The 57671-nt window shown below is 39.0% G+C and carries 45 protein-coding genes (2 of these 45 cut by a window edge); 29 read left to right on the top strand and 16 right to left on the bottom strand.

Features of this window, described 5'->3' with window-relative positions:
- The 3 genes from PSH41_RS05615 to PSH41_RS05605 form a co-directional block, all read left to right on the top strand.
- Positions 1 to 2660, top strand: the 3' portion of a protein-coding gene (locus PSH41_RS05615; RefSeq protein ID WP_273588522.1) for a TonB-dependent receptor plug domain-containing protein. Its footprint begins 58 nt before the window's first position; the window shows 2660 of its 2718 coding nt (coding positions 59–2718); its start codon lies off the left edge, out of view; the stop codon is at positions 2658 to 2660.
- 367 nt (positions 2661 to 3027) lie between these two features.
- Entirely contained in the window at positions 3028 to 4167 is a 1140-nt protein-coding gene (gene asd / locus PSH41_RS05610; RefSeq protein WP_039972138.1) for an aspartate-semialdehyde dehydrogenase, read from the top strand.
- Between the two features lie 472 nt (positions 4168 to 4639).
- Entirely contained in the window at positions 4640 to 5755 is a 1116-nt protein-coding gene (locus PSH41_RS05605; RefSeq protein ID WP_273588523.1) for a DUF748 domain-containing protein, read from the top strand.
- A gap of 66 nt (positions 5756 to 5821) precedes the next feature.
- Here the strand turns inward: PSH41_RS05605 and PSH41_RS05600 are convergent, their stop codons facing one another.
- Positions 5822 to 6649 (bottom strand): ion transporter, encoded by an 828-nt coding sequence (locus PSH41_RS05600; RefSeq protein WP_004586335.1) that lies wholly within the window; start codon positions 6647 to 6649, stop codon positions 5822 to 5824.
- Between the two features lie 89 nt (positions 6650 to 6738).
- On the opposite strand from PSH41_RS05600, the gene PSH41_RS05595 reads away from it, so the two are divergent.
- From PSH41_RS05595 to PSH41_RS05570, 6 genes are all read left to right on the top strand, one after another.
- Positions 6739 to 6951: a hypothetical protein gene (locus PSH41_RS05595; protein ID WP_055254185.1), complete on the top strand. Its 213-nt coding sequence runs from the start codon at positions 6739 to 6741 to the stop codon at positions 6949 to 6951.
- A 3-nt stretch (positions 6952 to 6954) separates the two neighbouring features.
- A complete protein-coding gene (locus tag PSH41_RS05590; protein ID WP_024032385.1) occupies positions 6955 to 7236 on the top strand; it encodes a hypothetical protein in 282 nt (93 codons plus the stop codon).
- Between the two features lie 59 nt (positions 7237 to 7295).
- Complete coding sequence (locus PSH41_RS05585) at positions 7296 to 7487, top strand: YwbE family protein (RefSeq protein ID WP_004586332.1); 192 nt, start codon at positions 7296 to 7298, stop codon at positions 7485 to 7487.
- Entirely contained in the window at positions 7487 to 8002 is a 516-nt protein-coding gene (locus PSH41_RS05580) for a DUF4240 domain-containing protein (RefSeq protein WP_004586331.1), read from the top strand. Before PSH41_RS05585 ends, PSH41_RS05580 begins: the two co-directional genes overlap by 1 nt.
- A 190-nt stretch (positions 8003 to 8192) precedes the next feature.
- On the top strand, positions 8193 to 14492 hold the full coding sequence (locus PSH41_RS05575) for a M4 family metallopeptidase (RefSeq protein WP_273588524.1): 6300 nt from the start codon (positions 8193 to 8195) through the stop codon (positions 14490 to 14492).
- Positions 14493 to 14637: 145 nt separating this feature from the next.
- Positions 14638 to 15105: a hypothetical protein gene (locus PSH41_RS05570; protein ID WP_004586329.1), complete on the top strand. Its 468-nt coding sequence runs from the start codon at positions 14638 to 14640 to the stop codon at positions 15103 to 15105.
- Position 15106: 1 nt separating this feature from the next.
- On the opposite strand, the gene PSH41_RS05565 is transcribed toward PSH41_RS05570, so the two are convergent.
- From PSH41_RS05565 to PSH41_RS05555, 3 genes are all read right to left on the bottom strand, one after another.
- A complete protein-coding gene (locus tag PSH41_RS05565; RefSeq protein ID WP_264389922.1) occupies positions 15107 to 16366 on the bottom strand; it encodes a Y-family DNA polymerase in 1260 nt (419 codons plus the stop codon).
- Positions 16354 to 16767, bottom strand: a complete 414-nt coding sequence (locus PSH41_RS05560) for a S24 family peptidase (RefSeq protein WP_004586327.1) — start codon at positions 16765 to 16767, stop codon at positions 16354 to 16356. Before PSH41_RS05560 ends, PSH41_RS05565 begins: the two co-directional genes overlap by 13 nt.
- 81 nt (positions 16768 to 16848) lie before the next feature.
- Positions 16849 to 17268 (bottom strand): MarR family winged helix-turn-helix transcriptional regulator, encoded by a 420-nt coding sequence (locus PSH41_RS05555; protein WP_273588525.1) that lies wholly within the window; start codon positions 17266 to 17268, stop codon positions 16849 to 16851.
- 123 nt (positions 17269 to 17391) lie between these two features.
- On the opposite strand from PSH41_RS05555, the gene PSH41_RS05550 reads away from it, so the two are divergent.
- From PSH41_RS05550 to PSH41_RS05540, 3 genes are all read left to right on the top strand, one after another.
- On the top strand, positions 17392 to 18135 hold the full coding sequence (locus PSH41_RS05550; protein WP_273588526.1) for a siderophore-interacting protein: 744 nt from the start codon (positions 17392 to 17394) through the stop codon (positions 18133 to 18135).
- A 140-nt stretch (positions 18136 to 18275) separates the two neighbouring features.
- Positions 18276 to 19265: an LLM class flavin-dependent oxidoreductase gene (locus PSH41_RS05545; RefSeq protein WP_004586324.1), complete on the top strand. Its 990-nt coding sequence runs from the start codon at positions 18276 to 18278 to the stop codon at positions 19263 to 19265.
- A gap of 282 nt (positions 19266 to 19547) precedes the next feature.
- The gene (locus tag PSH41_RS05540; protein ID WP_029772994.1) at positions 19548 to 20543 is read left to right on the top strand and encodes a patatin-like phospholipase family protein; all 996 of its coding nucleotides are present in this window, start codon (positions 19548 to 19550) and stop codon (positions 20541 to 20543) included.
- Between the two features lie 67 nt (positions 20544 to 20610).
- On the opposite strand, the gene PSH41_RS05535 is transcribed toward PSH41_RS05540, so the two are convergent.
- From PSH41_RS05535 to PSH41_RS05525, 3 genes are all read right to left on the bottom strand, one after another.
- Positions 20611 to 21474 (bottom strand): DMT family transporter, encoded by an 864-nt coding sequence (locus PSH41_RS05535; RefSeq protein WP_273588527.1) that lies wholly within the window; start codon positions 21472 to 21474, stop codon positions 20611 to 20613.
- Between the two features lie 150 nt (positions 21475 to 21624).
- Complete coding sequence (locus tag PSH41_RS05530; RefSeq protein ID WP_273588528.1) at positions 21625 to 22335, bottom strand: AraC family transcriptional regulator; 711 nt, start codon at positions 22333 to 22335, stop codon at positions 21625 to 21627.
- A gap of 74 nt (positions 22336 to 22409) precedes the next feature.
- Positions 22410 to 22841 carry an Lrp/AsnC family transcriptional regulator gene (locus tag PSH41_RS05525; protein WP_004586320.1) on the bottom strand — a complete coding sequence of 144 codons (432 nt, stop codon included), beginning with the start codon at positions 22839 to 22841 and terminating at the stop codon, positions 22410 to 22412.
- Between the two features lie 167 nt (positions 22842 to 23008).
- Between PSH41_RS05525 and PSH41_RS05520 the strand changes: the two genes are divergently transcribed.
- The 4 genes from PSH41_RS05520 to PSH41_RS05505 all read left to right on the top strand — a co-directional run bounded on the left by PSH41_RS05520 (position 23009) and on the right by PSH41_RS05505 (position 27691).
- Positions 23009 to 24091, top strand: a complete 1083-nt coding sequence (locus PSH41_RS05520; protein WP_273588529.1) for an ornithine cyclodeaminase — start codon at positions 23009 to 23011, stop codon at positions 24089 to 24091.
- Positions 24088 to 24999, top strand: coding sequence for a citrulline utilization hydrolase CtlX (ctlX, locus tag PSH41_RS05515; RefSeq protein WP_004586318.1), 912 nt, complete (start codon positions 24088 to 24090; stop codon positions 24997 to 24999). Before PSH41_RS05520 ends, ctlX begins: the two co-directional genes overlap by 4 nt.
- Positions 25000 to 25125: 126 nt before the next feature.
- Positions 25126 to 26532, top strand: coding sequence for an alanine/glycine:cation symporter family protein (locus PSH41_RS05510; RefSeq protein WP_273588530.1), 1407 nt, complete (start codon positions 25126 to 25128; stop codon positions 26530 to 26532).
- A 139-nt stretch (positions 26533 to 26671) separates the two neighbouring features.
- A complete protein-coding gene (locus tag PSH41_RS05505) occupies positions 26672 to 27691 on the top strand; it encodes a patatin-like phospholipase family protein (RefSeq protein WP_273588531.1) in 1020 nt (339 codons plus the stop codon).
- 328 nt (positions 27692 to 28019) lie between these two features.
- Here PSH41_RS05505 and PSH41_RS05500 read toward each other — a convergent pair whose 3' ends face one another.
- Both PSH41_RS05500 and PSH41_RS05495 read right to left on the bottom strand, forming a co-directional pair.
- A complete protein-coding gene (locus PSH41_RS05500; protein ID WP_138684845.1) occupies positions 28020 to 28418 on the bottom strand; it encodes a hypothetical protein in 399 nt (132 codons plus the stop codon).
- A gap of 167 nt (positions 28419 to 28585) precedes the next feature.
- Positions 28586 to 29149 carry a YSC84-related protein gene (locus PSH41_RS05495; protein WP_055019010.1) on the bottom strand — a complete coding sequence of 188 codons (564 nt, stop codon included), beginning with the start codon at positions 29147 to 29149 and terminating at the stop codon, positions 28586 to 28588.
- A 137-nt stretch (positions 29150 to 29286) separates the two neighbouring features.
- On the opposite strand from PSH41_RS05495, the gene PSH41_RS05490 reads away from it, so the two are divergent.
- Together PSH41_RS05490 and PSH41_RS05485 are read left to right on the top strand one after the other, a co-directional pair.
- The gene (locus PSH41_RS05490) at positions 29287 to 30498 is read left to right on the top strand and encodes a tyrosine-type recombinase/integrase (RefSeq protein WP_054981980.1); all 1212 of its coding nucleotides are present in this window, start codon (positions 29287 to 29289) and stop codon (positions 30496 to 30498) included.
- On the top strand, positions 30498 to 31697 hold the full coding sequence (locus tag PSH41_RS05485) for a cation:proton antiporter (protein ID WP_273588532.1): 1200 nt from the start codon (positions 30498 to 30500) through the stop codon (positions 31695 to 31697). The genes PSH41_RS05490 and PSH41_RS05485 overlap by 1 nt, the downstream gene beginning before the upstream one ends.
- A 142-nt stretch (positions 31698 to 31839) precedes the next feature.
- Here PSH41_RS05485 and ydiJ read toward each other — a convergent pair whose 3' ends face one another.
- Positions 31840 to 34887 carry a D-2-hydroxyglutarate dehydrogenase YdiJ gene (gene ydiJ / locus PSH41_RS05480; RefSeq protein WP_273588533.1) on the bottom strand — a complete coding sequence of 1016 codons (3048 nt, stop codon included), beginning with the start codon at positions 34885 to 34887 and terminating at the stop codon, positions 31840 to 31842.
- Positions 34888 to 35032: 145 nt separating this feature from the next.
- Here ydiJ and PSH41_RS05475 point away from each other — a divergent pair, with 145 nt between their 5' ends.
- Complete coding sequence (locus PSH41_RS05475; RefSeq protein WP_273588534.1) at positions 35033 to 35242, top strand: PGPGW domain-containing protein; 210 nt, start codon at positions 35033 to 35035, stop codon at positions 35240 to 35242.
- A gap of 65 nt (positions 35243 to 35307) precedes the next feature.
- Here the strand turns inward: PSH41_RS05475 and ppsA are convergent, their stop codons facing one another.
- Positions 35308 to 37683, bottom strand: a complete 2376-nt coding sequence (gene ppsA / locus PSH41_RS05470) for a phosphoenolpyruvate synthase (RefSeq protein WP_054981983.1) — start codon at positions 37681 to 37683, stop codon at positions 35308 to 35310.
- Positions 37684 to 37837: 154 nt separating this feature from the next.
- Between ppsA and ppsR the strand changes: the two genes are divergently transcribed.
- Positions 37838 to 38647, top strand: coding sequence for a posphoenolpyruvate synthetase regulatory kinase/phosphorylase PpsR (ppsR, locus tag PSH41_RS05465; RefSeq protein WP_004586305.1), 810 nt, complete (start codon positions 37838 to 37840; stop codon positions 38645 to 38647).
- A gap of 60 nt (positions 38648 to 38707) precedes the next feature.
- On the opposite strand, the gene PSH41_RS05460 is transcribed toward ppsR, so the two are convergent.
- Positions 38708 to 40057 (bottom strand): class II 3-deoxy-7-phosphoheptulonate synthase, encoded by a 1350-nt coding sequence (locus PSH41_RS05460; protein ID WP_024032363.1) that lies wholly within the window; start codon positions 40055 to 40057, stop codon positions 38708 to 38710.
- A 980-nt stretch (positions 40058 to 41037) separates the two neighbouring features.
- Between PSH41_RS05460 and PSH41_RS05455 the strand changes: the two genes are divergently transcribed.
- Positions 41038 to 41913 (top strand): DNA replication terminus site-binding protein, encoded by an 876-nt coding sequence (locus PSH41_RS05455; protein WP_273588535.1) that lies wholly within the window; start codon positions 41038 to 41040, stop codon positions 41911 to 41913.
- Positions 41914 to 41975: 62 nt separating this feature from the next.
- Here PSH41_RS05455 and PSH41_RS05450 read toward each other — a convergent pair whose 3' ends face one another.
- A complete protein-coding gene (locus PSH41_RS05450; protein WP_004586302.1) occupies positions 41976 to 43190 on the bottom strand; it encodes a hypothetical protein in 1215 nt (404 codons plus the stop codon).
- A gap of 774 nt (positions 43191 to 43964) precedes the next feature.
- Between PSH41_RS05450 and PSH41_RS05445 the strand changes: the two genes are divergently transcribed.
- The 5 genes from PSH41_RS05445 (at position 43965) to PSH41_RS05425 (ending at position 52577) form a co-directional block, all read left to right on the top strand.
- The gene (locus PSH41_RS05445; protein ID WP_004586301.1) at positions 43965 to 45203 is read left to right on the top strand and encodes an AAA family ATPase; all 1239 of its coding nucleotides are present in this window, start codon (positions 43965 to 43967) and stop codon (positions 45201 to 45203) included.
- 15 nt (positions 45204 to 45218) lie between these two features.
- Positions 45219 to 46181, top strand: a complete 963-nt coding sequence (locus PSH41_RS05440) for a hypothetical protein (protein ID WP_029771890.1) — start codon at positions 45219 to 45221, stop codon at positions 46179 to 46181.
- 435 nt (positions 46182 to 46616) lie between these two features.
- A complete protein-coding gene (locus tag PSH41_RS05435; protein WP_273588536.1) occupies positions 46617 to 49760 on the top strand; it encodes a DEAD/DEAH box helicase in 3144 nt (1047 codons plus the stop codon).
- Between the two features lie 956 nt (positions 49761 to 50716).
- Positions 50717 to 52183, top strand: coding sequence for a DNA recombination protein RmuC (gene rmuC, locus PSH41_RS05430; protein ID WP_154945928.1), 1467 nt, complete (start codon positions 50717 to 50719; stop codon positions 52181 to 52183).
- 160 nt (positions 52184 to 52343) lie between these two features.
- On the top strand, positions 52344 to 52577 hold the full coding sequence (locus PSH41_RS05425) for a hypothetical protein (RefSeq protein WP_273590060.1): 234 nt from the start codon (positions 52344 to 52346) through the stop codon (positions 52575 to 52577).
- On the opposite strand, the gene PSH41_RS05420 is transcribed toward PSH41_RS05425, so the two are convergent.
- Positions 52554 to 52958 (bottom strand): MerR family transcriptional regulator, encoded by a 405-nt coding sequence (locus tag PSH41_RS05420; RefSeq protein WP_273588537.1) that lies wholly within the window; start codon positions 52956 to 52958, stop codon positions 52554 to 52556. The two genes, PSH41_RS05425 and PSH41_RS05420, sit on opposite strands and share 24 nt — an antisense overlap.
- Positions 52959 to 53045: 87 nt before the next feature.
- On the opposite strand from PSH41_RS05420, the gene PSH41_RS05415 reads away from it, so the two are divergent.
- Entirely contained in the window at positions 53046 to 54296 is a 1251-nt protein-coding gene (locus tag PSH41_RS05415) for an NADH:flavin oxidoreductase/NADH oxidase family protein (RefSeq protein ID WP_273588538.1), read from the top strand.
- A gap of 26 nt (positions 54297 to 54322) precedes the next feature.
- Here PSH41_RS05415 and PSH41_RS05410 read toward each other — a convergent pair whose 3' ends face one another.
- Entirely contained in the window at positions 54323 to 55048 is a 726-nt protein-coding gene (locus tag PSH41_RS05410; RefSeq protein WP_273588539.1) for an aspartate/glutamate racemase family protein, read from the bottom strand.
- 111 nt (positions 55049 to 55159) lie between these two features.
- On the opposite strand from PSH41_RS05410, the gene PSH41_RS05405 reads away from it, so the two are divergent.
- The gene (locus tag PSH41_RS05405; protein WP_273588540.1) at positions 55160 to 56044 is read left to right on the top strand and encodes a LysR family transcriptional regulator; all 885 of its coding nucleotides are present in this window, start codon (positions 55160 to 55162) and stop codon (positions 56042 to 56044) included.
- Between the two features lie 205 nt (positions 56045 to 56249).
- Positions 56250 to 57257, top strand: coding sequence for a zinc-binding alcohol dehydrogenase family protein (locus tag PSH41_RS05400; RefSeq protein ID WP_273588541.1), 1008 nt, complete (start codon positions 56250 to 56252; stop codon positions 57255 to 57257).
- 63 nt (positions 57258 to 57320) lie between these two features.
- Here the strand turns inward: PSH41_RS05400 and PSH41_RS05395 are convergent, their stop codons facing one another.
- Positions 57321 to 57671 carry the end of a LysR family transcriptional regulator gene (locus tag PSH41_RS05395; RefSeq protein ID WP_054981994.1) on the bottom strand. Its footprint extends 597 nt past the window's final position, so the window shows 351 of its 948 coding nt (coding positions 598–948); the start codon falls outside the window, past its right edge; it ends in the stop codon at positions 57321 to 57323.

Raw genomic sequence — 57671 nt, 5'->3', positions numbered from 1 at the left:
CTCATTCGACTAGCTTAATTGCTGCACAAGCCGATGAACAGTTAACAAACGAACAAGAAATAGAAGAAGTTGTTGCTGTAGGTACGCGTTTACAAGGGAGCGCTGCGGCAGTTGTAGAAGAACGTAAAAACCAAGCCTTTGTTGCCGATATTTTAGGCTCTGAACAATTATCACGCACGGGCGACAGCGACGCAGCATCTGCGCTTCGTCGAGTAACAGGCCTAACGCTTGTTGATGGTAAGTTTATTTACGTTAGGGGCCTTGGTGAGCGTTACTCTAGTGCGCGTTTAAATGGCGCTTACATCCCAAGCCCAGATTTAACCCGTAACGTTATTCCTCTGGATATTTTCCCTGCAAGTATTATTGAAAGTATGGCTGTTCAAAAAGCTTACTCTCCAGACATGCCAGCAGCGTTTGGTGGCGGTAATATAGATATTAGAACTAAAACCGCACCGAGTGAATTTACAGCAGGCATTGAAGTGGGTGCAGGTTACGATACGGCATCAAGTGATGGCTTTACCTACAATCGTAACGAAAATGGCATTCCACGTGAGTTATCACAGGCTATTTCAACATACCGTGGTGATTTTAGTATTGGCAATATTGTTAGTAGTGAAGGATTTGAAGATGGCGATTTAACGCGTGCAGAACAAGCAACCGCTGTTAATAACGCACTTTTAAAGTCGCTTCCTCGCGATTATGAGTTAAAAGAAGAGTCGTTAGACCCGCGTTATAATATTAAAGCCCATTATGGTGATAGTTTTGAAGAGAGCTATTTTGGCGGCAAGGTTGGGTTTTTACTGGCAGGTGCTTACAAAAACGAATGGGATTTTGAAGAACGTTTTAGCTCAGTTATCACCCAAGATTTAGAAAACGAAGAAGGCAATGTTGATTGTACAACGTCGTTAGCGACCAGTGAAGATGTGAGTAACTCGTGTTACAACACAGTCAAAAATTCGCAAGTGACCACTGAAACCGAAAGTTATAACGGTTCATTAAGCTTGTCATACCGTTTAGGTACGCACAGTATTTCTGCTCAACAGCTTTACATTATTGATAATGAAGATGAGTCTGAAATTGCTATTTCGCAAAGCCCTGCGGGGAGTTCTACGTTTAGTATTGCGGGTGATGGGATTGCAAACCGTAATCATGAGTTTAATTACGAAGAACGCCAATTAAACATTACTCAAGTTATGGGCCAACATACCTTTTTAGATTATTTTGGTATTGGTGCCGATTGGCAGTACACCGAAGCTAAAGCAACGACTGATATACCTACCAGTGCCGACTTTGAGTTTCGTGACACTTATAATAGTGATGGCAGCTATGCCGGCTCAACTATTACAGGGGATGATAACCGTGTAATTATGTCATACACCAATATGGAAGAGCGTGTTAAATCGTACGGTGGTAACTTGACGCTGCCGCTTAGCTTTGAGTCTATGGAAGTTGAGTTTAAAGTTGGTTACGATTTTTCTGACAGAGCCCGAATATTTAATACCTCAAGCTTTGCTATAAACAACAGTGGTGGCTCAGGTATTTCAATAAACGACGGTAGCACTGATGCGCTTAATAATAGTGGTTTTTTAACTGACGACTTTATTGATAATAACGCTGTGTTAATTGACTTTAATGAGCCAACAGCCCCTGATGCCGATGATTACATTGCTGCGCAAAAGGTGGATGCAGGTTATGCGTCTTTCGATGTGTTTTATGATCAATGGATAAGAATAAGCGGTGGTATTCGTTATGAAGAATTTAAACAATCTTCTATCGGTACATCGAGCCTTATTTTTGATGAAGACGATTTAAATACCTTTTACGATCCAGATAAAATTCAAGCAGGCTCTGTTATTACCGATGATTGGTATCCGGCACTGTCTGTTACCTATGTAGGTGGCGATGATTACCAGGTGCGCTTAGGTTATGGTGAAACAGTGGTACGCCCTGATTTTCGTGAAGTAGTGCCTGTTACGTATTATGACCCTTTGACCGACATTAGAACGTTTGGTCGTACGGGGATTAAAAGTAGCCCAATTAAAAACTACGACTTACGTTATGAATATTACGGACAAGCCGGTAATTCATTTAGCGTAGCGGCGTTTTATAAAGATATTACTGCGCCAATCGAAACGGTTTTAAACATTGGTGATGAAGATTACTCAGCATCGTTTATAAATGGTGAAACAGCAGAAGTTTATGGTATTGAAGCTGAATGGCTACAAGACTTAACATTTGTAAGTGAAGGCCTATTTACTAGCGGTAATATCACATTAAGTGATTCTGAAGCGTCTATTGACCCAGCACTTGCGGGTACATTAACTAATCCTAAAAAACGTATGACAGGCCACTCTGAATATGTAGTTAATTTACAATTAAACTACGATTCGTTAGATGGCATGCACAGCAGTTCATTAGTTTATAACGTATTTGGTGAGCGAATTTTAGCAGCGGGTGTTGCTAATAGAGATGACGCGTATGAGCAACCATTTCACTCACTCGATTTAGTTTATACTTATTATCCTGATTTTAATTCTAAGATTAAGTTTAAAGTTAAAAACTTACTCGATGAAGATCAAGAGGTAACACAATCAGACATTATAGTGCGCTCAAAAGAGCAAGGTGTAACGTTTGATTTAAGTTACAGCTACGAGTTTTAATTTTCTTCCCAAGGAAGGGGGATATAATAAAACCTAACTACCGATTAGCCCTGTATTTAATACAGGGCTTTTTTATGACTATGAAAAATATTTAAGTTTCGCTTTATTCACTAGTTTTAGGGCGCTTGGGGTGTTAGGTTAGCTTTATACTAATCAACTTAAATAACTAGTCATTCTAGTGTGCTAAATAAAGCGCGAACGGCGTAATAAATTTTTGATGCAGAACAGCTACATATAAAAATTTATGGCTTGTTATCTCGCTATTGATTTGCCGCTATAAATGATTAATAACTTAATATGATTGGTTTTAATAAAAATTAATTCTCACGCAATGAATTTTAATTTTTAATGTATTAAGGCATCTTTTATGAATCAAACAGTGGAAAAAACAATGAAAAAAGTAGGATTGGTCGGTTGGCGTGGCATGGTTGGCTCTGTGTTATTAGAACGTATGCAACAGCAAAGTGATTTTGCACATATCGACACCACCTTTTTCACCACCTCACAAGCTGGGCAACTCGGCCCTGATATTGCTGGCGACGCAAAACCGTTATTAGATGCAAGTGATGTAAATGAACTTGCTAAAATGGATATTATTGTTACCTGTCAAGGTGGTGATTATACCAAAGCGGTTTACCCTAAATTACGCGAATCGGGTTGGGATGGTTACTGGATTGATGCAGCTTCTGCCCTTCGTATGGTTGATGACAGCATTATTGTACTTGACCCTGTAAATAAAGATGTCATTGAACAAGGTTTAGAGCAAGGCGTAAAAACTTTTGTAGGCGGTAACTGTACCGTATCGTTAATGCTACTTGCTTTAGGTGGTTTGTTTGAGCAAGACCTAATTGAGTGGGTAAGCCCAATGACTTACCAAGCGGCCTCTGGTGCCGGCGCTCGTAATATGAAAGAGCTTATAGCACAAATGGGCGCTATTCATTCAAGCGTTGCCGAGCAACTAGATAACCCAAGTTCAGCTATTTTAGAAATTGATAAAATAGTGAGCGAAAAAATGGCTTCAAGCGATTTACCACAAGACCAATTTGGCGTGCCGCTAGCCGGTAGCTTAATTCCTTGGATTGACGTACCAATGCCAAGTGGCCAATCTAAAGAAGAGTGGAAAGCGCAGGTTGAAGCGAACAAAATTTTAGGCTCTTCTAAACAGCCTGTGCCAATTGATGGTTTATGTGTACGTATTGGTGCAATGCGTTGTCATAGCCAAGCGATGACCATTAAATTACGTGAAGACATTAGCGTAGAAAAAATTGAAGAAATTTTAGCTTCGCACAACGAGTGGGTTAAAGTTATCCCAAATGAGCGCGAAATTAGTGCAACTGACTTAACCCCAGTTAAAGTAACAGGTACGTTAAGTATTCCTGTTGGTCGTATTCGTAAATTAGCCATGGGTCCAAAATACATTAGCGCATTTACCGTGGGCGATCAGCTGTTATGGGGCGCTGCAGAGCCACTTCGTCGTATGCTTCGCATCATTGTAGACGGTGAATAATTTCTGCATTTAAAAGTGTATATTAAAAAGGGGTTAGCGTATTGCTAACCCCTTTTTTAGTTAAGCGGCACTGCATACGCTACTTTATTTTTTCCTTCGTGTTTTGCTTTCGTTTTGCTTTCGTTTTGCTATTTACAACGTTTGCTCAATGGTGCTGTAACGCGCTTTATATAAACGCACTGTATATAAAGCGTATAAGTTTGTGCTTCATTAATACCTAGGAAAAACGTAATAAATATTAATATTGCCATCCCCTACGCTCTGTTGGAGCAGTCATAAAATTTATGAGTATATGAAAGGTTCAGTAAGCTTGGTTAACTCGGCTCATTGCATTTTTTGGTATAGCTTTTGCTCGTACTGATCTATTACACCTTTATTCGCTCGGTTTTCGCTGCTTTGTGGGTACTTAATTCACTTATGCAGGTATTTTTTACTTATGCCGAGATGCTAAGCCTTCACATAAGGATAGATAATGGCTTCTACTTTTAAAAATACACGCAAAAAATGGTTTTATGCTTTAGTGGTTATAGCCTTGGGGTTAATTTTACTCAGAGCTTTAGCCCCTTATGCGGTTCAATATTATGTAAATCAGCAGCTTGAACAAACCCAAGGCATAACAGGGCATGTGGGTGATGTTGATTTGTACTTATACCGAGGCGCTTACGCTGTTGATGAGGTAGAAATTTACGCGGTAGATGCCACGCAGGTGCCTAAGCCGTTACTGTCTATTGATACACTTGATTTTTCGCTTGCGTGGTCTGCTTTATTAAACGGTAATTTTGTTACCAACATGGCTTTTACCCGCCCAGAAATTGTTATTTACGATAAAGACCCAACTACCGCTGAACAAAACCATCAGGTGAAAGATGAAACCACCTGGGTAGGCCTTGCTAATGATCTCGTGCCTTTTTCAATTGATACGCTACGTATAGACAATGGTAAAGTAACCTTAGTTAACGCCACCAGCGAAGGAGAGCAGCCTACTTACGTATCAAATATAAACGCTAACATTAACAATATTACCAATGCACAAAACCTCTCTAAAACCTTAGTCACGAGTTTAAAAGTAGAAGGGCAGCTAATGGGCGAAGCTAAGCTATCTTTAAATGGTAAATTAGACCCCTTTAGTGATGAAGCTAATTTTGATTTTAATGTTGAAGTGCAGCGCTTTTCGGTTAAAAATCTCGAAACTGTTTTTAAAGTCTATACCCCATTTGACATTGAAGCCGGCGGAATAGATGGCGCAATGGAATTGGCCGCTAACAATAATAACTTAAATGGATATGTAAAAGCGGGTGTGCACGATTTAAGTGTTTTTTCGTGGCGCGAAGATATAGAAAAAGATGATGACGGTCTATTTACCGCTATTTTTGAAGGCAGTATTGATTTACTCAGCTCGCTATTAGAAAACGATGAGTCAAAGCTGGTGGCTGCTCGGGTGCCCATAGATGGGCAATTAGATAACGCTGATGTATCTACTTTTGAAGCCGTGGTTTCTGTATTAAAAAATGCGTTTTTTGAAGCATTTAAAATGAAGGTTGATAATGTTATTTCGTTTGAAAGCACGCAAGAACAACAAGGTGAGTAACTAAAAGCCCTTTGTATTAACTCAATACAAAGGGCTTTTTAAGTTTTAGCAAGTAAAATAGATCAGCTATTTATTGGAGTTGGTAATATCTGAGGTTTTACTTAATAACGTTTTCAGCTCAGCTATTTGCGCTTGTAGTTCAACCACTTGTCCTTGCGTTGCAGGAAGTGAGTTATTATCCGCTTTTAGCTCACGGGCATTTCGATGCTCCTCGCTCATTACTTCTAAAATGGCACCTACCATCATGTTTAAAAACACAAACGCAGTTAAAAAGATAAACGTGAGGTAGTAAATCCAGCTTAGCTCGTACACCGCCATGGTTTCGTACATAATGTCGGTCCAATCTTCAAAGGTAGCTATCCTAAATAGCGTTAACATTGAAATGGATACATCTTGCCAAAGTACCGGGTTAATATCGGCAAACATCATACTGCCCATGGCTGCGTAAATATAAAAAATAACAAACATAAGCAGTGCTATATAGCCCATTTGCGGAATGGCTTTAAGCAACGAATTTACAAGCAAACGCAGCTCTGGGATCATAGATACTAAACGCAGTACCCTAAATATACGCAGCAATCGGGCCAGTAACATAGTTGATCCTGCAGCTGGGTATAAGCTGCCAAGTACAATAATGGTATCGAATATATTCCAGCCCTTTGAAAAGAAGTCTTTTATTCCTTTACTTGCAATAAAGCGAATAATGAGTTCGATTAAAAAGAAAGCTGTGATCCCTACATCCATCCAATTTAGAATGAATTCTACAGTGGGGTGAAGAGAATATGTATGAGCACCTACGGTGAGGGCAGAAACAACAATGACAGCTATAACAAATGATTGAAATATCTTGCTTTTGTCTATACGCTGAAACAGCTTTTGTAACTGCGACATCATAATTATGGGTCCTATGCAAAGTCAGGTTTTTATGACGCTAATATACAATAATATTGTTGCTTTCGATAACGAAAGTGTAAGGAACTCTAATGTTAATCAGTCAAATAACTAAAAGCGCATTGCTGTTTGTGGGATTTTCGGTACTTGCGGGGTGTAGCTCCGACGCTCGCTTTCACGAAATTCAATCAGCACGTTTAGATGAATGTAATTATAAAGCCGATAAAGAGTATTACGAGTGCCTTGAAAATCAAGATAAAAATTTTGAAGAGTATCAAAAACAGCAAAGCGAACAAACACAATAATTTATGACTAAAACACAAAAATTGCGTGATAAACAAATACGCCAAGCCCTCACCAACGCCTGTGAACAAATAAAAGCGACTCATTATGGTTTTGCTTATTTAACTCACACCATTGATTTAAAAAATGAAGCAAAGTCACTAAAAATAAGCTGCTATTTTGAAGATGATATAGCCTATAACGACACCGAAGCGCATTTTTCTCAGCTAGTCGATATTATTCACGCTGAGCTTAGCAAAATAAGCTTACCGGTAGCGGCTAAGCAAATAGCGTTTTTAGTTGATTAACATTGGTTTGCCTAGCTATGGACGTTATAATTACCAAAATTATTTTTAGGATGTAAAGCATGGCTGTTCCATCGCGTTCGCAAATCACACCAGGTACAACCGTAAATATTGTATTAAAAGAAGATCAACGCAGCGGCACATTAACGCAAGGTGTAGTTGAGCGTTTATTAACTAAATCACCTAATCACCCGCATGGTATTAAAGTACGCCTAGAAGATGGTCAAGTCGGCCGAGTAAAAGAGATTTTATAATGACAGCGTTAACAGAGCAGGAATTTTGGGATTTAGTGACCACGCCTGAGTTAGGGCTCGACCCACAAAGCGTAAGCGACAACTTAAAAGCTAAATTGAGCGAGTTAACCGACGAGCAGCTCATTGCTTTTGATAAATTTTTTGGTATTCACATGCGCAAATGTTTTACCTGGGATTTATTTGGTGCTGCATTTGTTATGGCTGGCTGTAACGACGAATACGGTTTTAGCGAATTTAGGTGCTGGCTCATCTCCCGCGGGGAGACGGTATTTAATAACGCATTAAGCAATGCCGACTCACTAGCACAGTGCTCCCCTGTGTATTATTTAAATGAGCAACCTTATCCTTATATTGATGAATACGACTTAATAGCCGGTTTATTATTTGAAGAGCGTAATGACGACGAATTACCTTTTGTACCCTCAGGCGAGCAACCGGCAGGTAAACGCTTTAAAGACAAACCCAAGTTTTTAAAACAAAGCTACCCGCAATTATTTGCAAAATACTGGCAGTAATACTCAACGTTATTTACATTCAAGATGGTTGCATTTAATGCCACCATCTTGAATTTTCCTTTCACAGTTGTTCACAATCGTACCCATTTATTCACTTTTTTTAAATGACTCTATGTTAATAGTTATGTTACATTAATGTGTTTTTAAATGAACAAACACTGAATATAACAATATACGACATAGGAATGTTATGTATAAAACACTCTCATCAGGATTGATAGCGTTTTGCTTTTTAAATTCGCTAAGTGCACACGCGGCGGTTTCGCAACGAGTAAACAAATCATCTTTATCAGAAGTTAACTTACTTTTAAATCAAAGCGTAGGTTTAACTAATCAGGCATCCACCCATTCTTACTTTATTGAGTTAGATACGCCTCAAGCCTTAAATGCAAAACAAACTCGGTCATCAGCTAAAAAGATGCAGCAGTTTTTCGCAGGCGTGCCTATTTGGGGGCAGCAAATACGAGTGCAATCTAGCAATCAACACATAAGTGGTTTTTTTGCTAAAAATATCGATGCTGTATCTTTAAATAAAACGGCTAATAATCAGTTTGATGAATTTTCTGCGGTTAAATCTATTTTAGTAAACGCTAAACTTGATGAATCTACAGCTTATCAAGTATTAAACAACCAACGTTATGTTTATATTGATAACGGAGTCGCACATTTTGCTCGCTTAATTGAATTAAATGTATTTGAAAATGGCGTTGAAAAAAAGCCAATAGGTTTAGTAAGCGAAGCTGATTACAGTGTATTTAAACAGTGGAATAATATTAAAAGTGCCCAGGGTACAGGCCCTGGCGGTAATACAAAAATAGGGCAGTATGAATACGGCACTGACGTTGAAGCACTGGATGTGACGCAGCGTGGTGAGATGTGTTTTTTAGAAAACGAGAAAGTTAAAACTGTCACCATGGAGTCGGGTTTTGAGCCAAGTGAAGCTTACTCTTTTGCCTGTGATAGGAATACCTACAAAGAAGTAAATGGAGCTTACTCCCCACTAAATGATGCCCATGCATTTGGTACTGCGGTATTTGATATGTATCAACAGTGGTACAACACGGCTCCGCTTACTTTTCAATTGTTGATGCGTGTTCACAGTGGTGATAACTGGGAAAATGCAACGTGGAATGGTCAGGCTATGACCTTTGGCGATGGCGCTGATAGGTTTTACCCGTTGGTTTCACTTGATATCGTATCTCATGAGGTAAGCCATGGTTTTACTAGTCAAAACTCTAATTTAATTTATGCAGAACAATCTGGTGGTATAAACGAATCTTTCTCTGATATGGCGGGTGAAACAGCCGAGTATTTTTTACGCGCAGAGACTGATTGGCTATCTGGCGCTGATATTTCAAAAACTAGCCCCGCACTTCGTTATTTTGAAACGCCATCACTAGATGGGCTTTCGATTGACCACGCAAGTGAATATTACTCAGGTATGGATGTTCACTTTAGCAGTGGTGTTTTTAATCGTGCTTTCTTCCTACTTTCGAACACTGATGATTGGGACCCTAAAAAAGCGTTCGAGATAATGCTTTTTGCAAATCAAAACTATTGGGTTAACTCTAGTGATTTTATTGATGGAGCCTGTGGTGCTATAAATTCTGCTATTGATTTAAGGTATGAAGCTAACGATGTCATTGCAGCATTTAATGAAGTAGGCGTTACTTGCGATAACATTCAGTTTATAGATGCCGATGCCGATTTAATGGATGATAACTGGGAGCTGTTTTACGGATTAGATCCTAGTAATGCTGATGACGCTGGACTTGATTTAGACCAAGATGGTTTAACAAACCTTGAAGAATACTTAGCGAATACTTTCCCTAATGCAACGGATACCGACTCAGATGATCTATCAGATTATGATGAAGTTAATGTATACCTTACGGAACCTAACAATGCAGACTCTGACTTTGACCGCATGCCTGATGGCTGGGAAGTTTCGTTTTCATTAAACCCATTAAATGCAGATGATGCTCAACTTGATTTAGACTCAGACACCTGGAGTAATGTAATCGAGTTTTTTGGTAACAGTGACCCTTCAGACGCAAGCTCTGAGCCGGTCGTTTTTCCTGAAACAAACTTTGACTTCGATGATGCAGCTGTTCCAGATTTGCTTATTTCGTCAAATTTACAAACGCCTTGGGTAACAACTCAAATTAATGAAGATTCTGGCTTTGTGTTGACTAATAACGACATTACAGACAACCAATCAACCAGTGTTGAGTTTAGCTTTTTAAATAGCGAGCAAGGCTATGTAAACTTTAACTACGCATTAGACACAGAAGTTGGTTATGACTATTTTACTGTTTATATTAATGGTTCAGTTGTTTTAGATGAGTCAGGCATAAGCCAGTGGAAAGCGGCGTCTTTCCAAGTTCCTGCTGGGCTAAATACTGTTAAGTTTACTTATTCTAAAGATATGTCCGTTTCTACTCCTGCAGATGCTGTATATATAGATAATTTATATATAGGGCCTAATTTTCCTGATGCTGATAATGACGGTATGTCTGATTCTTGGGAATTACAGCATGGTCTTGATATAAATAATAGTGAAGATGCATCACTTGATGCTGACGCGGATGGCTTATCTAACCTTTTAGAGTTTTTAAACGCGGGTTTACCAAATAACCCTGATACAGATGGCGATACTATCCCTGATGGCTGGGAGTACAATAATAGTTTAGATTTAACCAGTTCGTCTGATGCAGCAGAAGATGCAGATAATGATGGGTTTTCAAATCTAACCGAGTATTTAGCAAACACTGATCCGCAGTCAGATACTTCTTTCCCTGTTGCTTTAAACCTCACTACCTCCTTTGAAGGCTCTGCACTACCTAGTTGGATGGTTGAAGCCGAAGGTTCTAGTGCTCCTTGGTTTATTACGAATGATTTTGCGACCGACGGTATACAAAGTATTCGCTCAGGCGTTATTAGTCACTCACAGTTTAGTAGCTTCACCGTAACAGGTTTATTTGAAGAGGGTGTATTAGCATTCGATTATAAAATTGAATCAGAGTCTTGCTGCGATTTTTTAAGTATTACTATTGATGGACAACCCGTTTTTGAGCGTAATGACCGAGGTAATTCAAATACCACAGAAGCAACGTCTATTGTGCTTAACCTAAGCGAAGGGCTTCATAATATTGAATTTAAATATTATAAAGACGGTTCTGTCTCATTCGGTGCCGATACTGTATGGCTTGATAACTTTGCTTTATTTTCTCCAACTGATTTAACAGATACTGATAACGATCAACTGCCAGATTACTGGGAATTAGTTAATGGATTAAATCGCCTTGATGCAAGTGATGCTGCATCTGATGCTGATACTGACGGTCTTTCAGCCCTAGAAGAATTTAACCTAGGAACAAATCCAACCTCAGCAGATACAGATGGTGATGAACTAAGTGATGGCTATGAGGTAAGTAATGATCTTTTACCTTTAGATGCTGCAGATGCTAATTTAGATTACGATGAAGATGGTTATACAAATATTCAGGAGTTTTACTCTCAGAGTCTAGCTAACGATGCTTCATCATTAGTGCAATCTTTCACGCAATTAAATGAAAGCTTTGAAGATGGCCTTCTTCCGACTAAGTTTACCGAACTTGCTGTTAACTCTTGGGGTTGGCAAGCTAATACAAGTTGGTCTACTTTGGGCGATGCAAGCCTTAGCTTAGCATTAACGCCTACTAGCAAGGTTGGGGGGTTTGCCATTGCGGGGTTATTTGAAGCCGGTTTTATTAACTTAGACTATTTGGTTTATGACTCTCCAGCGCTGCAAATAAGCTTAAATGGTAGCCCTATAGATGTAAATCGTGGTAGCCAGTCTCGTTTATTGTTACCGGTAGATGATGGTTTTAACATTATTAAAGTTAAATATGAGGACTTATACCTTCAGCAGCAACCGTTATCAGTTGATAACATTACCTGGTCTGCAGATATAGACCTCACCAGCGACTATGATTCGGACGGTATTCCTGATTTTTGGGAAGTTGAATATGGGCTAAATGCTTTAGAACCCTACGACGCTAATTATGACGCCGACTATGATGGTTTGACTAATTTACAAGAGTATCAACTTTCGGGTAATCCGCTTAGCTCAGATTCAGATGGTGATGGTGTTCAAGACAGTGAAGATAGCCACCCAGATGATGCAAGCCGCGGTGAAAATAGTCCGCCTGAGTTTATATCGAGTCTTGAGCCGATTACGCTTGAAGCGACTTCACAAAATACTAATTTCACCCGTCTATATACTCCAGAGGCAAGGGATAACGGCCATTTAGAGCCTCAAGTATACACAAGCTCAGGGTCTTACTTGCCCCTTGGCGAGCACCAGATTACATGGATTGCACGAGATAATGTTGGTAACGAAACATCGGCTATACAAACAGTTACACTTGTTGATACAACTGCCCCGATTATCCAACCGTATACTTTTAGTGTTTATGGCAGCACGATCACGGCTATAAAAAATGCACTTTTAGATAGTCGTGTTATTTACGATAGTGTTTCAGCTATAACGCTTCTGGAAATTGATGATAGCTTTGTATTTAGAACGGGCGATGTATCTATTCCTGTATCTGCTGTTGATGAAGCTGGAAATCATGTATCAGGCGACGTAAGGGCTATGATTTTCCCTGAAATTAGTATTCAGCCTACTACGTATGTGTATCAAAATGGTAATGTGCTTGTAGATGTTTTTATTAGCGGCGCTAACCCATATGGTTACTCTAGCTTTCATTTACAAGCTAATAATAGCACCCAGTATTTTACTACTAATCAGTATGGACCTATTAAGCTTGAGTTAGCGCGAGAATTTGTAGGTAGCGCAGCAAGTATTAGTGTCCTATCTAATGGTAATGCGTTTATAGACAAAAATGATAACAGCCAGCTAGTGTACTTAAGTGAAGCGGCACAGGCGCAGTTTATTACTGATTTTTATCAAAATGGTAAAGCAGTTAATAAAACTATTCAGCGTTCTTTACCTGACTTTAATGCCACCATTAAGTTAGTAAATTTACCGAGTACAGGTAGTGATGTATCCCTTGAGCTTATTGGCCCCGCAGGTGTTGATTTTTACATTTATAAAACAGCTGATTCACAGTGGGATGTTTCATTTAGCGCAAATCTTTCTGAGCAAACCAATAATATAGATTTAACTTTACGTGTAAAACAAGGTGATGAACTACTAGCAACTAAGCAAACTAGTTTACGTATTGTTGATAGCGTTATATTTGATGACCCTGAGCTAGATACTGATGGCGACGGTATACCTGATATTGAGGAAGGGGTAGGTGATAGTGATAAAGATGGTATTGCTGATTACCTAGATAGCACTTCTACTACTAATACAGCTATCTTAGCTTCAGGTGATAGTGCTCACAGTATTGATGAGTTTAATCACTTAGCTGTAGGTAGCATTAAAGAGGCTCTAGCAGCGGGTTATATTGCTGATATGTCTATTTCTGAACAAGCGCTTAGCACTTATTTCTCAGATTTAGATATAATAGAACCTCACTTCCAAGCTAAAAGTGATGTAATTAACCTTCGTGTTACGTTATCTAATTCATCAAGCACCGCAGAAATTGCACTACCTGAGTATGTAAATGCAATTTTAAGCTCAGACATGCAAGTAAGAGTACTAACCGCTGCAGGTTGGCAGTCGGCCACTGTATTATCGGGTAATGTATATGAGCAAGTGTGTTCACGCTGCTTTAGCTTTGCAATCGCAGATGGTAGCGCATTCGACCTTGATGGAGAGGTTAATGGGGTTATTGAAGTTGTGGCAAAACTAGCGCAGGAGAGTCTAAATCAGGCGCCAGTATTAGATGTAGATATGCCGGCCACAATAGAAGAGCTTGCTACTATTGAGCTTGATGCTTCTGGCTCTACTGACCCTGATGGAGATACGTTATCTTACGAATGGCGTGTTGAACACTCTCAGTTATCTATTACAGCTGAGGATACTCAAGGTAAAGCGGTACTTACCGTGGGTGAGCTTGAGCAAACGGTTGATGCGGATATTACGTTAGTGGTATCAGATGGCTATGAGCAATTTACGCAAGTATACACCGTTAGCTTTTTACATGTTAATCAGCTTCCAAGTGTAGAATTAAGTACATCTGCGGTTTCGGTTAAAGAAGGTCAGGAAGTTTCAGTGACAGCGTCTGCAACTGATAAAGAATCCTCAGAGCTTTCTTTTAAGTGGGTTCAAACAATGGGTGTAGAAGTGGCGCTAAGCGATGTTGACTCCAGCACACTTAAGTTTACAGCGCCGAGTGTGTCGCAAACTACAGAGCTGGGCTTCAAGCTTATTGTATCTGATGGTGAAGGTGAGACTGAGCAAAGTTTAGCTGTGACTGTCACTAATGCATCTGACACAAGTAGTGAAAAGGGCAGTGGCGGTGGTTCATTAGCCTTCATGTTGTTGCTTTTAGCATTTTCTGTTGTGTACACAAGAGCGCAGTGCTTTAAGTAACACTTACTAATAAATATATTCTTATATTGATAAAAGCCCCTTGATGTATTCAAGGGGCTTTTTCTTTTATGAACCAAATGTATTTTAAGTAAGTATAGAGTTGAGTGTGTTATGCTATTTTTATTAGTAATGAGTTGGAATTTTAATGAGTTATCGTAAAATTTTATTATGTATGAGCTGTTTATTTCTAAGTAATGTACTTTTTGCTAAAACTGTTACGCCGAGTAATAAAAGCCGTTTTATACCGTTATTAAAAACAATGCTTGGCGATTACCAGGTGGTAACTGCTAACTCCCCACTGTGTGTGGATAGTCAGTTGAGTTTAATTAACCCAGTTTACCCAGACGCGGGTTTTAAATTAGGCGAGCATATTGCGTTTGAAAGTTTACACAACGGCACCCGTACAACTAAAAAGCCAAATTTTTGTTTTGTAACTAGCTCGTATAAATACAAAAGTGATGGTGTTGATAACAGCTTAAAAATGAGCCGCTGTATTGACCCCAATAATGAAAAAACCATCAGACAAAGCATTAAGTTTACCAGTGTTACAACGCTCAAATATACGCAGAATACCCCCGCAGTAGAGTGCACATTTGCAAGGCAAGTTGATTAACTTACTTGCAATGAATTTGCGGTATATCGTGCCAGCGCGTTGTGTATTGGGGCGATAAGTAATCTCTGTTCATATGCCAGCCTTGATTTAGTTTGCTGCTGGCTAGGGTGAGTATGCCTTTTCCGTAGCGGTTGTTTATTGTATCAAGACACTGCATTAATTTAGGGTTATCAGCACTTTGGCTAAATAAATCAGTTTGCTGATACTGCACCGAGGTAAGCTCTAAAGCGCCTACACCACATTTATAAAACCGTACACTTGGTTGGTAAATATGAGTAAATACTTCTGATACAGCATTGGCCATTACGCAGGTATCGTTAGTGGGAGTGGCAAATTTATATATAAACGACTTTTTACAATAGCGGTCTTCGTGTTTGCCAGTGGCGGCAAATATATAAAGCTGTTTTGCTAATGAGCGCTGCCCTCGTAGTTTACTGGCAACCGTGGTTACGTGGTTAATAAGGGCGGTTTTAAGTGCAGTAGGCTCACTGATCCGCTCACCAAAGCTGCGAGTAGAATATATTTCTCGCTTATCTTGGCGTACATCGTCCCATGTTAAGCACGCTACACCATTTAGCTCACTTACGGTACGCTCTACCACCACACTAAATGCGCGGCGCATGGTTTTAGGGTTTTGCTGTGCCAGATCCCACGCGGTATGTATGTTCATTATATTAAGCTTTTTAGCTAGGCGCTTACCTATGCCCCATACATCGGCGCAGCTCATTCTTTGTAAAATTGCTTGGCGGCTTTGCTCGTTATTTATAACGGCCACCCCATCAAACCCGCTTAGCTTTTTAGCTGCATGGTTAGCGGCTTTTGCCAAAGTAGGGGTTGGGCCAAAACCAACACCCACAGGGAGTTTAGTTTCGCGCCAAACGGTGCGCCTTATTGTATGCCCGTACTCGTGCCAGTTTTGTATAAGGGGTGTGTAGCCATTAAAGTGCAAAAACGACTCATCAATACTGTATATGTATTGTGTGTCGCAAAAGCGGCCAATTACGTTCATCATTTTGGCGCTTAAATCGGCGTACAACTCATAGTTACTCGAACGTACAACCACCTTGTGTTGCTCAAGCAGGTGCTTAACTTTAAAGTAAGGGCCAAACTTAGGAATGTTTAAGCGCCGAGCTATCGGGCATACCGCACATACGCAGCCATCGTTATTAGTTAAAACCACCACAGGTTTAGAGCGAATAGCGGGGTCGAACACTTTTTCGGCACTGGCATAAAATGCAACGGCATCGACTAAGGCGTACATTTTAATAGCTCAGGGCTTGGGCGGTGCATTCTAATTGATAGTGTAACCACTCCCTCTAACTGAAACTCATCAGCTGAGGTTAGTTGTACCGGCTTATGTAAAGGCGATGCAGAGAGTAACCGCGCATTGGTTTTATCTAATAGCTTACACACAAATAAGCCATTTAAGTTAGCAACAATAACATCGCCGTTATCGGCTTGCTCAGCACGGTCTACAAGCAGTAAGTCGCCCTCAAAAATCCCCACCTCTTGCATGGAATTACCCGAGGCAATACCAATAAAGGTGGCGTCGGGGTGCTTTATTAATAGCTCATCAAGAGAAACACCGAGCTCGGCGTATTGCGCCGCGGGCGATTCAAACCCACACACACCGGCTTCTATATAAACGGGAATAACAAACATAACACAACCTAAAACGCATACACTGTATAAGTGTACAGTATATGCGTTTTGTGTAAGTTATGCCAAGAAATGAAAGACAGATCACGCCATGTTTTTGATCATTTGTTGCGCGGTATCTAAAAAGTCTTTGATTTGCTGCGGGTTTAAGTTTTTACACATTTGATCATTTATTTGCTGCTCAGAGGCTAATAACTTATCAAACAATGTATTGCCTTGTTCGGTGAGCGACAAAATAAAGCAACGTTTGTCGTGCTCACTTGCTTGCTTATTAATAAGATTTAAGGCAATAAGATCTTTAATTAAGCGGGCAATTTGGGCTTTGTCGCGCTGTGTTTTAGTCACAATGTCGTTAGCGGTACAGTTAGTTGTACTGGCAATAATGTGTATACAACGCACGTGCATAGCATTAATACCAAGGTCGCCTGCGTTAATAGCCTCGCGAATTGTTACGCGGTAATTTTGCATCAGCTCAAATAGGGTATTTGATAAAAGCGTGTTCATAAGCTCTCTAATGGTTGACAATATCAATTAGTTTGTTATAGTTGATTTTATCAACCAATGGGGCGTTGTGCAATGCTTGCTTTAAAAAGCAGTTAACTATTTTGTTAAACGAGGTGATTTTAAATGGGTAAACAAGTTCGCAAAGCTACGGTACTAAGTACTGAACAAATAACACCGCATTTACAGCGCATTGTTGTAGGCTCAAGTGAGTTTTCGGATTTAACGCAAGCGCATATTGGCAGCTATGTAAAAGTGCTTATTCCCCAAAATGGTAAAGTTGATTTTAATTTAAAAACCGCGTGCATGCGCTCTTACACAATAAGAGACGTTGATGATGCAACGGGCGCGTTAACACTCGACTTTGTAATAAACATGCACCAAGGTCCGGCTACGCACTGGGCTATGACTGCAAAAGTAGGTGACGAGGTTGGCATAGCGGGCCCAGGCCCTAAAAAGCTTGATAATTACCAGCATCCGCATTATGTATTACTAGGCGATTTAACCTCAGTTAATGCAATAAAAGGGTACATGCAGCAGTTACCCGCCAGCGCAAAAATTGACGCGTTTGTGCATGCCCCTACTGAGCAAGACATTATTGATTTAAACACGCAGCGCGATGTTAATTGGTTAATTACAGATACCCCAGATACCGATATGCTCAGCGCGCTTAACAATTTGCCACACACAAACGAGCCACCTATTGTATTTATGGCATTAGAGGCGGGGTTAGTACGTAAAGCAAAAACCTTACTTACCCAGGATTGTAATATACCGCGCAGTAATATAGTTTCTTCTGGCTATTGGAAAAAAGGCGTAGACTCAGAGGGTTATAAAAAAGAGCGCCAGCAAAGCCCTGAGCTTGCATGAATACCTTAGAGCAAAACAGCCTAACGCTATTTTGCTTTTATCCGTTACCTAACTTGAATTGAATAAATAGCAGACCCATTTAAGTGTTTTATGCTGATGATGAAGCCCATTGTTAGCATGCATTTTAAGGAGCTGCTATTTTGTTATCTTCCATTCCCTTTTCGTTATTAGAGCTTGCCCCCATGATCAAAGGGGACAGCGTTTCTCATACGCTCAATAAAACCACCAAATACGCCCAGCGCGCCGACCAATTAGGGTTTAATCGCTTTTGGCTAGCCGAGCATCACAATATGCCCGGTATAATTTGTGCTGCCACCTCAATATTAGTAGGTCACATTGCAGGTAAAACTCAGCGTATACGGGTTGGCTCTGGCGGAATAATGTTGCCGAACCATTCGCCCTTAGTTGTGGCTGAGCAATTTGGTACGTTAGAGAGTTTATACCCTGGACGAATAGATTTAGGCCTTGGCCGCGCCCCTGGTAGTGATCCAGTAACCAGCCGTGCACTAAATAATGATATGAGCCGCGCAGAAAACTTCCCGGGCGAGGTAACAGAGCTGCAAACATTATTAGGCCCATACAATGGCACACACCCTATACGTGCTATTCCGGGGGAGGACACAAACGTACCGCTTTGGTTATTAGGCTCAAGTTTGTTTAGCGCCCAATTGGCCGCGCAAAAAGGGTTGCCTTATGTATTTGCAGGGCACTTTGCACCGCGTTTTGTACACGATGCCATCGCACTATATAAGCGAGAATTTAAAGCCTCAAATGTACTCGATAAACCCTATGTGATGCTTGCCTTACCGCTGGTAGCAGCAGAGACCGATGAAGAAGCGCAGTACCTCTCTACCACCTCAAAACAACGCGTGCTTGAATTAATACGCGGCAAAGAGCTGTGGCTAAAGCCACCGGTAGAGAGTATGGAAGGTTTATGGAGTGAGCAAGAGCGCGCCCACGTAGAAAACTTTTTAAGCTTAAGCGTTGTTGGCGGGCATGTGAGTATAAAACATAAATTACAAATGATAGCGAAAGAGCTAGAAGTGGATGAGTTTATATTTACCAACGATGTCTACGACAGCGAAAAACGCCACCGAGCTCTAGAAATTTTAATGGAAATAAAGCATTAATTAAAAAAGGAAGTGTTTAGTTAAGCAAGCGTACACACAAGCCTTGCTACTATGTAGACATCATTAAAAGTGAATACAAACTTATTAACTTTAAGTGATGTCTGAACAAACGCTTTCGATAATTAAACATATTTAGGTTGCCAAGGATAAGGCCCATTTTGCATTATTTGTCGTTCTGTTTTTTCAATCAAACTGATTTAAACAATCAATTTTAAGACATCACTTTTATTTTTTATAATGTAGTTATTAATCAAACATCATTAAATTAAAGGAAGGTACACCGTGAACGCTCTAACAACCGCATCGGCTAATTCAGTTACTCATACAGCGCAGCCAAAAGTTGCTCTGATAGCTGAAGGTGGCGGACAACGAGGGATATTCACAGCCGGTGTATTAGATGCATGGTTAGAGCAAAACTATGACCCATTTGATTTATTTATTGGCACCTCTGCCGGCTCTCAAAATTTAACAAGCTATTTAGCGCGTCAAAAAGGTTACGCTAAACGCTTAATTAGAGGGCTTTCGCGTAACAAACGCTTTTTTCAATTAGGGCGTGGTTTAATGGGCAAGCACATTGTTGATTTAGACTGGTACTTTGAAAAAACCACCGAAGTAAACAGAGCCCTTGATTTTAAAACAGCAAAAACCAGCTTAGGCGAGCGAGAGCTGCTTATAACGGCAACCAATGCACGCGACAGAAAAGCCTATTACCTTTCACCTACAGGCGAGGGTAAGCAATGGCGAGATTTGTTAAAAGCATCGAGCGCGTTACCTTTTTTGTATAAACAAGGCGTTAAACTTACTCCTTGGTTAGGTACAAAAGCGGCAAACGAAGCGCATTTAGCTGCAGAGCAATCGAGTGAAGATTTTTATTTAGATGGCGGCTTAGCTGCGCCACTTCCTGTACGCGAAGCTTATAACCGTGGCGCACGAAAAATCGTGGTAATTAGAACCGTTGATGAGCATTTTCAGGCGCAAACTGCATGGGTTCAAAAGCTTAGAACATTTGCATGTGCATCAGGCTACTGCCCAAAAACACTTGATTACTTGATTCAACACGAGCAAGCATACCTAGACGAGCTAACGTTTATTGCCAACCCGCCTAGTGATGTAGAAATTATACAAATTTTTGCAGACGAAAAGCTGCACAGTAAATTATTAGGTAGCTCAAACGACGATTTACGCTTTGATCATAAGCTAGGTGTAAAAGCAGGCCGCGCTTATTTAAAAAGCCAAAACGCACGTATAGTAGATTACGCACACAGCTACGCTATGTAGCTGTGTATTAACGCTTAAACTTAAATTACTACTTAAGTTTAAGCGTTGGTAAAGTGCCGTGGCAAAATTAAAGCTCTGCTTTTTTTAAATTTATCGATGGCTTTTTATTGCTAATTACCGCGCCTATTAAAATAAGCGCTAAAGCAATAAACACTGCCCAACTAAAGGGAGCCTGCGAGGCGAGTATTAAAATAAAAGTAGAAAGCACCGGCGTTAAAAAACTTAACGAGGCTAATAGCGAGCGGTTACCAAATTTTAAACCATGATCCCATAAATAAAATGCACCACCCACTGGGCCTAACCCTAATAAAATAGCGCCTAGCCATTGTGAAACAGACAAACTAGTAACGGTTGTTTCAAAATAAAAATGTGCACAAAGGGCAAGCACAGCCACAATAAGTGAAAGCCAGCCTATGTCATCTACATGGCTATTAAATTGCGACATTAAATAAGAATAACTAGACCACAATACTGCGCAGCATCCTGCAAAAAAATACCCTAAGTAATACTCACTATTGATAGATAACCCACTGCCATCGGTAATTAAACTAAGCGTGCCTAAAAACCCCAGTAATCCGCCCAATATTGCTTTAAATTTAGACCCAGGGGTAGCCACAAATACACCCAGTAATAATGGCCAAAGGTACACAATTAAGCTTACCTCTATTAAAGGACCGTATTTTAAAGCCATAAAATAACAAAAGTGAAAACCAAATAAGCCAGTCACACCTATTAAAATTTGTTTTTTAGAAAGCTTTGGAGGGGTTAATAATGGCTGTTTTGTAGCAAAACGTTTTACTAATAAAATAATAAAAGAAAGTGCAAAGCACATAAAAAGTAACTGAAAAGCCGGGAGCGCTTTGGTTAAATTACCTAGTAATGCTAAAAGCCCCCACGAAAATATTGCTAAAAACCCTATGTGTGTTGCCATTAATTACCCTCCGTAAATACTAGGTACTGAGTGTATCAATATAGGCTTTTAAAAATATGCTAAAAAGACGGTGTTATTGTTTGCTCTGACGCTATTTAACCTACGCTCTGCTTGAGCTTGCTTTATTATCTCGTGTTTAGGTTATCTGTATTACTGCTTTGCAAACGCCTTAGGTGGCTGTCCAAAATATAAATTAAACCGACGGCTAAACGCAGAGGCATCGTTATAACCAATGCGCTCGCCTACTAAAGCAATCGGTAAGTCTGAATGGGTTAAAAGGGCGCGAGCGTGCTGCATTCGCAACATAGTTAAATATTGCAGCGCACTCATAGTGGTACTTTTTTTAAACACAGTTTTAAATTGTGTAACGCTTAAACAGGCTATATCGGCCAGCTCTTTTAACGTGTAGGGGTAGGCTAAATTTTGCTTAACAGTGGTTATTACATTATCTATTCGCTTATCAATATTACTGTCGCTGCTTTGCTCACAAAGTAATAAGTAAAATAAATCAAAAGTTGAATTAGTAAGCTTTTCACCGCTAACAACGAGCAGTTGCTGCTCTATAAACTGTAAGTAACTTAATAAACGGCTATCTATTGAGATTTTAGGGCATAAAAGGTTAATAAGGTTTTCAGGGAGCGCGTCTAAATCTGCCACAATAAAACGCGCGGCTTCATCGGCCGTAAAGGCATGCACTACGTTTTTCTCTATAACGATACAACTGCCCGTACTCACCGTTGTTTTATAGTCATTATTTAACGTTATAAAAATTTCCCCGTGTAGGGGTAAAACGAGTTGATGGTAATTGTGCTGGTGGCGCTTTATATCTTGCGAATAATACCGAATAGAAAGCTTATTCATTGCCTACTCCAATACCTAATACATAAACCGAGTATTGCCTAACATACTTTAAGTAAAACATGGCGTTAATAAACCTAAGTAGATGACAATAATATACTGGTTTCGCTATTTAAAATGCCTTCTATTTCGCGTACTTGCCTGAGTACGCCATCAAACTCACCTAAATTTGCCGCCTGTATTTCAGCCACTAAATCCCAAGCGCCATTGGTTGTATGTAACTTTGTTAGCTCTGGTATGCCGCGCATGGTTTTAATTACCTGCGATGTAGATTTACCCACCACTTCCACCATCATTATTGCTCTTACAGCTTCGGTTTCTATGTGTTCGTGTACACGCACCGTAAAGCCTAATATAGCGCCCGATGAGACTAAACGGTCTAAGCGGTTTTGCACTGTCCCGCGCGACACCTTTAAAACATCGGCTAGGGCTGAAATAGAAGCGCGGCCATCTTTTCGTAATTCGGCTATTAATGCGTTATCTAATGAGTCGTAAATGTAAGGGGTCATAAAACGCCTTGGGTTATGTGTTTATTACAAATTACTAAATTTGTACTTTATTGCATAGCAATTTGCTAAAAAATACTATTATTTGTATAAACTTTTGGCATTTTAAGTAACACCTCTGGCCTATAAACTTATTTCAATTAATTTATTTAGTCATTAAAGAGGTATTTATGAGTCATTTTATCGCACAACCTAAACAAGGTGTTCCATTCGTTAGCGTACAGGCAATGGCCAAACTTATAAATAAAGTCGGAATAGAAAACGTATTGCTTGAGCTTACTCAAAGATTAGAACACGACTTTGCTCGCTGGGACGAATTTGATAAATCGCCACGTTATGCGGCGCACTCTCCTGATGGCGTAATAGAGCTTATGCCCGTAAGCGACGGTAAAATGTTTAGCTGTAAATATGTAAATGGTCATCCAAAAAACACCTTTAAGGAACTTCAAACCGTGGCCGCATTTGGTATTTTGTCGGATGTTGATAGCGGCTATCCGGTCATGATCAGCGAAATGTGCTTACTAACAGCCTTACGCACTGCGGCTACATCGGCGCTTGTAGCAAAGTATTTAGCGCCTAAGCACTCAACAACACTTACATTAATTGGTAATGGTGCACAGTCTGAGTTTCAGGCATTAGCTTTTAAAGCCGTATTAGGCATTACTCACATTCGTTTATACGATATTGATAAAAACGCCTCACAAAAAGCCTACAACAACTTAAGTGGTTACGGCTTAAATGTAACTCTATGCAATAGCGCAGAAGAGGCCGTACAAGGCGCGCACATTATTACCACCTGCACAGCCGATAAAAAAAATGCCACTATTTTAACCAGCGATATGATCCCCCAAGGCGTGCATTTAAATGCCATTGGTGGCGATTGCCCTGGTAAAACAGAGCTTGATTCACAATTATTAACGCGCGCAAATGTGTTTGTAGAGTACGAGCCGCAAACCAGAATAGAGGGCGAAATACAGCAAATGAGCGAAACCTTTGCCGTAACAGAGTTTCATAAAGTAATTAATAAACAAACACCTGGGCGTACAAGTAACAACGAGCTTACTATTTTTGATGGGGTAGGCTTTGCAAGCGAAGACTTTACCGCGCTGGTGTATATTAAAGATGCGCTGGTGGCTGCGGGTGAGTTTGAACTACTTGATTTAATTACACAACAAGCCGATCCACGTAATTTATTTTCGGTACTTAATAGTACACAAACATCTAAAACACATAAGCAAGAGCAAGTCGCATGAGCCACATAAAGCAAGCACCGACAGCGGTGGTGATGGTGCGCCCGCATCACTTTACATCTAACCCACAAACCATGTTAGACAACACGTTTCAAAGTACCTGTAACTCACAAAATCAGAGTCAGCTTGCCTTTGACGAAGTCACTAATGCGGTTAAATTATTACAAAACGAGGGCGTAACGGTTCATCTTTTTGAAGACGAACATACACACACGCCCGACTCTGTATTTCCAAATAATTGGTTTTCTACCCATCAAAGTGGCGAGCTAGTTATGTACCCAATGTACGCAGAAAACAGAAGGTTAGAATATCGAAAAGATATTATTGATTTTTTGACTAATCACTATAAAGTGTTGTCTGTGACTGATTATTCATTTTTAGCGAAAGAAAATGCATTTTTAGAAGGCACAGGATCGCTTGTTATTGACCACCCCCATAAGCTTGCTTATGCAGTAGAATCTAAGCGCACTACTAAAACCGTGGTTAATACAGTGTGCGAGCAATTAAAGCTAAAACCTGTTGTATTTAACGCCTACGATGAGCAAGGCACTGCGGTTTATCATACTAATGTATTAATGTGTGTAGCCACAGAGTTTGCCATGATCAGCTTAAATATGGTGCCAAATAGTCAGCACAAACAATTAACTAGCCATTTTATACAAAGCCATTTAGAAGTAATAAACTTATCTAATGAGCAAATAAGTAGCTTTTGCGGCAACGCAATAGAGTTACAAGGTACAAATGGTCGTATTTTAGCACTCTCACAAACGGCGTTTAATGCACTTACAACCGAGCAAAAAGCAGCAATACAAAAAACAGCTAAACTTGTTCCGTTACCTATACCAACCATAGAGTCGGCGGGAGGTTCGGTTAGATGCATGATTGCTGGCATACACCTGCAAAGTAAATAACCTACCACTAAGTCAACATACTAAGGCAGCTTAGCTGCCTTAATCTATGGCTAACATGCATTATTAAATGCCAATTACTCAACTACGCGCTGAGTAAAAACATAATAAATACAAAAGGATTAGCCCATGTTCGATACCGTAGTAAAAAGTGTAAATGGCCTATTATGGGGAGAAGGCCAAATACTAATCTACATACTACTGTTTGCAGGTATTTGGTTTTCGGTACGTTTAAAAGCAATTCAAATAGTAAAATTTAAACACATGTTTAGCCTGTTAAAAGGCAGTAGCAAGTGTAAAAAAGACGACATTTCATCATTTCAAGCATTGTGTACTGGCCTGTGTGCCCGGGTAGGTACAGGTAATTTAGCCGGGGTCGCTGTTGCAATTTCACTAGGCGGAAGCGGCGCCATATTTTGGATGTGGGTTATAGCCATACTAGGCATGGCAACCGGCTTTGCCGAAAGTGTATTAGGGCAAGTGTATAAAGTACGCGATAGTAGTGGCGAATTTAGAGGCGGCCCCGCCTATTATATTCAACAAGGTTTGGGCAGCCGTGCCTTTGCTATTGTGTTTGCCGCGTGTTTATTTTTAGGTTATGGCTTTACTTTTAGTGCTATGCAAACCAATACCATAACCGACGCCCTTAACTATGCTTTTCAAGTACCTACCTTTTATTCTGGATTAGTTATTACCGTATTAGCAGGCTCAATTATATTAGGTGGCTTTAAAGCCATTGCCCGCTTTGCCGAGCGAGTAGTGCCACTAATGGGCATATTATTTGTAGCCGCGGCGGTTATTATTACGATTATGAATTTACCGCAAGTGCCTGCCATGCTTAAAGATGTGTTTTTATCAGCGTTTGGTTTACAAGAAGCCGGCGCAGGAGCAATGGGCGCTGCCATTAAAAACGGTATACAACGCGGATTATATTCTAACGAAGCCGGCGCAGGTAGTGTGCCGCATGCTGCAGCAAGCGCAAGCCCAATGCCTAATCACCCAGTTACACAAGGGTATATACAAATGCTTGGCGTTTTTTTCGATACAATTGTACTTTGTAGCTGTACCGCGGTAGTTATTTTATTAGCCGATGTAGATATAAGCGGCGAAATGGAAGGCATACGTTTAACCCAAAGCGCCATGACCGCACATTTAGCACAAGGTGGTGTGTATTTTGTTGCGGCAGCCATAACCTTATTTGCTTTTACCTCGGTAGTGGCCAACTATGCTTATGCCGAAAGTAACCTGCATTTATTTAAGCTCGATAACAAAGTAGGGCGCACAATTTATACATTACTTTATTTATCAATGATGCTGTGGGGCGCATCGGCATCTCTAAAAGAAGTCTGGGATTTAGCCGATATAGCATTAGGGTTAATGACAGTGGTTAACGTAATCGCTATTATATTGCTCACACCGACTATTTTGTCTGTTAATTGCGACTACAACACACAAAGAGAAAAAGGCATAGAGCCCGAATTTAAAGTAAAAGACGTAAAAGTACAGGGTAAATGCGAAAGCGGCATTTGGGATTGATTCCCGTATTTTAAGCAATTTTAACGATAAAAAGCGGTTTTATGGCAACATAAAATCGCTTTTTAATTTTGCATAATTATTCAAAATTAGATTGTGTGAACAGCACTAAAATATAAGAATAACAAGGTAAATTGATTTAATGATCGACATTCACGCAGGTAAAACCGCAGCAAAAATTATTAATGAACAGGGCTTTAAACCCGAGTTATTTACCTCTTTTTTAGGGGCAAGTGGCGGGCCTAAATGGTTTACATTATTTGGCTTAGACAAATATATTTTTGGTGAATTTTTTAAAAACCGAACCCAACCACTTAACTTAATTGGTTCATCTGCTGGCGCATTTCGATCAGCCTGTTTTGCACAAAACGACCCCGTTGCTGCCATTGAGCGTTTAGCAAAATCGTATTCGCAAACGCGCTATTCTAGTAATAAACCAACACCTGCTGAAATTACATTAAAAGCCCGCGCATTATTAGATGATGTATTTGGGGATCATGGCGTAACCGAAATCTTAAATAATCCTATTTTTAAAGCGCATTTTATAGTGGCAAAATCGAATGGCTTTATTGCGAGTGAAAATAAATTAATACAGCTTTTAGGTTTATCAAAAAGCTATATGCTTAATCGGGTTAACCGAAAATTATTAGGCTCGCAGTACGAGAGATTTATTTTTGGCGCGCCAGACAGCAATTTATCAATAACCGACAGTTATAATTTTAAAACCCAAAACATACCACTTAGCCAAACAAATTTAAAAGATGCCTTACTCGCATCGGGCTCTATACCCCTTGTTATGCAAGGCATAAAAAATATTGCAGGTTCGCCACCCGGCATTTATCGCGATGGCGGAATAATTGACTACCACTTTGATTTAAAAATTAATAACCCAGGCTTAATTTTATATCCCCATTTTAATAGCGAGCCAAAAGCAGGGTGGTTTGATAAAAATTTAAAACGTAAAGTAGCACCACAAAATTACGATAACGTGGTGATGATCTCCCCATCAAAAGAATTTATAGCCGGCTTACCTTACGGAAAAATTCCAGACAGAAATGACTTTACCGATCTTGATGCAGACACACGTATTAAATATTGGAATACCGTTTTTAGTGAAACTGAAAAGTTGGCTGAAGCATTTGATAAGAAAATGGTTAAATAAATGTATGCCTTAGAAATAACAATAAGTTAGGAGTGTTTGAAAGTAAAGGCAGATTCGATAGGGAAATAAATCCAATCTAATAAATAAAATTTTATAAAATAATCATTTTCAAAAAATAGTTTGAGCTTAATTTCATTGCTAATGTATTGCTCCACTAATATAGATAAGCGTCATAAGATATGGTGTAATTTTTAATTAAAAAAGCTAATTATTAGTACCTAAATAACTAGCTTTATTATTTATATAACGATTTTGTGAAATAAAATTTCACGGTTTCATTTCTATGAAAAAATTTTTAGTATCGACTAATTCTTACCTATAAAAAATTTTATTCACTAAAATTTTTATCAAGTTTATTAACTAGAGAGCGAAAGTCATTAGTTAGAATTTCCTCTGAATTTGGAACTAAAACTATTGCTTGTGAAAAATATTTATCTTTAAGTAGTTCATCACCATTTTTTTCATGTAATAGTCCAATTCGGAAGTAAGTTAAAGCAAGGTTTAAGTTTGTTCCTTCAATTGAAAGTTCATCTGGGCCAATATACTTTAATAAACGAGCTAGTGAGTTTAATGCATATAAACCGGTGGCAGTATCATTAAACAAATAAGCTTTATGGGCTTCATTGATTTCATTTTTTAAATATGAAGATGTTGAACTATTTGCAAACGCATTACTTATGGATAGGGTGAAAAATATGAAAAACATCAATATTTTGAAAGTAGTCACTTTTTATTCCTTTAAATAATTAACAGTATTAAAAATATACAACGTTGTAAAAGAATTTACAACTTATCAATCATGGCTCATAAATTACGTTATGTTAAATTGACTGGTTTATAAGAAAGCGAGCGTGATTATACAAACCAGCCCGCTTTTAGGAGAGTAATTAGGTGTTAATTTAGCTCAGAATCTACCCAAAATTTAGTGCCTTTTAGTACTGCTTGAAGTGCAAGGCCATTTTCGGTTAAAGAATATACGGTAACTTGGTCGGCAATGGCTTCTGCAACCAGTGCTCCACCTTTATCTTCGTATTTTGCTGCTGCATCTGCGTTTCCGCCGAAGGCCCAACCGTGTTCAATAAATCTATTTACTGCCGCTTGGTTATGAAAAACCATAACAACGTTAAAATCTTTAACGCCTAAACCAAGCCCTAAACCGGCTTCACCCATATTCATGTAGGTTGATTTACCCGTTAAGTTATTTTTTACTACACCGTACCCGCCACCAAAACTAGCTAAAACGACATTTACGTTTGCGTTATCAAATACGGCGTAACCGGCAGAATTGGCAATTTGTTTTTTAACATCGGGTTTTTGTGCATATAATTTGTCGAGGGTATTGTTTTTCATGCTTTGTACTAAAGCGCGCTTTTCGCTAGGCGAAGCACTACCTGTAGTAGCGCAACCTGTTAGTAATACACTTATTGTAAGTAGGCCTAACACTATAAATTTTTTCATAAAACTTTCCTTAATAAGATTTATACCAATACACAACTATGTATAAATAAATACACTTTCACTATGTCCAATACTAGACAGTATCGGACTTTAACGTTAAGCTGTAAGTCTATTATTTTATTGAATATTTATACATTATGCTTGTCGCTTTAGTTGATACGTTAAAACAATTAAGATACCAAATTGCTCATCTTGACGACGGTACTCTAAACTCAGAATACCCAGAACTTGCATCCTTTATACAGCAAGTTGGCTTGACTGTAACTGAATCAAAGGACGATCTTAAATTTTTATACCAATTTTTATATGTGTACGGCCGAAAATCTGAGGCAACATTTAATCGTTTTCGTAATGAGCTTGAACGATTTTATTTGTGGTCTTGGCTAATTGCCGAAAAATCTGTATTTAGTTTAAAGCGCGAAGACATTGAAGCGTATGTTGATTTTATGGCTGAGCCAGATAAAAAATGGGCATCAACTTCGGTGCAATGGCGTTACAAAGATGAACAAGGCATTCGTCGATTAAATCAAAATTGGCGCCCTTTTATATTAAAAGAGTCAATTGCGAGCCAGCAAACATTAGCGGCTATGTTTACTGCGCTAAATGTATTTTATAAGTTTTCTATTTTAGAAGAAAAAACGTTTGCTAACTTTGTGCCTGTAGTGAAAAAAAATAGCCCCTATTTAGTAGTTCAATCTCAAATTCAGATCCCAGACACCTTAAGTGACATACAATGGGAATATGTATTTGGCGTAACACGTGATTTATGTGAAAAAAAACCAGAGCTTGAACGTAACCTGTTTACGCTCGCGTGTTTAAAAGGGCTATATTTACGTATATCAGAATTATCAGAGCGCCCGCAGTGGTCGCCAGTTATGTCACACTTTTGGCAAGATAATGACGGCTTTTGGTTTTTACGTATTATGGGCAAAGGTAATAAGCTGCGAGATGTTACGTTAAGTGATGATTTTGTTGAGTATTTAAAACGTTACCGATTATACAGAGGGTTACCCGCCCTACCACGCGTTGATGAATCTGAGCCATTAGTGCATAAAATTCGTGGCCAAGGTGGAATGACCGTTAGGCAAATTAGACGTTTAGTGCAGCAAAGTTTTGATTTAGCTCAGCAATCGTTACTTGATGACGGGTTTAAAGATGATGCAGAACAACTTGAAGCGGCCACTGCCCATTGGCTTCGTCACACGGGTGCAACACATGATGCGCAAACTCGCCCGCTAAAACATTTATCGGAAGATTTAGGCCATTCTAAAATTGCGACAACCGATCAAATTTACATTCAAACAAATATTAAAGAGCGAGCAAAATCAGGCGTTAAAAGGAAAATTTAATGGAATACTTAGTAATAGCATTTATTGGTTTTTTATTTTTAGTTTATTCAATTTCAATAAGGCAGTTAGAGCGCACAGAAATAACAGGCCCTATGTTTTTTGTTATTGGCGGCATGTTTTTGGCGTTTTTACTTCCTAATGAAGGCGAAAAATTAAAAACAGGAATAGATTATTTATTACCACTGATAGAGCTAACGCTAAGTATATTTTTATTTTCTGATGCGGCTAAATCTAAGTTAGGTGTATTGAGGCATAGTTTTCAATACCCTAGCCTATTACTATTTGTTGCCCTACCCTTAACTTTATTGTGCGGTATTGGTGTTAGCTTATTTTTATTTGCTGAGTTGTCGTTAATTCAATCGGCACTGCTGGCAATTATACTTACACCAACCGATGCCGCTTTGAGTAAAGGGTTATTGCAAAGTACACAAGTGCCCGAAAAAATTAGAGAAGGTATAAATACCGAAAGTGGATTAAACGATGGCTTATGTGTACCCGTATTTTTAATATTTATTTTATTAGCTAAAAACCCTGACTCTGCTATTACTGCTTCACATACATTAGGTGTGTTTTCAAGAGAGCTTGGCTTAGCATTATTGATTGCTGGTCTTTCTATAGCGATATTTATACCGGCTTTAAATTTTGCAATGCAGCGCCATTACTTTGCAAAAAGCACCAGCCCATTTTTACTTTTAGGTTTTGCGATGGCGGTGTTTTCTATCACACAATATTTTCATGGCAGCGGGTTTATAGCGGTGTTTATTGCGGGTTTGTTATTTGATAAATTTTCTAAAACTGATATTCGCGCTGAGCTAATAGAGGATTCAGAGCACATTGCTGATTTTACATCGTTAATGATTTGGTGTTTATTTGGATTTGTTTGTGCGTATTTAGTAATCCCCAAATTAAATACTAATATAATTGTGTATGCCTTACTAAGCACTACATTAATTAGAATAATTCCGGTTATGTTATCGTTGCAATTTACAGCACTTAATTGGAAGGAACGTTTTACTTTTGCATGGTTTGGGCCACGTGGTTTGGCATCTATTGTTTTTACTTTAATGGTAATAGACACGCAAATAGAAAATAAATACGATATTGCCACTATTGCAATGACCACTATTTTATTTAGCGTATTTATACACGGTATAAGTACAAAGCCAATTGCAGATAGCTTCGTTAAAAAATCTAAATAGCGTTTATAAAAATTAACGAGTTTATTGTTTTACTATGAACACGACTTTTAGCCTTAAAATAGATCACTTGATGAAGCAAATTTGTATTAATAAAAAGGCGTAACTTATTTTTAAGTTACGCCTTTTCTATTTTTAACTTTTACTAGCTAAGTACCTGTGCGAGCAATTCTATTGGGTGCTTTGGTTTAAATTGCTCAAAGCGTTTTACTTGGCTGCGGCACGAAAAACCGGTAGATAAAAGTTGCTCTGGTATATTTTTATCTACTATTGGTTTCCAACTCATTTCGTACAGTGCACGGGAATTTTCTTGGTTTTGTGCTTCATGGCCATAAGTACCGGCCATGCCACAACACCCGGTATTGGTTGTATTTAGGGTTAAACCAATATCAGTAAAAATTGTTTTCCATACACTTGCCGCTTTTGGTAAAGCGGTTGTTTCTGTACAGTGGCTCAGTAATGTAAATTCAGTATCAGTTTTTTGTTTAGCCGATAGAGATTTAAACGATTGAGTTTGTAACCATTCATGGGCAAGTTGAACATGAAACTCGCCGCGATTATTTTCTAAAATGGTTTTGTATTCATCGCGATAACACATAACTAACGATGCATCTAAACCAACCAAAGGCGAATTAATATCAGCGAGTTTATTTAAAAACTCTGCGCAATTTTTTGCGGTTACTTTAAACTCATGCAAAAACCCTTTTACGTGTTGGGCTTTACCATTAGGTTTAAACGGTAATAGCATCGGCTTTTTACCCAGCGCGGTGATAAGTGTTATAAAACTTTGCACTAACTCGGCTTCGTAAAAGCTGGTAAACGGGTCTTGCACTATTAGCACATAGTCATTTTGTTCATCACTTGAAAGTGAATTTAATAATTCAAAATCAAATTTATGTGCTTTTGCTACGCGTTTTTCAAGTGAAGGCACACTTAATTGGGGTGTATCTACATACCCTACTGTTTTTTTAATTAAACTACTTACTAAGTTTGTTTTAACAATTGGGTTGATCACACGTGCAAATTTAGACATTACAGGCGCCGAACTTTCTATGTTTGCGACTAAATAATCTTTAAGTGGGCGCGCGTAATAACTGTGATAATAATTTAAAAAGCGTGCTCTAAAAGTAGGTACATCCACTTTTATTGGGCAAGATGTTGTACACGCTTTACACGCTAAACATTCATCCATTGACTCTTTTACTTCGTGAGAAAAATCGTAAACACCTTTATTTTTTTCACGGCTATGAACAAAACGCTCCCACCAGGTAATAACTTCGCCTTTGTTAAGCTCTTTTTCTACTTCGAGCAAATCTACATTTTTAGACTCTTGAAGTCGTAACCATTCTCGCATTAATGTTGCGCGGCCTTTTGGCGAATGCTTGCGATCGCCGGTTACTTTATATGAAGGACACATGGGAGAATTTTCGTCGTAGTTAAAACAAATGCCGTTACCATTACAGGTCATTGCATTGTTAAAACTTGTTTTTACATCGATAGAAATTTGCTTATCGAAGTACGAACGTTTTTGCCCATCTACACTAACTAGTGAGTCCTCACTTTCTATGGGAGTGCATATTTTCCCAGGGTTTATTCTGTTATTAGGGTCGAACGCTGTTTTTATTTTACGTAGTTGTTTAAATAAATGCTCGCCAAAAAACTCAGGGCCGTATTCACTTCGGTAACCTTTACCATGTTCGCCCCACATTAAGCCGCCGTATTTAGCGGTGAGTTTTACAACTTCGTCTGAAATTTTACGAAGCAGTTTTTCTTGTTCTGGGTCGCACATATCTAGCGCCGGGCGTACATGTAAAACACCCGCATCAACATGGCCGAACATACCGTATTGTAAATTATGGCTATCGAGTAATGCTCTAAATTCTACAATGTAGTCGGCTAAGTTTTCTGGCGGTACGGCTGTATCTTCAGCAAAGGCCAATGGCTTTTGGCTGCCTTTAACATTACCGAGTAACCCGACAGATTTTTTACGCATTGCATAAATTTTTAAAATGTCACTTTTACTGCTGGTTAATTGATAGCCAATAACACCATTGGTTTGATTGGCTACGCACTCGTCCAATAATGTGCAAAGTGTGTTTACTTTGTCTTTTATATCTTCAGGTGATACTGCATTAAACTCAACCATGTTGAGTCCTTGCATATCTTTATTTGGTACATCGGTTATTAAGTCCGATACTGAATGCCAAATAATATCTTCGCGAGCCAGGTTTAATACTTTGCTATCGACTGTTTCTACCGATGTTGCACGCGCATCAACTAAAAAGGGAGAGTGGCGAAGTGCCGAATCAAAACTGTCGTATTTAATATTTATCAGTGTTTTAAATTTGGCTATGGGAGTTAAGTTTAATTTAGCTTCAGTAACTATACCTAGTGAGCCTTCTGATCCGGTAATTAGCCTACTCATATCAAAAGTTTGTAAGTCATCACTTAGCACATGCTCTAGGTCGTAGCCGGTTAAAAAGCGATTTAAGCGAGGAAACTTATCTAAAATAGCTTGGCGCTCATTTAAAGAAATTTCCAATACTGTTTTGTATAGGCTACCGATTAATGATTCTTGCTCGGCTATTACTTTGGCTTTTTCTATGTCTATTGGTGATGTCACCATTGGGCTGCCATCGACTAAATAGGTAGTAAGTCCTAAAACATGGTCGCTGGTTTTACCGTACACTAATGAACCTTGACCTGATGCATCAGTACTGATCATTCCGCCAATGGTTGCTCGGTTACTGGTTGATAAGTCGGGTGAGAAGAAAAAGCCGTACGGTTTTAAAAAGTCGTTTAATTGATCTTTAATTACACCTGTTTGTACTCTAACCCAACCTTCTTCAACGTTAATTTCGAGTATTTCGCGCATGTAGCGAGACAAATCAACCACTATTCCTGGTGTGAGTGATTGCCCATTAGTACCTGTACCACCACCACGAGGGCCAAAAGTAAGCGATAAAAATGGGTCGCGAGATGCTGTTTGCAATGCCAGTTGAATGTCTTTTTCGGTTTTTGGAAAAATAACACCTTGTGGGATTTGCTGATAAATACTGTTATCGGTAGAGGCGGTTAAACGCGTTGCATAGCTTGCATCGGTGTCTCCACTAAACCCTTGATTTTTAAGTGTACTTAAGTAGTTTGCGACAAGCTCGGTCGCTGCATCTTGCTGTGTAATTGTGGCTATCATGACGGCGATAATTTAAGGCATTTGTGTAATTATATCATGGTGATGGCTAATAGAAATTGAAGATTTTACAGTTTGTAACACTCTTTTTATCGTATTTTGAGGTTCTGTATTTATAATCAAGTTAAACCAATGTGTAGAGGTTTATATGAAAAAATTACTATTACAGATCATAGGTGTGTTGTTTATTTTGCTTGGGTTGCTTTTCTCTCTGGTGCCAGGCCCTTCCCTGATATTTTTTATGGCGGGGTTACTGTGCTTTTCGTTTTATTACCCAAAAGCGAGGCATTATTTAAAACTATGCCAAAAAGCCTTAACTAAATCGTGTAATTATTTAGATAAAAAATTAGCACGCTAAATTATGCCACATACAAAAATGCCAGCTTAATAGCTGGCATTTTTATTTGTTACGGATACTGATGATTATTTAGCAAGTTTGTCTGCTAGGTATAACCATGTTTCTAGTACTGTATCTGGATTTAATGAAACAGAATCAATGCCCTGCTCTACTAACCATGCTGCAAAGTCTTCATGATCTGAAGGACCTTGACCACAAATACCTACATACTTGCCCTTTTCTTTAGCGGTTTTAATTGCCATAGAAAGTAGCTTTTTAATCGCAGGATTACGCTCATCAAATAAATGTGCGATTAGGCCTGAGTCACGGTCAAGACCAAGTGTTAGCTGAGTTAAATCGTTAGAGCCGATAGAAAAACCATCGAACATCTCTAAAAATTCATCGGCAAGTAATGCATTTGAAGGAAGCTCGCACATCATGATTACTTTTAGACCATTTTCACCACGTTTAAGGCCATGCTCTTCTAGTAATTCGATAACACGTTTACCCTCTTCAAGGGTACGTACGAATGGGATCATGATTTCAATGTTGGTCATACCCATGGTGTTTCTTACGCGTTTAATTGCTTCACACTCAAGGGCAAAACAATCACGGAAGTCTTCAGAGATATAACGTGCAGCACCACGAAAACCAATCATTGGGTTTTCTTCTTCAGGTTCGTACTGCTCACCACCTACTAAGTTTGCATATTCGTTTGATTTAAAATCAGACATACGCACAATTACACGCTCTGGTGCAAAGGCACAGCCTAGCGTTGAAATACCTTCTACTAATTTAGAGATATAAAACTCTACCGGCGATTCGTATCCGGCAATAATGTCGGTAATTTCAGCTTGTAACGCAGGTGATTGTGCATCAAAATTTAATAGCGCTTTAGGGTGAACACCAATCATGCGGTTTATTACAAATTCAACACGGGCAAGGCCAACACCTGCATGTGGTAAACGTGCAAAGTCAAACGCGCGGTCTGGATTACCTACGTTCATCATCACTTTCATTGGTAGTTCTGGCATTTTATCAACGCGCGACGTTAGTATTTCAAAATCTAAAATACCTTCGTAGATGTAACCTGTATCGCCTTCAGCACATGATACTGTTACTTCTTGGCCTGCTTTAATTAAATCGGTTGCGTTACCACAGCCAACTACCGCAGGAATACCGAGTTCACGGGCAATGATTGCTGCGTGACACGTACGCCCACCACGGTTTGTAACAATAGCCGCGGCGCGCTTCATGATAGGTTCCCAATCTGGGTCGGTCATGTCGGTAACTAAAATGTCGCCTTCTTGTACTTGGTCCATTTCTTTAATTGAATCAAGTACACGAACAACACCACTACCAATTTTATGACCAATTGCGCGGCCTTCAGCAATTACATTGCTTGTGCCATTTAATTGAAAACGCTCCATAATATTGGCATCTTCGTTTGAGCGAACGGTTTCTGGGCGCGCTTGGACTATGTACAATTTGCCATCGTTTCCGTCTTTTGCCCATTCGATGTCCATAGGACGACCGTAGTGCTTTTCGATTATTACAGCTTGTTTTGCAAGTTCTTGCACTTCTTCATCTGTAATTGAAAATTTGTTTGAAAGGCTTGGCTCTACGTCAACAATTTCTACTTGTTTGCCGTGTGCCTCATCTGTTGAGTAAATCATTTGAATGGCTTTTGAGCCAATATTACGACGTACTACTGATGGCAACCCTTTTTGTAATGTTGGTTTATGAACATAAAATTCATCAGGGTTTACTGCGCCCTGTACAACCATTTCACCTAAACCGTAGCTTGAAGTAACAAATACAACGTCTTCAAAACCAGACTCTGTATCAATACTAAACATAACGCCTGATGCTGATTTATCTGAACGTACCATACGCTGAATACCAGCAGATAGTGCAACACCACGATGATCGTAACCTTGGTGAACACGGTACGATATGGCGCGGTCGTTAAATAAAGAAGCAAATACGTGTTTAATAGCGACCATTACTGAGTCGATACCACGAACGTTAAGGAAGGTTTCTTGTTGGCCTGCGAATGATGCATCTGGCATATCTTCAGCGGTGGCTGATGAGCGTACTGCAAATGATACATCGGCTGATGTATCGCCATGAAGTTGGCTGTATGCGTCGCGAATGGCTTGGTCTAGGTTAGGTTGGAATGGGGTATCGATAATCCATTGACGGATATCGGCACCGACTTTAGCGAGTGTATTTACATCATCAACATCAAGCGTATCTAAAATGTCGTGAATTTTTGCATTGAGTCCAGATTGCTCTAAAAACTCATTGAAAGCGTCGGCTGTAGTGGCAAAACCACCCGGAACCTGTACACCTGCGTTAGCGAGGTTTGAAATCATTTCACCCAGTGAGGCATTTTTGCCGCCAACACGAGGAACATCTTGCATACCAAGCTCTTGATACCAGAGAACGTATTCTTGCACGGGTCTTTCTCCAAAAAACAAATTGTAGTTGTAACTGTGAGAGTTAAGAAAGAAAACCTTTTATAAAGGTCACCTTCATTCTACACTGGCATTAGACCTCACGTAAACCGTGAGTAAGCCATTTTAGGGATTAAACGTAATAAAAAGGTTAACTATGAGAACTGCTTTTTATATATCAGACGGCACTGCTATTACCTCCGAAGTGTTTGGTCACGCGACTTTGTCGTTGTTTCCGGTTGAATTTAATCATAAAACTATTCCTTTTGTAGAAACAGAAGAAAAAGCAAATGAAATTAAAGCGTTAATAAACGCAACTGCTGCAAAAGAAGGTGAGAAGCCATTTGTATTCTTTACCTTCGTAAATCACAACTTAAGTGAAATTATTAAATCGGCCGATGCAATCGCGTATGATTTTTTGTCTACTTACAGTGAAAAAATAGAAAAAGAGCTTAATGTTGCGCCAGTGCCAAAAATGCATCGTACCCACTCTATTCATGAAAAAAGTTATGACTTTAGAATAGATGCGGTTAACTATGCCCTTATGAATGATGATGGCGGAAATATTAAAAACTTTTCTGAAGCCGATATTATTTTAGTAGGTGTTAGCAGAAGCGGTAAAACACCAACAAGCTTGTACTTAGCCCTACAGTACGGCATTAAGGCTGCAAATTACCCAATAACTGAAGACGACTTAGAGAGTGAGGGACTACCTAAATGTTTACTCCCTTACAAACATAAGTTATTTGGGTTAACTATTGACCCTGAGCGTTTGGCTGCAATTAGGCATCGTCGTATGGCAAATTCTAAATACGCATCAATAAGACAATGCCGAATTGAAGTGCGTGAAGTTGAAATGCTTTATAAGCGACATAAAATTGCATACTTTAATTCTACCCATCATTCTGTAGAGGAAATATCTGCAAAAATCTTAATAGACAGTAACCTCGAGCGACGTAAGTACTAACCAACTAATTTACTGTTTTGCTAAAAAAAGCCGCTATATGCGGCTTTAATTTTTTATTTATTATTTACGAGCGTCTTTTAATAAGTCAGCTACTAAAAAGCCTACTTCTAATACTTGGTCTGCATTTAGACGCGGGTCACATTGTGTTTTGTAACGTTGCGCTAGGTCATCATCAGATAAACCGTATGCACCACCGGTACACTCTGTAACGTGCTGGCCAGTCATTTCTAAGTGGATACCACCTGCGTATGAACCTTCTGCTTTGTGTACAGCAAAAAACTGGCTAATTTCGCGCATGATATTATCAAAGCTACGCGTTTTATAGCCTGATGTCGCTTTTTCAGTGTTACCGTGCATTGGATCCGAGCTCCAAATAACTTTACGGCCTTCTTGCTGAACGCGTCTTACAAGTGCTGGAAGTTTTTCTGGCAGTACGTCGGCACCCATACGTGTAATTAGCGTTAAACGGCCCGGAATGTTATCTGGGTTTACAGCATCAATTAAACGAATTAGGTCATCTGGGTCCATTCCTGGGCCAACTTTAACACCAATAGGGTTTTTAATACCTTTGAAAAACTCAATGTGTGCATGGTCTAATTGACGCGTACGCTCACCAATCCACACAAAGTGCGCAGAACAGTCGTACCAGTCACCTGATAGGTGATCGCGACGAGTTAGTGCTTCTTCATAGCCTAGCAATAACGCTTCGTGAGACGTGTATAAGTCGGTTTCTTTAAGGCTTGGCGCAATAGTAGAATTAATGCCACATACTTCCATAAATTCAAGTGCGTCTTGAATTTTGTCAGCAAGCTGTTGGAATCGTTCTTTTTGCGGATTAGCTGCTACAAAGCCCATGTTCCAGCGATTCACTTGGTGTAAATCTGCTAAGCCACCTTGTGCAAATGCACGAAGTAAGTTTAATGTAGCAGCACTGTTGTGGTATGCCTTCATTAAACGTTGTGGATCGGGAATACGTGCTTCTTCTGTAAACTCAAAGCTATTTACAATATCACCACGGTAAGATGGTAAAGATACACCGTCAATAGTTTCTAAATCTGCAGAGCGTGGTTTAGCGTATTGGCCTGCCATACGTGCAATTTTAACAACTGGGCATTTACCGCCGTATGTTAAAACTACAGCCATTTGTAAAATGGTTTTAAATGTATCGCGAATATTAGCGGCATTAAAGTCGCTAAATGATTCGGCACAGTCGCCACCTTGAAGTAAAAATGCACGACCTTCACATACATCTTCTAATTGCTTAAAGAGGCTTCTTGTTTCTTCTGCAAAAACAAGTGGCGGAGCACTCTTTAACTGGCTTTCTACTGTTTTCAGTTCTTCTTGATCTGGGTACTGTGGCTGCTGCAGTATTGGCAGTTCTCTCCAGCTATTTGGGTTCCACGATTGCATGTTCTTTCCTCATTCCTACTTTACCTGATATAAAGAAATTAACGTATGCATGGCCCTAAGTTCAAGGACTATATTCACTATTTACCAACTAATTTGTTATGAGTTAAATATATATAAGGTTATTTGTGATTTTAAGGCTGCTCAGGCTTAGTTTTACGCGTGGTTTAATTTTATTATTTTTACTCAAATACAACAAGTTAAATATATGAAGGCGTTTTTTTAACCATCCCAAACCAAATTGAATTCAAAGGCTTAAAGTTAACAGTTTCATTAGGAACACATCATACTTAAAGTGGGTTAAATGTAATCTTAACTTTACAGTGGTAATTTAATTAAATAAACCAAGTGACTAGAATTTATTTTGAGTGTGTGATATGTGGCTCGGAGGTTGTGCAAGGCTATAGCAATAAGTCCACTTTATTCTGTACAACTGTGATCAGGTTGTTAGACGATGCCAGTACTCTAATTAGGGCTACTAAAAACAGTGAGTATGAACGACTACTTTAAATATTAAGTTGTAGTAGAGTTTATTTTCACAGAGCAGTCTTCCCCCTTACAGGAGCCTAGCGCTGTATTACAAGTATCACTTATAAGCAATTATACAATGAGCGCCCAACACTATCTAAAGTGGCGAACCAAAAAATTGATTGCTGGCCTTAAACTAAAGGCTCAATAACTATTTTACACAGAGAGATAATATATAAAAGTATAAACCGCCCTAGCAATTACCTGCGTTACAACAAATGCTTAAATAAACATAAGTGTATTGATCACGCCTGGGTTCGTTAGTTCTTTCTGTTATATGCAAATATTCAAGCAACGAATCTCACTTATCATAAGCAAACAACGCAAAAGAACACATCATACTTAATCTAATTTAAGAGTAATCTTAGCCTTTGTAGAATAAATTAACTTTAGAAAACCAAAGCAAAAGGTTAAACTTAATAATTAAATAAGTAAGATGTGTTCTTAAGGTGGTTATGGTTTCTAAAGTACAAATAAGAAGTCAGTTTGATTTAATGAATGAATTAACGTCGTTGTTGATTGATGAATTACGTGTCTGTGAATATTCAAAAGCTGAGTATTATCAGCTACCAGATATAAATAGTGTTGATGAAAATATTATTCCCGAGTCAATTCCTGTAAAAAAATTAACCGACGAAATTGGTCATAGGGCAATTTTAAACTCATTTACTGATATTTATAAAAAAGAAAGTTTAAGTAGTAGAGTACTAAAGCGTCATCCTGGGCTTTTGGTTTTAAAAAATGCAGATGTCGCAGCATTAACTAGCCGAATACAACAAGTTAATAAAGCTAAGGCTGCTTTTAAAGAGTGTGTTTTGGCAATCGATAATAACGATGCTCGATTTGAAGCTGTTCATAACGCGGTTCCAAATTTAATCACTCTTGCAGCTTATCGAAAAATTCACTTTCAAAGTGAGTCCCCTTTTTCAGTGCGATTTACTTGGATGCATAAGCATGCCACTAAAACTCTAACTAAAAAAATGGCGCTTGAAATGCTCGACAAATCCGCAGGTTATAGAAATCCAAGAATGATCGACCAACAAAAATGGCAGTCTCTTGTTGCACAAGAGCAAATGCGAGTAGCTAGTTTAGGTGAAAAAGAAAAGTTAAGAATTCGCCGCCCTACTCGAGTGAGCCCCCAAGTAAATGTTAGGTATACCGCAGAAAATAGGTATCACGTAAGTGCTGCATTGCCGTTTATTTTAATTAACCCACAGCCCGATGTTAAGTTAGGTACTTTGCCAGATTATCAAAAAACAGAGTCTCACCCGAGAAAAAAAGAGTATGACTTTTTAGTGGATAGACTTTACTTAGAACAAGTAGATAATTAATTATGTTAAAAAGGCCACATAGTGTGGCCTTTTTGGTAAGTAGTCTATTATTTTAACCGTTGTTATTTTTCGACTATTTCTTCTATTTTATCTTCATCAATTAAAACTGCGTTTTCGACAATTCGTTTACCACCTTGAATCTCAATGCGCTTATTGTGCTTGTTGAGCGTGAGTATCTCATCACAAAACTGATCAGAAGGATGCATTTCATAGGTGTAATCAATAATATTACCGGTTTTATCATCTTTTACATTAGTAATGCTGTATTCCGAAATAGCTCCTTTTTCAATCAAGTCTTTCATTGTTGTGGTCATATCACGGCGTAATGCTTTTAATTTGTTTTCTGTGATATCGTCGGTTGAATAAATAGAGCCGTATTTTTCCATAATAGATAGCAATCTAAAATGATACGTTTTACCAGGCGCGGCATAACGCCAAAGGTGGTATAAACGCAGCATCATCCAACGCGATAAACCACGTTTTAGCTCTTGCGCACTGTTAAAGTAATACCCTTTGTATTCAAGGTTATCAATCATGTTATGAACAAATGCATTTAAACATGCAACACATTTAACGTTGCCGCCTTGGCCTTTTTTACCACTAAAATGAAGAGATGATAAAAAGTTCATGTTTGACTCATAAAAAGAGTCATCAATATCTGTATTTTTAGTATCAGTAGCCGAGTATTTAAATGAAAGTTTAGAACCTTGAAGTGCTTCAAGTGATTCTTTAATTTGTGGGTATGGCATTGATTGGCCAACCGCTTTAAGTTCTTGGGCTAATTCGTTCATCGAAAAAACCACGGCATATTGAATACCGGACTTAAAATTGATTTTTACGATTTTACCTTTCGATGCAAGTCGAATTAACGCGCGCTCAACTTTTTCTTCTCTATCCGATGGCCACACTAAATATTCTACGTCTTCGCCATCTTTACGCGTGCTTACAACGGCCGGTGTAATTTTTATTTCGCCGTCATATAAAATACCATCTACTTTTTCGGATATTTTACGCGTAATAATTGTTTTTTTAGGTGCTTCTTCCAATGGCAATTTTTTATGCCCAGAACGTACAAAACGCCCCCATAAATCATAGTGGTTAAACGTGTTTGAATAAGCACGTAACCCATGAGCGGCATTTTCGATAGAAATTCGCACATCTTTGTTATCTGTAAATAGTGCTAAACTTTCGTTATCTATTGCACTTTCCACCCCGTGTATTTGGCCCCTAAGTGTATCGGGCAAGTTATCTACCGAGATGTTGACCTTTCGGCTCATTGTTCTGATTTCCATTTTTTATTGCGACAGCTAATAACAACACATTAAGCAACAAAAGTTAAATGTTTAAGTTAGTATAAAACTGATCCGAGCATAAATAAACGTAACGGATCATTATTATACTAAGTAGGGAGTGATAAGCTTAATTTCAGATCACTATTTTACTAAGATAAGCTTCTCAAGCTAAATTTTTACTAACTCAATTTATTTTTTGTCCATTAAAAGCGCTATTTTTAAACTTTTTACACGACAAACGTTAGTAAAATAAATACCTGCTGTGGATAACAGCACTTCGAGTTAGCATAGATCTGATCTGTACTTACTACAGATCAGATCTATACCAATTAAACGCCCTGTTCTTCGTAGGCTTAAGTGTATAACTTTATAATTTACTTAGTAAAAAACTGATCTCATACAGTCATTTTGTACATAACTTATTGAGTAAGTTGTGCATAACTCTAATATTTAAATAAGGCTTAGTAAAAAGCTGATCTGCATGTAGATAAAGATCTGATCTTAACCAAGTATAAAGGTGATCTGCTTTTTTTAATATTATTTATAAATATCATATAGTTATATAGCTATTATACACGCTTAACCTTTATTACCTTATATATTTAACCACCTTTAAACTTCTTTATTTATACTAAGCAATCTTAAACGTGTAAAAATATATTTAAATGTCTTGTTATTAAAATGCATGTCGCCTTAAATAGTTGTTTACAGCTATTTGAATGGACATTATACTAACTGCCTAACTTTGAGGAAGAAAGTATGTCTATCAATAATAACGCGCTAAGTACTTACCGGCTTTTAAAAGCAACAGCCGAAGTTGCTGAAAAATCTTTAAAAGGACGCATACAACACTATCGCGCTCATCTTAAATCAGAAGAAAAAGAATTAAGAACTTACACCCAAAAAGCAGCAGCAGATTTATTAGGGTGTAATAATCGTACCTTAAAACGTCGTCATGACAATGGTGACTTTGATGATTTAAATATTAAGCGTGGTGCAAATGGGCACTATGCGTACACGTTAGTTAATATTTTTGCGATGGCCGATATCATGGATATTCAGCCAGATCACCGCACTGCTAACGATAAACTCCAAGTTATTGTTATTAATTCACTTAAAGGTGGCTGTGGTAAAACAACCAGTATGGTTAATATTGCTGCTGCGTTGGCGACGACTAATATCAAACGTTATCGTATTGGTATTATTGATTTAGATCCTCAAGGTTCGTCTTCTAGCTTTTTCCCTTCTAACGATCACGACCCTGTTACGGTAGGCGACTTAATGCGTGATTGTATTGATTTAGACGAAGGCGAAACCTGGCCAGAGTTTGTTTCTAGTGCTTTTGTGACTACGCATATTCCAAATATTCGTGTTTTACCCTCAGGTATGGATGACTTTTACTTTGAACACGAGACAGCAACACTTTTAAAAGACACCTCTAATTACGAACAAACACGTCATTATCATAAGCTTTTAGAAAAAGTTATTGAGCCGGTTAAAGACGAATTTGATATTATTTTAATCGATACCGCTCCTACACTTAACTTTATGTTTTACAATGCTTTAATGGCCTCTACAGCGATGCTTATTCCGGTTCATCCAGAAGCTGTAGATTTTGATGCTAACAATAAATATTTAAAGCGTTTAGGTGAGATTTATCACACAGTAGCGGCACTTGGTCATGAAGGTTGGGACTTTATGCAGTTTTTAGTGACCAATTACGTTAAGGGTAATCATTCACAGCGCGATATTGTTAAAGATGTACGTAGTGCGTTTGGCCGCCAAGTAATGAGCTATCCAATTAATCACAGCTCGGCAATTACGGCTAGTTCATCGTCTTTTAATACCATATTTGATCAAAAAGCATCGGATAGTTTAGCAAGTCGCGAGTCTTTATTGCGCGCGCAAGAAAATATAAAAGATGTTGTGGACGAATTAGAAATGCTTATTCGTTCTAATTGGGAGTCCACCCAATCGTCACTTAACAACACTAAGTAAGGATGTTATATAAAAATGGCTACAAAACGTAAAAACGACACCCGCTTAGATCCATTTGCAACTGCCGTAGGCAATAGCAGCCTCGATGCATTACTTGAGCAAGCAAGCGCTGGTGATGTAATAAGAATGCCTGCGCCAAGCGACCCTACACGCGAAATAACCTTAGTGTGTAAAGTTATTGCTCATGCAGATATTGAATCTAGCACCACGGTTTACGGTAAAAATCGCCGTGTACAAGCGCTATTAAACGAAAAGTCGGTTTCTGATATTTTACCTGCAATCAGTGAAGATGGACGTAATCAACACCCTGCTTTACTTTGGGATCAGGGAAATACTAACTTAGTACTTGCCGGTTCACGCCGTCGAAAGGCATGTATTTTAGGTAATGCCGATTATTTAGTTTTAAGCTCTCCTGATTTTACCGATCAAGACGCTAAAATTTTAGCTGTATCTTCAGATCAGTACATAGCCCCAAGCCTTTGGGAGCTAGGGCAAGCTTATCAACAAACTAAAAACGATCTTATTGAGCAAGGTAAAAAAGGCTCTTATCGCGAAATTGCCGCTATTGAAGGTGTATCGCACACCGCAATTGCAGATGCCATTAAAGCGTACGAGCAAATTCCCGCTGATGTTATTTCACTTTACCCAACGGCTAATCACGTAGGCAGAGAAGTCGCTAAAAAGCTTGTTAGTGCAAAGGAGCGCGACGAGCAGGCGTTTAACGCCCTAGTTAGCGAATTACATACAGACGATGAGATTAACGCCATTACAAGCGACGACAAGCGCGCAATGGCAATTACTAAACGCTTAACTACCGAGCCTAGCGCGGTTGCTAAACGTGAAGCTGTATTTGAAAACAACTTTATAAACGTACAACGCAATTTAAAAAGTGGTGACGTATCTATTAAAATAGATAATAAAGTGTTGACTGACAAACGTTTAGAACAACTTACTAAGCTGTTAAGCGCGTTTAATTAGCCCGTATTACTTAGTAAAATAGTGATCTTAAAAGCCTGTTAGGTTAGTTAAATTCTGATCTGATGGGCTTTTTACTTAGTAAAATCCTGATCTTTTTTGCTATTTATAACCCATAAATCCCTCATTTTTGCTCTAAAGATCACATTTTTACTAACTGAATTTAGTTTTTACGACTATTTGATGCTGGATCTTAATTTGTTAGAAAAAAACTGATCTGTAAAGCCCCTGCATTGTTAATAAATTGTTTGTAACATGTGTGTTTGCTGTTTACCTATTCTCATATTGGCAGATAAAGTGTCATAAAGTACGTATAAACCGATTTTTTACTAACCTAGCAGCTCCAACCAGTTTATATAACGTTAATATTGCTTTTGCTGTGCGCAGTTAAAGAATATACTGGCAGAATTATTTTAAAAATTTAATACTTAGAGTGACATGTCTGCTAACTTATCAAAAAATGATTTACTGGCTATTTTTGAAGAAATAAAAAATGAGCAGGCAACCTTGTTCCCTCTTTCTGAGCGCTTTATAAAAAAGCTGTTTAGGCCCAACGTGCTCGATAAAGGCAAAGAGTATTATAAAAACGGCCAAATTAGTTGGTTAGAGCACAGTAGTGATTTTGCTGTTATTGATTCAACCGTACAAGGCGACACCGGATCAGCATTTAACCAACGAATTGAGATCAGTAAAGTACCTACTGGTTACTCTGTTGATACGCATTGTACCTGTAATGCTAAAACCAAATGTAGGCACTTAGCCGCTGTATTATTTAAACTTAAAATAGAGCACTCAGGTGAATACGGAGAAGACTACTTTATTAACGATTGGTTTAGTGAACTGACAGCACTTAAAAGTGTTGATGCTAAAGCTCCTTCGCAAGTTCTTTTATTTGTATTAGACATTGAAAACAATAAAGTATTTTTAACGCCAAAAATTGCCAATTACGACAAAAAAAATAATTATACGCTTGGGCGCAATTTAACTGAGCAACAATTAAATAGCTTTGTAACGCCAAACGATTTGCTCGAAAGTGACTTTAGACTCTTTAGTTGGATTCGCTCGCAAAATGCAGTGGGTAATTTAGAGCTAAAAGGTCAATGGGGCTTTAGCGCTTTACAACAATTAATTGCCACCGACCGTTTATTTTTACAACGCTCTCGTGTTGCTATTAAAGCGCAAACTGGGCAATCGCTTAACTTTAATTGGCAGCAACAAAACGAGTTATCGCAATTAATTATTGAGCTTGAACACAGTAAAAATTGGGCATTGATAAAAACCACGCCGCCCGCTTATTTAGACCTCGATCACTTTAAAGTCGGCCGGATCAGAACACAGCTTAGCGCCGACGAAATAGCACATTTACAATCAATTCCCGCACTTCACGATGCTAATTTTGATCGCATTTATAAACAACTTGCCGACAATTTTGGCGCCGGTGTTATTCCGCATCCGAATAACGAACAAGTCAATGTTAAGCAACTTGGTAATGCTGTTTTAAAAGCCACTATGGATGAGCAAGGGCTTAAAGTTTCGCTATTATTTAAATATAAAAATAAAAATTATTTAGCGGGAACAGCACCCGCGAGTTTAATAAATAGTGCATTTGAAAACACAGTAACAAATGAGTTAGTAAATTTAGGTTTTGAGTTTTGTAAAGGGGGTTTACAAAGTGAGTTTATATTTAATAAACAATCACCTATACATTTACATTGGCTTGTTTACGAAGTATTCCCTGGCTTTAAAAAGCGTGGCTGGCAGGTAACTCAAACTAAAGTAAATGTAGCCGACCCCCAAGGGCACGTTACACTCGATGTAAACCGTGCTGCAGGTCACCAAATGCATTGTAAAGTGCAATTAAGCGATGCCAAAGCCGCTGCACTTTTTAATACCGATGATGCCACGTATCAATCGTTAAATCGTCAAAGTGAGCTGTTTTATTACTACCCTGTTGGGCGTCAATTTGGTGTTATTAGTAAAGCCGCCATTAATTTACTGACCGAATTTAAACAACGCTTTGAATTTGTAAAAACACGCGATGAATTTAATATCCCGCTTTCTTATTTACCTGAGCTGGTAAAGCATACCGCAGTTACTATAGACCTTCATGATGACTCATTGGAGCGTTATCTTGATGAGTTAAACAACACCGAGCAGGCAATGCCAGTGGTGCCCTTACACGGTTTAAATGACTCGGTAACACTACGTGAATACCAGCAACAAGGCGTTGATTGGCTTAGCTTTTTAAAGCGCCACCAATTAGGCGGCATACTTGCTGATGACATGGGGCTTGGCAAAACGCTACAAGTTATCGCCTTTTTAGCCAGCAGTTTTAATCGCCCGCAAGCGGGCCCTACCCTTATAGTGTGCCCTACAAGTTTGGTAAGTAATTGGCAAAACGAAATCACCAAATTTGCTAAAAGTCTTAAAGTAACCACTATTTTTGGCTCACAACGTAATGAGCCTTTACAACATTTAGCGCAAGCGCAATGTATTTTAACTACTTACCCATTATTAAAGCGTGATATTGCTTATTACTCGCCACTTTATTTTGAAAATATTATTTTAGATGAAGCGCAATATATTAAAAACGATACTGCACAAGTCTCGCGCTTAGTTAAGCGTTTAAATGCCGACTTTAAGTTATGTTTAAGCGGTACGCCTATCGAAAATAATTTGTTTGAGCTTAAGTCGTTACTCGACTTTGCAATGCCTTCATTACTTGGCTCGCAAGCGCACTTTAAACAGCACTTTCAAACACCTATTGAGCGCGAAGCCGATTCAGAGCGAGCTGAGCAACTAAAAGCGCTTATTATGCCGTTTATATTACGCCGCACAAAAGCGCAGGTAGCTCAAGAGCTGCCACAAAAAACAGAGCTGTTAAAAGAGTTTGAGTTTGAACCTAAGCAAAAAGATATGTACCAAGGTATTACGCGCGCCTTAGAAGAAAAGCTCATAGACTTATTTGCTGAGCAAGGCGCACAAAAAAGTAAGCTCGCTTTTTTAGAAGCGCTACTAAAGCTAAGGCAAATTTGTTGTCATCCAAAATTAATTGAGCCAGAAACACAAGCTGGTTCAGCAAAATTAGAATGGCTAACTACGCATTTGCCGTTAATGCTAAGCCTTGGTCGTAAAGTGATTATTTTTAGTCAATTTACCTCTGCACTCGATTTAATTGCAGAGCGTTTAAACGACATAAATATCAACTTTAGTATGCTAACTGGGCAAACGCGTCATCGCGACAAAGTTATTGACGAGTTTACCAGTGGCAAAACCTCGGTGTTTTTAATCAGTTTAAAAGCAGGCGGTACTGGGCTTAACTTAACTCAAGCCGATACCGTTATTCACTTTGATCCATGGTGGAACCCGGCTGTTGAAAAACAAGCCACCGATCGTGCTTATCGTATTGGCCAAACAAATCCAGTGTTTGTTTATAAATTAATTATGAGCAATTCAATAGAGCAAAAGGTATTTAAAATGCAGCAAGATAAGCAAGCGCTTGTTGATGCATTATTTACCGATAAATCAATGAGCTTTACTTCGTTTGATGAGCAGCAAATGTTATCACTTATAAAAAGCTAATTTTTTTACTTAGCATGTGAACTAATTTAACCAAACGGCGTCTATTAGATTGCTTGTTGAATAATTGCAGTTATCACAAGCTTCATGTTGATTTCCCTGTTTGGTTACTAAATTTAGTAATGATTGAGCCAGCCCTTTTAGCTGGCTTTTTTTATGCCTGTAATTAACACCTTAAATTGCATTTTTTATAAATTGTTTGAACTAAATTTAAAAACACGCGTCTACTATTATGCTTGTTGAATAATTGCAGTTATCACAAGCTTCATGTTGATTTCCCTGATTGGTTACTAAATTTAGTAATGATTGAGCCAGCCCTTTTAGCTGGCTTTTTTTATGCCTGTATTTAACACCTTAAAATACATTTTTATAAATTGTTTGAACTAAATTTAAAAGGGCGCGTCTACTATTATGCTTGTTGAATAATTGCAGTTATCACAAGCTTCATGTTGATTTCCCTGATTGGTTACTAAATTTAGTAATGATTGAGCCAGCTCCTTTTAAGCTGGCTTTTTTTATGCCCACATTTCAATTTTTAAATTATTTATATTTTTATGTGAACTTAATTTTGTGTGCGGCGTCTACTATTATGCTTGTTGATTAATTGCAGTTAACACAAGCTTCATGTTGATTTACCCCGTTTAATTACTAACTTTAGTAATGATTGAGCCAGCTCCTTTTAAGCTGGCTTTTTTTATGCCCACATTTTAGTTTTTATAATTATTTATATTTTTATGTGAACTTAATTTAATGAGTGGCGTCTACTATTACGCTTGTTGATTAATTGCAGTTATCACAAGCTTCATGTTGATTTCCCTGATTGGTTACTAAATTTAGTAATGATTGAGCCAGCCCTTTTAGCTGGCTTTTTTTATGCCTTTAGTAAATGTTACGCCCTCTACCCCCCACTACCTTTATTCGTTATGATGGCATGTCTCTAAATTTTATAAGTTTATTTTATGTTTACTCAGCTATTAACGCATATAGATTGGTTAAGTGCCAGCGCAGGGCTTGCAACAGGGCTCGTACTATATGGCCTAGTGTCGATCCCTTCTCGTAATAAATTAAAACAACACATTAGCGAGCAACAGCAACAGTTATCGTTATTACAAAACCAGTACGACAATAAACAGCTGCAATACACGGCCTTATTTGATGAGCACGAGCTGCTCGAGCAATCACATCAAGAGCAACGCGATGAAGCGCAGCATTTTAAAACTCGCTTTAGCGAGCAAGAAAAACAAAGTGTTCAATACAACCATTTTTGGCGTAAAGCTGAAGGCGAACTTAGTGCCTTGCGAGAGCAATATAACCAGCGCGATATTGAGCTTAATAATATGCGAACTACGCTTGAGCAAAAGCAGCAAAACTTTACCGAGCAGCTTGCACAAATAGAGCAAAGCAAAAATGTGCTTAAAAAAGAGTTTGAAAACCTAGCTAATAAAATTTTAGAAGAAAAATCGCAAAGCTTTAAAACCCTAAACCAAGAAAGCATTGAGCAACTATTAAAGCCAGTTCAAGGGGAGCTAAAAGGCTTTAGAGATAAAATGGAATCGATTCACGTTGAAGATTTAAAACAACGTGCTGCCCTTAAAACTGAGCTACTGCACTTGCAAGCTAAAAGCCAAGCTATTACCGAGCAAGCCGATAAACTTAGTAATGCCTTACAAGGGCAAAAAAAGACCCAAGGTAATTGGGGCGAACTAATGCTCGAAAACGTACTCGACAGCGCAGGCCTGCGCGCGGGTACCGACTACAAACGCGAAGTATCGTTTAATACCGAAGACGGTCGACTGCGCCCCGACGTAGTGGTGTATTTACCTCAGGGCCGCCACTTAGTGATTGACGCTAAAACATCGCTAAATGCTTATACCCGCTACGTTAATGCCGAAAACGAGCTAGAGGCTAGCCAAGCAATTAAAGAGCATGTAAATGCTGTTACCGCGCGTATTAACGAGCTTGCCAGTAAATCGTACGATCGTCTCCCTGGTATAAATTCGCCTGAAGTAGTTATTATGTTTGTGCCTATAGAATCTGCATTTGTAGAGGCGCTTAAATATCAAAGCGATATTTACCAACAAGCTATCGAAAAAAACATTTTAGTTGCTACACCAACTACTCTGCTTACAAGTCTTAATATTGTTAAACAGCTGTGGCGCTTCGAAGAACAAACCAAATACTCTAAAGAGCTGGCGAATCGTGCAGAGCGCTTTTATAACAAGCTCAATGGCTTTTTAACGAGTATGGAAGGTGTTGGCAAACAACTAGACCGCGCAAAAGAAAGCTACGATAAAGCCTTTTCACAGCTTTACCGTGGTAAAGGTAACTTAATTAAACAAGCTTCAGAATTTAAAGAGCTAGGTGTATCGGTTCAAAAAGAGCTACCAAACGAAAGCGTAGAAAAAGCCCAATTAGAGCTGGATTAAGTTCGATTTATCTCTACTGTTTTATACATCAAAAGGAAGGTTAATGGTTTTTCCCTTACTCAATTCGCAAAGGTTAGCGTTAACCCCTATTAATTATGAGGATAGAGACGCTATTTTTGCTCTTGGTACTGTGGAGCAAAAATAGCGTTATTTAAGTTTTATGGCTGAAAAGCTAGTAAACGCTGAGGTAAAAGTAATTGAATACATAGACGTATATTACGTAGAAACATTATTTTGGGGCGCAAGTTCTCATACTATTGCGGTTGGTTGGCCTCTAGTGCCTGGCAACTTACAAAGCTTTATACCAATTTTCATGGTAAAGCGCCGCAAAGCTAAAACAACTAAAGCTCACATGTACTCGCTTACGCCTTTAATACTCCACCTCATTCAATAACTCATTTATTTTTTCATCGCCAATACACTCTCCATTAGACCAGTTTGCATTAAGCAGTGTAATTAAATTACCAATACGCTCTGACTTACGCTGTAGCTGCTCTATTAGTGCATTAGCTTCATGTTGTTTTTGAGTGAGGCGCTCAATAATGGCGTTGTGATCTAGCTCCTCATTAGATTTACGCAGGGAGGGGATTTCTTCAAGCGAAAACCCTAAACTTTGTGCAAACTTAATCATTTTAAGCTGCTCTACACTGGCTTTGTCGTATTGCCTATACCCGTTGTTATTTCGCGTGCCGTGTGGCAGCAGCCCTATACTTTCGTAATACCGTATGGTGCTTGCTGCAATACCTGAGTGCTTAGCTAGTTCACCTATTTTCATTATTGTCTCTACTATAAAAAAGCGGGTTGACCTTAAAGCTGACTTTAAGGTTATAGTGCCTGTAATGTCAATTTATGGTTTATATGTATGTCTGAGTTTGAACAATCTGCTGTATTTACGCCCTTTACCCTACCAAGCGGTTTAACGCTTAAAAACCGAGTAGTAAAAGCCGCTATGGAAGAGAACCTCGCAGAGGCCGACCTAACGCCATCGCAAGTGCTTAAAAATGTATACAACGAATGGGCAAAAGGCGGTTGCGGGTTAATTATTACCGGCAATGTTATGGTTGACCACCTTGCAATGACAGGGCCAGGCGGCCTTGCCCTTGAGCAGAAAACCGATATAGCGCCTTTTGCAGAGCTTGCTCGTTTAGGGCAGCAAAACGACTGTAAAATTGTGATGCAAATTAATCATCCTGGCCGCCAAGTATTTAAAAAAATGGGTGGTAAAGCGCTAAGTGCCTCTGATATTGCGCTTAATATGGGTAAGCACTCTCACTTATTTGCCCAGCCAACAGCTATGGATAAAAGCGAGATTAGTGATGTTATCACTCGTTTTACCCATACAGCGCAACAGGCCGAAAAAGCAGGTTTTAATGGCGTGCAAATACACGCTGCACATGGCTATTTATTAGCGCAGTTTTTATCTCCACTAACTAATAAGCGTGATGACGAATGGGGCGGTAGCCTTGAGAATCGCGCGCGATTATTACTTGAAATAACACGCAGTATTAAAGCGCAATGCAGCGCCGGTTTTTCGGTATCGGTTAAGTTAAACTCAGCCGATTTTCAGCGCGGCGGCTTTGAGCCGCATGATGCGCAAGCAGTTGTTAATATGCTTAATGCATTAAAGCTTGATTTTGTAGAGCTTTCAGGCGGCAGTTACGAAGCACCAGCTATGCAAGGACAAACAGGCGATGAACGTACACTTGCACGTGAGGCGTACTTTTTAGAGTTTGCCAAAGCAATTAGCGAGCAATCAACCATACCCATTATGACCACCGGTGGCATTAGCCGGTTAGATGTGGCAAATAAAGTAATTAGCTCAGGCGTAGCGCTCGTTGGTATGGCCACAGCACTGGCCTATCAGCCAGATTTAGTTAATAGCTGGCAAACACAGCCAACGCAAAACCTGCTTATGCCGCGCGTTACTTTTAAAGACAAAACCCTTGCTGGGCTTGCCACTATGGCGCTGGTAAAAAGGCAAATTCGCCGAGTGGGCCAAGGCAAACGCGTTAAAGCAAATGCCTCGGCTATTTTTACTTTAATAAGTGACCAAATACGCGCTGCAAAGCTTACAAAGCGCTATCGAAAACGCTTTGCAAAAGAGCTAAATTAATTAGCTCTAGTTTAAATTGATATTTTCTATGCCACACTTGAAAGCGTTGATTGATGGGCGTTAGCATATGCCCAGTTAACGCACTCTTGCGCTAAAATAGCAATGGTATCTAGGCAGGTGTCTGGCGAGTGTTTGGCTTGTTCATTTAACACAAGCGGTATTTCGGTACAGCCAAACAACACGCAGTCAGCACCTTGAGCAAGCATTAAGTCGTATGCCTTGCTTAACAAGTGGCGACCTTTATTTAAATCGCCCGCTTTTACGGCGGTTATGCCATCCATTATGGCTGCTTGTTGTTGAGTGCTTGGTTCAACAAAATCAATATTGTGCTGCTTAAACGCATTTTGGTAAATGCCCATATTAAGCGTAGCGGTAGTGGCTAAAATACCAACCTTTTGTTTGCCCGTGGCTTTTACTTGTTTTATAACGCTTTTTACAATGCTGATGGTGTGTACATCGGCATTTTTAGTGAGCGCGTCGTACCAGTAATGCGCGGTATTACACGGAATAACAATACAACTTACACCTAAGCTTGTTAGCTCTTTAAAGCCTTTTTTAAGCTCAAAAAATGGGTTTTCGTCTTCAAGACCCATTAAAAATTTTGTTCTGTCAGGAATTTGCGGGATATTCCTTATAAACATAGGTATATGCTCTTGATCATTTTTAGCGGGCGATAGCGCAATTACCTGATTCATAAATGAGGCAGTAGCCAAAGGCCCCATCCCACCTAATACGCCAAGAGTTCTAAGCATGATTGCATTCCGGTTATTGAGTTTATAGGCTTAATTTATAGTGTTTTATTTAGTTTGAATAATGCTATTATTTTACCACCCATGCACAAACTGCATAACTAAGTGGTCGCTATGAATATTGAAAGTAAATGGTTAGAAGATTTTTTAACGCTCTCGCACACAAAAAGCTTTTCGCAAGCGGCAAAGCTTAGGCATATTACGCAACCTGCATTTAGTCGGCGTATAAAAGCCCTTGAAGACGCCCTTGGCGCAGCCCTAATCGACCGAGAAAACTTGCCTATTACTCTTACCCCAAGCGGTAAAATATTTCATATAACGGCGCGTAATTTAGTTAACCAAATGAATACCTCGGTTAGCATGCTTGAGGAGTTATCGGTACAGCAAAATTATTCTGTAAAGGTAGCGGCCGCACATTCTTTAGCGAGTTTTTTAACCTTACAACTCGCTAACTTTCAAACACAAGATGAACGCGACATTGTACTTAATTTAGAGGCTATAGACGTAGATAAAGCCACCGAAGCGCTAGAGCAAGGTGAATGCGACTTACTTATTGCCTTTGATAACGAACGCCTTAAACTGCCGCCGTTTAGTAATCAAAAAATAGGTAATGCTAAGTTGTTACCTGTTAGCGCCTGTGACAAGCAAGGCAAAGCCTTATATAACCTAGAAAGCGCAGCGCCTATACCGCATTTAGCCTACAGCCTCGACTCCTACATGGGCCGGCAGTTAGAGCCTATTATATCGGGCGCTAAGCTTAAAAAGGTGTTTGTTTCATCCATGACTGAGCTTTTAAAAGTTCACGCTGTTGCAGGTAATGGTATTGCTTGGCTGCCCGACTACGTTATATCAAACGAGCTTAAAAATAATACCTTGGTAGTTGTAGGGAGTGAGCACCACTGCGTACCAATAACTTACTATGCGTATAGATATCATGCGGCTTTGCACCCCGGTGGTGAAAGTGTGTGGAATAAGTTAACTGAGCTAAATATAAGCTAACTGTAAACCCCCGTTACAGTTAATAAGGTATTATTAATTTAAAACGATAACAGCTATGTGTAATGGAATTTAAATTATTTGCCTATTTTATTATGGAGTTTTATTTCCATAATAATTGGGTGTTTTGTCTCTTTTTTAATACTCTTGATAAAGCCAAAATAGCCTCATCAACACAGAGTATTAACTAGCTAACGAGGCAAATCCCATGAAAGCAATTGGATATCAAAAAAGTTTACCTATCGAAAACGAACTATCACTACAAGACATTGAACTTGAAACGCCAACAGCACACGGCCACGATATTTTAGTAGAAGTTAAAGCGGTATCGGTTAATCCGGTTGATTTTAAAATTCGCCAAGCAATGCCAGCAGCTGAGGGCGAGTATAAAGTAATTGGTTGGGATGCAACTGGGGTTGTTAAATCGGTTGGCGAAAACGTATCGCTATTTAAGCCAGGCGACAAAGTATGGTACGCAGGCGACATTACGCGCTCAGGCAGTAACGCGCAGTTTCAATTAGTTGACGAGCGTATTGTTGGCCATATGCCAAGTTCGCTTTCGTATGGCGAAGCCGCAGCATTGCCGCTTACCAGCATTACTGCGTGGGAATTATTGTTTGACCGTTTAAACGTAGCTAAAAACGATGATTCTAAAAGCATTTTAGTTATTGGTGCCGCCGGTGGGGTGGGCTCAATAATGGTGCAGCTATTAAAGCAGCGCACTAAATTAAATATTATTGCCAGTGCTTCTCGTGCTGAAACAATATCGTGGTTAGAAGATTTAGGTGCCGACACTATTGTTAATCACCGTAACCCGTTAAGTGAAGAGTTTGCAGCTAAAAACTTAAGCGAAGTGAATTACGTTGTTAGCTTAAACAATACAGAGCAGCACTTACCTGAAATTGAAAAAGTAGTGAAGCCACAAGGTCAATTTGCCCTTATTGATGACCCTGAAACACTTAATATTGTGCCATTTAAAAACAAAAGCGTGTCGGTACATTGGGAGCTTATGTTTACTCGCTCGTTATTTAAAACCGACGACATGCAAGAGCAACACGTTATTTTAAACAACGTAGCCACTATGATTGACCAAGGACAAATTAAAACTACGGTAGGTGAGCACTTAGGTAAAATTAACGCAGCCAATTTACGCAAAGCGCATCAGCACCTTGAATCGCAAACCGCTAAAGGTAAAGTAGTGTTAGAAGGCTTTTAAGGCCTTTAGCTAATATAGTTTTTTGAGTATACCCAAGCCCCTAACGGGGCTTTTTTGTGGCTATTATTTATATAACTGGTTGTAATTAGGAATATGTTTTACCCAAAATGCTGGGCTGCCAATATACTCTTGTACAGTTTTTATAAATTCGCTCACCAGTGGTGTTTGTTTACGGTGCGGATACAGCGCATAAATACCGGTGCCCGATGCGCTGAGCTTATAATTAGTTAATAGCGGCACTAGTCCCATTTCGTCTATGGGTTTTTCTAGGTTAAATAAATCTAGCATCACATACCCTAAACCCGCTTTTGTGGCATCAAGCATGGCGCGTACATCGCTTACCTTATAGTTGCCTTTCATTTTGTGGGTTTTGTATTCATCACCATGAGGCTGAGTGCTTAATTTAATTTGATC

It is taken from the genome of Pseudoalteromonas sp. CST2 (assembly GCF_028599385.1).
Classification (GTDB): domain Bacteria; phylum Pseudomonadota; class Gammaproteobacteria; order Enterobacterales; family Alteromonadaceae; genus Pseudoalteromonas; species Pseudoalteromonas atlantica.
The sequence above is the reverse complement of the archived record's forward strand: the minus strand, read 5'-3'. Positions and strand labels throughout refer to the sequence as shown.

What these genes read in the sequence shown, in the direction of transcription:
- PSH41_RS05495 (WP_055019010.1), bottom strand. Translation starts at nt 29,149, where the DNA reads ATGAAAAAATTTATAGTGTTAGGCCTACTTACAATAAGTGTATTACTA.
- PSH41_RS05405 (WP_273588540.1), top strand. Translation starts at nt 55,160, where the DNA reads ATGAATATTGAAAGTAAATGGTTAGAAGATTTTTTAACGCTCTCGCAC.
- PSH41_RS05535 (WP_273588527.1), bottom strand. Translation starts at nt 21,474, where the DNA reads ATGGCAACACACATAGGGTTTTTAGCAATATTTTCGTGGGGGCTTTTA.
- PSH41_RS05450 (WP_004586302.1), bottom strand. Translation starts at nt 43,190, where the DNA reads ATGAGCCGAAAGGTCAACATCTCGGTAGATAACTTGCCCGATACACTT.
- PSH41_RS05555 (WP_273588525.1), bottom strand. Translation starts at nt 17,268, where the DNA reads ATGAACACGCTTTTATCAAATACCCTATTTGAGCTGATGCAAAATTAC.
- PSH41_RS05460 (WP_024032363.1), bottom strand. Translation starts at nt 40,057, where the DNA reads ATGCAATCGTGGAACCCAAATAGCTGGAGAGAACTGCCAATACTGCAG.
- PSH41_RS05445 (WP_004586301.1), top strand. Translation starts at nt 43,965, where the DNA reads ATGTCTATCAATAATAACGCGCTAAGTACTTACCGGCTTTTAAAAGCA.
- PSH41_RS05490 (WP_054981980.1), top strand. Translation starts at nt 29,287, where the DNA reads ATGCTTGTCGCTTTAGTTGATACGTTAAAACAATTAAGATACCAAATT.
- PSH41_RS05400 (WP_273588541.1), top strand. Translation starts at nt 56,250, where the DNA reads ATGAAAGCAATTGGATATCAAAAAAGTTTACCTATCGAAAACGAACTA.
- PSH41_RS05525 (WP_004586320.1), bottom strand. Translation starts at nt 22,841, where the DNA reads ATGACCCCTTACATTTACGACTCATTAGATAACGCATTAATAGCCGAA.
- ppsR (WP_004586305.1), top strand. Translation starts at nt 37,838, where the DNA reads ATGAGAACTGCTTTTTATATATCAGACGGCACTGCTATTACCTCCGAA.
- ydiJ (WP_273588533.1), bottom strand. Translation starts at nt 34,887, where the DNA reads ATGATAGCCACAATTACACAGCAAGATGCAGCGACCGAGCTTGTCGCA.
- rmuC (WP_154945928.1), top strand. Translation starts at nt 50,717, where the DNA reads ATGTTTACTCAGCTATTAACGCATATAGATTGGTTAAGTGCCAGCGCA.
- PSH41_RS05575 (WP_273588524.1), top strand. Translation starts at nt 8,193, where the DNA reads ATGTATAAAACACTCTCATCAGGATTGATAGCGTTTTGCTTTTTAAAT.
- PSH41_RS05585 (WP_004586332.1), top strand. Translation starts at nt 7,296, where the DNA reads ATGGCTGTTCCATCGCGTTCGCAAATCACACCAGGTACAACCGTAAAT.
- PSH41_RS05475 (WP_273588534.1), top strand. Translation starts at nt 35,033, where the DNA reads ATGAAAAAATTACTATTACAGATCATAGGTGTGTTGTTTATTTTGCTT.
- asd (WP_039972138.1), top strand. Translation starts at nt 3,028, where the DNA reads ATGAATCAAACAGTGGAAAAAACAATGAAAAAAGTAGGATTGGTCGGT.
- PSH41_RS05425 (WP_273590060.1), top strand. Translation starts at nt 52,344, where the DNA reads ATGGCTGAAAAGCTAGTAAACGCTGAGGTAAAAGTAATTGAATACATA.
- PSH41_RS05455 (WP_273588535.1), top strand. Translation starts at nt 41,038, where the DNA reads ATGGTTTCTAAAGTACAAATAAGAAGTCAGTTTGATTTAATGAATGAA.
- PSH41_RS05570 (WP_004586329.1), top strand. Translation starts at nt 14,638, where the DNA reads ATGAGTTATCGTAAAATTTTATTATGTATGAGCTGTTTATTTCTAAGT.
- PSH41_RS05520 (WP_273588529.1), top strand. Translation starts at nt 23,009, where the DNA reads ATGAGTCATTTTATCGCACAACCTAAACAAGGTGTTCCATTCGTTAGC.
- PSH41_RS05600 (WP_004586335.1), bottom strand. Translation starts at nt 6,649, where the DNA reads ATGATGTCGCAGTTACAAAAGCTGTTTCAGCGTATAGACAAAAGCAAG.
- PSH41_RS05415 (WP_273588538.1), top strand. Translation starts at nt 53,046, where the DNA reads ATGTCTGAGTTTGAACAATCTGCTGTATTTACGCCCTTTACCCTACCA.
- PSH41_RS05505 (WP_273588531.1), top strand. Translation starts at nt 26,672, where the DNA reads ATGATCGACATTCACGCAGGTAAAACCGCAGCAAAAATTATTAATGAA.
- PSH41_RS05580 (WP_004586331.1), top strand. Translation starts at nt 7,487, where the DNA reads ATGACAGCGTTAACAGAGCAGGAATTTTGGGATTTAGTGACCACGCCT.
- PSH41_RS05560 (WP_004586327.1), bottom strand. Translation starts at nt 16,767, where the DNA reads ATGTTTGTTATTCCCGTTTATATAGAAGCCGGTGTGTGTGGGTTTGAA.
- PSH41_RS05590 (WP_024032385.1), top strand. Translation starts at nt 6,955, where the DNA reads ATGACTAAAACACAAAAATTGCGTGATAAACAAATACGCCAAGCCCTC.
- PSH41_RS05550 (WP_273588526.1), top strand. Translation starts at nt 17,392, where the DNA reads ATGGGTAAACAAGTTCGCAAAGCTACGGTACTAAGTACTGAACAAATA.
- PSH41_RS05485 (WP_273588532.1), top strand. Translation starts at nt 30,498, where the DNA reads ATGGAATACTTAGTAATAGCATTTATTGGTTTTTTATTTTTAGTTTAT.
- PSH41_RS05605 (WP_273588523.1), top strand. Translation starts at nt 4,640, where the DNA reads ATGGCTTCTACTTTTAAAAATACACGCAAAAAATGGTTTTATGCTTTA.
- ctlX (WP_004586318.1), top strand. Translation starts at nt 24,088, where the DNA reads ATGAGCCACATAAAGCAAGCACCGACAGCGGTGGTGATGGTGCGCCCG.
- PSH41_RS05595 (WP_055254185.1), top strand. Translation starts at nt 6,739, where the DNA reads ATGTTAATCAGTCAAATAACTAAAAGCGCATTGCTGTTTGTGGGATTT.
- PSH41_RS05410 (WP_273588539.1), bottom strand. Translation starts at nt 55,048, where the DNA reads ATGCTTAGAACTCTTGGCGTATTAGGTGGGATGGGGCCTTTGGCTACT.
- PSH41_RS05510 (WP_273588530.1), top strand. Translation starts at nt 25,126, where the DNA reads ATGTTCGATACCGTAGTAAAAAGTGTAAATGGCCTATTATGGGGAGAA.
- PSH41_RS05420 (WP_273588537.1), bottom strand. Translation starts at nt 52,958, where the DNA reads ATGAAAATAGGTGAACTAGCTAAGCACTCAGGTATTGCAGCAAGCACC.
- PSH41_RS05440 (WP_029771890.1), top strand. Translation starts at nt 45,219, where the DNA reads ATGGCTACAAAACGTAAAAACGACACCCGCTTAGATCCATTTGCAACT.
- PSH41_RS05530 (WP_273588528.1), bottom strand. Translation starts at nt 22,335, where the DNA reads ATGAATAAGCTTTCTATTCGGTATTATTCGCAAGATATAAAGCGCCAC.
- PSH41_RS05565 (WP_264389922.1), bottom strand. Translation starts at nt 16,366, where the DNA reads ATGTACGCCTTAGTCGATGCCGTTGCATTTTATGCCAGTGCCGAAAAA.
- PSH41_RS05435 (WP_273588536.1), top strand. Translation starts at nt 46,617, where the DNA reads ATGTCTGCTAACTTATCAAAAAATGATTTACTGGCTATTTTTGAAGAA.